This is a genomic window from Mycobacterium sp. GA-2829 (assembly GCF_001499965.1).
Taxonomy (GTDB): Bacteria; Actinomycetota; Actinomycetes; order Mycobacteriales; family Mycobacteriaceae; genus Mycobacterium.
In genome coordinates, this window is the sequence record NZ_LQIT01000007.1 from 1 (window position 1) to 56,086 (window position 56,086).

Genomic DNA, 56,086 nt, shown 5'->3' on the forward strand with positions numbered 1-56,086 from the left:
TTGGCGGCGGTCTTCTCCGGGGACACCCTGTTCTCCGGCGGGCCCGGCGCCACCGGCCGCTCGTTCTCCGACTTCCCGACCATCCTGGAGTCGATCTCCGGACGCCTGGGTGCCCTGCCCGCCGACACCGTCGTCTACACCGGCCACGGCGACACCACCACCATCGGCGACGAGATCGTCCACTACGACGACTGGGTCGCCCGCGGCCACTAGCGGGTGTCGGCCGACGACAGCGACCAACTGATGAGCAGGTTCATCGCCTCGCGAGAGGCGGTGCCTGCCTCGGTGCTGTAGACGTACAGTGTCTGGTCGGGATCGTCGGGCATCAGGAACGTCTCGTAGTCGACGGTGAGGTCGCCGACGACGCGGTGCCGCAACCGTTTCGAGCCGTGGGTGCGCTGGTACACGCGGTGCTCGGACCACCACGTGTCGAATTCGGTGCTGGCGACGGCCAATTCGTCGACCAGCGCACGCGTGGTCGGATCGTCGGGATGGTTGCCGAGCTCCAGACGCAGGCTCTCCACCACAGCGCGGGCCTGTTCGTCCCAGTCGGCGAACAGCTCTCGGGCGTCCGGGGACAGGAACATCCACCGGGCGTAGTTGCGGTCGCGGGGCGGCATCCGGTCGAAGTCGGCGATCAGCACCCCGGCCAGCCGGTTGGCGGCCAGCACGTCGGCGTGCCTGCCCAGGATCATCGCCGGCACACCGTCCAACGCGTCGAGCACCTGGTACAGGCCGGGCCGGACACGCTGCACGGTGGGCCGCGACGTGGTGCGCGGACGCGCGGCGCCGACGAGACGCCCGAGATGTGCGCGGCCGGTCGAATCCAGTTGCAGCGCACGGGCAATCGCGTCGAGCACACCGGCCGACGGGGTGATCCGCCTGCCCTGTTCCAGCCTGGTGTAGTAGTCGGTCGACACGCCGGCCAGCAGCGCCACCTCCTCGCGCCGCAACCCGGGCACCCGGCGCACCCTGCTGTCGGCGGGAAGTCCCGCCCGCGTCGGATCGACCGCGCCGCGCGCATGCCGGAGGAACTCGGCGAGTTCCTGGTTGCGGGCGGCCACGGGTCGATTCTGGCAGAGCCGCCGCCTTCCGCGCCTGGGTCTGTGCGTCCCAGGTTCGGCCGTCCTGGGTACGTCAGGGCAGGTTATGACCGGTTTTCGCGCCCTGCGGCGGGCCAGACTCGGATACGTCGGCTCGTCGGGAGCCGGCCGTGAGAATTCGAGGAGTGAATCATGCCGTATCCCACCGCCACCCCCGCCACCTGGTTCGTGACCGGCGCCTCCCGTGGGCTCGGGTTGGAGCTGGTCCGCCAGTTGCTCGACCGCGGCGACCACGTCGCCGCGACCACGCGGTCCCCCGAGCGACTGCTCGACAGCCTGGCCGGGACGGACACCGAGCACCTGCTGGCGCTGCCGCTGGATCTGGCCGACGCGGCCGCCGTCGACGCGGCGGTCACCCGGACCGTGCAGCACTTCGGGCGGCTCGACGTCGTGGTGAACAACGCCGGCTACGGCCACCTGGCGGCGGTCGAGGAGACCACCACTGACGACATCCGCCGGATGCTCGACGTCCAGGTCCTCGGCGCGTGGAACGTTGTGCGCGCGGCTATTCCGCACATGCGTGCCGCACGCAGCGGGCACGTCGTCAACGTCTCGTCGATTCTCGGGCTGACCACGGTCCCGGGCTGGGGGCTCTACAGCGCGGGCAAGTTCGCGCTCAACGCGATGAGTGAGGCGCTGGCCGGTGAGGTGGCCGGTCACGGTATCGCCGTGACGATCGTCGAGCCGGGGTACTTCCGCACCGACTTCCTCACCACCGACTCGCTGAGCCTGCCTGCCGCCACCACCGACGCCTATCCCGAGATCCGGGAGATGACGCAGAGCCATCTGGATCTGCAGGGCAGCCAGCTCGGCGATCCGGTCAAGGGCGCCGCGGCGATCATCCGGGTCGCGGTCACCGGGGCCGGTCCGCTCAACCAGCTGCTCGGCTCGGACTCGGTGAGCTACGCCGAGGCGCGACTCGCGGCGCTGCGTGCCGACATCGACACCGGACGCGAACTCGCGTTGAGCACCGATCACGCGTAGCGCGTCGAGCGACTACCGTCGAAGATGTCGTCCGTGTCCGAAGGAAGTCCGCTCGTGCCCGAGTCCAGCGTGGTGGTCCGTCCGCAGCCGATCGGCAGCGTCTACTACACCGAGGGGTCGCGGCTGCAGGCGGCCGGTCTGCGCCCGACGATCGCCCTGTTCGAGGCGGCGGCGAAGGTGGTTCCGCTGCCCGCCCGCCCGCAGCCGATCGCGATCGCGGACTACGGGGCGGCCACCGCGCACAACTCACTGCTGCCGATCTGCGCGGCGATCGCCGTCCTGCGCACCAGGACCACCCGCGAACACTCGGTCCTGGTGGCGCACACGGACGTGCCGGAGAACGACTTCACCGCGATGTTCCGCACGCTGACCGAGGACCCGGACTCGTATCTGCGCAAGGATGCCGCGGCGTTCGCCTCCGCGGTCGGGCGCTCGTTCTACAGCCAGATCCTGCCGTCCAACAGCGTGAACCTCGGCTGGAGTTCGTATGCGATCCAGTGGCTGAGCCGGACGCCCGCGCCCGTGCCCGACCACTTCCAGGTCGCCCACACCGCCGACGAGTCGGTGCGGGCGGCCTATGCCCGCCAGGCCGCCCACGACTGGCACGAGTTCATCGCGTTCCGCGGCCGTGAGCTCTGTCCGGGTGGGCGGCTGGTGGTACTGACGATGGGCATCGGGGAGGACGGCGAGTACGGGTACCGGCCGTTGCTCGCGGCGATGACCGATGCGCTGGCGGAACTGGCCGGGTCCGGCCTGATCCGTGAGGACGAGGTGCGCCGGATGACGATCCCGACGGTGAGCCGACGGGCCGCGGACTTCGTGGCGCCGTTCGCCCCCTCGGGTCGCTTCGAACGCCTGGAGATCGAACACCTCGAGATCGTCGACGGTGAGGACCGGTTCTTCCGTCAGTACCGAAAAGACAAGGACGTCAAGGCCTTCGGCGACAACTGGGCGCAGTTCGCGCGGGCGTCGGTACTGCCGACCCTGGTGGGCGGGCTCGACGGGGGCCGCACCGATCCGCGGGCGGGTCAGTTCCTCGACCGGCTGGAGGCGGGGATCGCCGCCCGGCTGGCCGCCGCCCCGGAGGTCTCGCAGATCCCGCTGGCGCAGCTGGTGCTGCACAAGCGGCCGAAGACCCGCTGATCAGCCGGCGAGGCGTTCGCGAAAGGTGTTGCGGTAGTTCAGCGGTGCCACTCCGGTGAGCCTGCGGAACTGTTCGCGGAAGTTCGCCGGCGAGCTGAAGCCGACCTCCCTGCCCACCCGTTCCACACCGTGGTCGGTGGTCTCCAGCAACTGCTGGGCGTGGCGGATCCGCACCCCGGTCACCCACTGCATCGGTGTCTGCCCGGTCTCGGCCTGGAACCTGCGGTTCAGGGTGCGCACGCTCATCGACGCATACCGGGCGATGTCGGCCAGGGTCAGTTCCCGGTGCGCGTTCTCCTCCAGCCAGGCCAGGACGGCGTCGAGTTCGGTGCGTTCGGCGACGGGTCCGGCGGCCGCCCGGTTGCGCAGGATGAACTGCGCCTGGCCCCCGCTGCGGTGCAACGGGGCCACCGCCATGCGGGCGGAGTCCGCGGCGGCGCGGTGGCCGTGGTCGCGCGCGACCATGTGCAGGCACAGGTCCAGCCCGGCCGACGCGCCCGCGGAGGTCAGCACCCGCCCCTCGTCCACGTAGAGGACGTCGGGGTCCAGGTGCACGGCCGGGTACGCCGCCCGGAACGCGTCGGCGGCCGCCCAGTGGGTGGTGGCGCGTCTGCCGTCGAGCAGACCCGCCGCGGCCAAGGTGAAGGCGCCGGTGCAGATCGAGGCGACCGTCGCACCCGCGGCGTACGCCGCGCGCAACGCCTCCTGAACGTCGGCGGGCGCTTCGGTGATGATCTCGTCGCAGCCGGGCACCACGATCGTGTCGGCGCCGGCGAGGGCGTCGATGCCGTGGTCGGTGCCGATCCGCAACGGCCCGGCGTCGACCTGTGGCGCCGTGGCACACACCCGCACGTCGTAACCCGGTGTCCCGTCGGGCATTCGGGTCCGGCCGAACACCTCCACGGCGGTCGCGAGGTCGAAGGCGATGACGTCCGGCATGGCCAGGACCGCGACGGTGCGCATGTCCGCACCCTAACAGCCGTACTGGCAAGATCTCGTCGAAAAGTGGCGATCTGGCCACTGCCGCATCGGTGCGATTTCCCGCACGCTGATCGGCATGGATGCCCAGATCGTGTTGTTCGACGGGTTCGACCCGCTCGACGTCATCGCCCCCTATGAGGTCCTCGTCGCAGGCAGCGGCGCCGTCGGAGGAGACCTGAACGTGCACCTCGTCTCCGCGGAAGGTCCTCGCCCGGTCGTCAGCGGCAGTCGCGGACTGGTCCTGCAGGCGACGGCCGGGTTGGATCCGCACCGGCCGGGTTTCGTGCTCGTGCCGGGTGCGACGGGACCCATCGAGGGCGATCCGGACGATGGGGACGTCACGATCCCGGTGCTGTTGGCGCGATTCTGCGAGACGGTGGCGATACCCCTGCTGCGCGAGGCGTTCGCCGATCCGGACGTCACGGTGGCCACGGTCTGCGGCGGCTCGCTGGCGCTGGCGATGGCCGGTCTGCTCGAAGGGCGGTTCGCCGTCACCCACCATCTCGGCATGGACATGCTCGAGGCGACCGGGGCGCACGCGGTGCCCGCCCGGGTGGTCGACGACGGCGATCTGGTGTCCGGGGCCGGGGTGACCTCCGGGCTGGACCTGGCCCTGCATCTGCTCGACCGCGCCTACGGTCCGCGGATCGCCAACACGGTGGAGTCGCTGTTCGCCTACGAGCGCCGCGGCACCGTGTGGAGCAACCGCGGCCACGTCCCGGTGGCGGTGTGAGCGCCGTCGAGGGAGCGTGGGACGTCAGGATCAAGACACCGATCGGAACACTGTCCACCACATACGAATTCGTCTCCGCCGGCGACCGCCTGCGCGGTAGCGCGACGTCGAAGGACGAGACCGTCGAACTGCGCGACATCGCCGTCGTCGACGAGGGCGACGGGCAGCGGGTGACCTGGCGGCAATCGGTGACCAGGCCGATGCGGTTGCACCTGAGCTTCGACGTCGTCGTCGACGGCGACCGGATGACCGGCCATTCCCGCGCGGGCCGGCTTCCGCGTTCGGCCGTGGCCGGGGTGCGCCGTCGCTGAATCAGCGGATGGTGCCCGCCCCGGGGACGAGCGGCAGATCCAGCGCCGTGACCCAGCCCGGCCGCAGATCGTTGACGGCGGGCACCGCGTTGAGCGCGCGCATCCCGGTGGCCAGACAGCCTGCCGCGGCGGCGTCGCGGCCGGAGCCGTCGGTGAAGCGGAACGCCGTCTCCTGCGTGATGCTCGGGCTGCCGTCGATCTCGACGCGGTAGACGTCGTTCTGCGTCCCGGCGGGCCAGTCGGGTGCGGCGTCGGCGCCGATGCGGTTGACGTGTTCGAGTTGGATGCGGGTCTCGCCCCGGTACACGCCGTTGATGGTGAACCGGACGGCGGCGACGTTCCCCGCCGCGATGACCCCCTTGGCGCTCGGGCGGTCGGTTGGCGTCACCCACTTGTCGTAGGTCGTGGTGATCTCGTCGAGCATGATGCCCGCCGCGTGAGCGATCATGGGAACCGTTGCGCCCCAAGCCATCACGAGGATGTCCGGGGTCTCGAGCAGGGCCCGCTGCCGCGGCGGCCTGCCGATGCCCATCTCGTTCTCGTAGTCGCCGGTGTAGTTGGTGTAGTCGAGCAGTTCGGCGGCGCGCACCCGCTTGACCTCACCGCACACCCCCATCAGCGTCAGCGGGAACAGGTCGTTGGCGAAGCCTGGGTCGATCCCGGTGGTGAAGCACGACGACTCCCCCAGCTCGCACGCCTCGGTCACCGGCGCGATCCAGCCCGGCGGGTTGAGGTGCATGGTCGGCCACAACCACGGCGTCATCGCCGTCGAGCAGACGTCGATCCCGGCGCGCAGGAAACGGGTGATGAGCGCGATGTTCGCGTCGGCGTGTGCGGCGGTCGGGCCGAAGTGCACGAGCGCATCGGGTCGCAGCGCGATGAGCGCGTCGACGTCGTCGGTGGCGGTCACGCCGAGCGTGCGCCCGAGCCCGCAGATCTCCCCCGCGTCACGGCCGACCTTGTCCGGACTGCTCACCCCGACGCCGACGAGCTCGAACAGCGGATGGCGGTCGATCTCGGCGATCACCATCTTGCCGACGAAACCAGTGCCCCACACGACGATGCGTTTGGCCATGGGATCACCCTAAGGTGAGGTCATGACGGCTGGGGTGGAAGGGCGGCTCGCGGGACGACGGGCCTTGGTGACCGGTGGCTCGCGCGGAATCGGCGCGGAGATCGTGCGGCGGTTGGCGTTCGACGGGGCCGCGGTGGCGTTCACCTACGGCAGTTCGGTGGCCGACGCCGACAAGGTCGTGGTCGATGTGTCGCGCGGCGGCGGCCGGGTGCTGCCGATCCGGGCGGACAGTTCGGATGCCGGGCAGATCGCCTCGGCGGTCGACGAGACCGTGACGCGGCTCGGCGGGTTGGACATCCTGGTCAACAACGCGGGCGTGGCGGCAGGCGGACCGGTCGATTCGTTCCCGCTCGACGAGTTCGACCGCCTCGTCGCGGTCAACGTGCGCGGGGTGTTCGTGGCGATCCAGTGCGCGGTCCGGCATCTCGGCGACGGCGGCCGCATCATCAACATCGGCAGCATCAACGCCGACCGGGTGCCCGCGCCGGGGCTGTCGGTGTACTCGATGACCAAGGCGGCCGTGGCGGGGCTGACCCGCGGGCTCGCGCGGGAACTCGGACCGCGCGGCATCACGATCAACAACGTCCAGCCCGGGCCGATAGCGACGGACATGAACCCCGCTGACGGTGAGTTCGCCGACGCCGCAACGCCGTTGATCGCCGTCGGGCACTACGGGCACCCCGCCGACGTGGCGGGCGTGGTGAGTTATCTGGCCGGCCCGGACACCGGCTACATCACCGGCGCGAACTGGAACGTCGACGGCGGGTTCACGGCCTGACCCGCCCGCCGAGCGTGAGCTCGTGCGCGAGTTCCGGACGATTCCTCGAACGCGAGCTCACGTTCGCGGGGTCAGAAGCAGCGCCGCAGCCCGCCCGGTTCGCAGATCAGCGGGTACCGGTCGACGGGATTGTTCAACGGCCCCTTGAAGGCGAGCGTGAACGGCGTCTTGATCATGGTGGCCGGCAATTCGCCGTTGCAACCGGGCGCGTGGGTGTCGGTGCGGGTTCCGGTCATGGTCACGGTGTCGAACTCGATCGTCTGGACGACCTGCAGGGGGCTGCCGTCGGAGCAGATCACGCCGTCGGCGATCGTGGTGTCGTAGGCCCACACCCCGTTGATCAGCACCGCGTCCCCGCTCTTGACCTCGGGGAACGATGTCACGTGCAGCCGGCAGGCGACCGGCAGATACAACGGTTCGCGCAGATCCCCTACGGTCGGCACGCAGGACGGGTGGATATCCCAGTCGCCGGTCAGTCCGTCCTGCTGGGTGTAGGTGAAGACCCCCTCCAGCACCTGCTGGTCGGCCTGCGCCGGACCGGCGGCGCCGAGGGCCGTCCCGAACGCCAGGACCGCCGCGGCCATCACTCGCGAGATCGTGATCATCGCGGTCAGTATGGCAGTCCGCCCACCGGGACGTCACCGGTTCGCCGGCGAGCGTTTGCGATCAGGACCACACGGGGTAAGAAGCGTCAAAGGCCCGATTGATCTTGAGGTGGTCGTGATGCGGCGGAACGCGGTGGTGGCTGCGTGCGTGGCGACCGCCCTCGCCCTGATGGTGGCGCTCACGGGCTGCTCCACCGGTCAACGCGTCGACCTCGGCGACGCCGCCGCCGACAACCTCGTCGCCGCGATCGCCGGTGAACCCGACCAACTCGACCCCCACAAGACCTCCGCGTACTTCTCGTTCGAGGTGCTCGAGAACGTCTTCGACACCCTGGTCGAACCCGACGCCAACCTCGAGATGCGCCCGGCGCTCGCCGAATCGTGGGAGGTCAGCCCCGATCAGCGGGTGTGGACGTTCCATCTGCGCCGCGGGGTCACCTTCCACGACGGCACCCCGTTCACCGCCGACGACGTCGTCTACTCCTACCGTCGCATCATCGACGAGGAGCTCACCAACGTCGACAAGTTCAGCGCCGTCACCGACGTGACCGCCGTCGACCCGGCCACCGTGCGGATCACCGTCGACAAACCCACCCCCAACCTGCTCACCAACCTCGGCGGGTTCAAGGGGATGGCCATCGTGTCGCGGGCCAACGTCGAGAGCGGCCAGATCGCCACGAAACCGATCGGCACCGGGCCGTTCTCCTTCACCGGCGCCACGAGCGGCGACTCGATCACTCTGCGCGCCAACCCGTCCTACTGGGGCGGGCCTCCGCGGATCTCCGGGGTGACGTTCCGGTTCATCTCCGAACCGTCGACGGCGCTGTCGGCGCTGCAGGCCGGCGAGGTCGACTGGACCGATTCGGTCCCCCCGCAACGCGTCTCCCAGCTGCGCGAGGACGACTCGCTGCGGCTGGCGGTCACCCCGAGCAACGACTACTGGTATCTGGCGCTCAACGAGGCGAAATCGCCGTGGAACGACGTGCGGGTGCGCCAGGCGATCGCCTACGCCATCGACCGCGACGCGATCGTCGCCGCGACGAGCTACGGCACCGCGGCGAAGAATCAACTCGCGATCCCCGACGGCAACCCGTGGTACACCCCCTACGACCGCTACTCCTACGACATCGACAAGGCGAAAGACCTTCTCGCCCAGGCGAACGCCCGGCCGGAACGGCTCGACATGCTGGTCACCAGCGAATACCCCGAGACCGTCACCGCCGCGCAGATCATCGCCGACAACCTCGCCCCGCTCGGCATCACCGTCGACATCCGCACCGTGGACTTCGCCACCTGGCTCGACGAACAGAACAACGGCAACTTCGACATGCTGATGATGGGCTGGCTCGGCAACATCGATCCCGACGACTTCTACTACGCCCAGCACCACACCAACGGCACGTCGAACGCGCAGAAGTTCTCCGACCCCGAGGTGGACCGCCTGCTCGACGCCGGGCGCGTCGAGACCGACCGCGACACCCGCCGCGACGACTACGCCAAGGCCGCCACCCGCATCGCCGACGAGGTCAGCTACATCTACCTCTACAACCCGTCGGTGATCCAGGCCTGGACCCCGGAACTGTCCGGGTACGAGGCACGCCGCGACGGGGCGGTGCGGTTCCGCGGCGCCGTCCTCGGTGAGGACGAATCCTCGTGAGCGGCTTCGTCACCCACCCCGTCGTACGCTTCCTCGCCCGGCGTGTCGCCTACTCGCTCGTGGTGCTGTTCGGCGTCCTGATCGTGGTGTTCGCGCTCGTGCAGCTGGTCCCCGGCGACCCGGTGCGGATCGCGCTGGGCACCCGCTACACCCCCGAGGCGTACGAGGCGCTGCGTACCGCCAGCGGCCTGGACCGGCCGTTGATCGTGCAGTTCTTCAGCTATCTGGGTAACGCGCTCACCGGCGACCTCGGGGTGAGCTTCCGCAACGGCGATCCGGTCACCGCCACGCTGCTCGACCGGCTGCCCGCGACGGTGTCGCTCGGGTTGGTCGGCATCGTCTTCGCGATGCTCATCGCCGTGCCGGCCGGCATCTGGGCGGCGCTGCGCGAGGGCCGGGTCAGCGATGCGATCGTGCGAGTGACCAGTCAGTTCGGCGTCTCGGTGCCGGACTTCTGGCTGGGCATCCTGCTGATCGCCCTGTTCTCGTCCACGCTGGGCTGGCTGCCGACGTCGGGCTACCGGCCACTGTTCGACGACCCCGGGGGCTGGCTGCGGCACATCATCCTGCCGGGCCTGACCGTCGGGCTGGTGGCTGCGGCGATCATGACCCGCTACATCCGCTCGGCGGTGCTCGAGGTGGCGTCGATGGGTTACGTCCGCACCGCCCGGTCGAAAGGCCTTGCGCCGCGGGTGGTCACGCTGCGGCACACGGTGCGCAACGCGCTGATCCCGGTACTCACCATCACCGGTATCCAGCTGGCGACGATCCTGGGTGGCGTCATCGTCGTCGAGGTGGTGTTCGCCTGGCCCGGGCTGGGCCGCCTGGTCTACAACGCCGTCGCCGCCCGCGACTACCCCGTCATCCAGGGCGCGGTGCTGTTGATGGCGGCGCTGTTCCTGCTCATCAACCTGATCGTGGACGTGCTGTACGCGGTCGTCGACCCGAGGATCCGGCTGTCATGACCGCCCCGGAGAAGCAGACCCGGATCGCCTCGTGGCGGCTGCTGGCAGGCAACCCCGTCACCGTCGTCAGCGCGGTGATCCTCGCAGTCGTCGTGGTCGTCGCACTGTTCGCGCAGTGGCTGACGCCGTACGGCGTCAACGACATCGACGTGCCGAACGCACTGCAATCCCCCAGCGGCGCGCACTGGTTCGGCACCGACGAACTCGGCCGCGACGTGCTGTCGCGGGTCATGGTCGCCATCCAGGCGTCGATGCGGGTGTCGGTGGTCAGTGTGGCGTTCGCGGTCGTGGTCGGGGTGACCGTCGGGGTGGTGGCCGGATACCGCGGCGGCTGGCTGGACACGGTGCTGATGCGCATCGTCGACGTGATGTTCGCGTTCCCGGTGCTGCTGCTCGCGCTGGCGGTGGTGGCGATCCTCGGGCCGGGGGTGACGACGACGATCCTGGCGATCGGCATCGTGTTCACCCCGATCTTCGCGCGGGTGGCGCGGGCCAGCACGCTGTCGGTACGGGTGGAACCGTATGTGGCGGTGTCACGCACGATGGGCACCGGTCACCTCTACATCCTCGCGCGCCATGTGCTGCCGAACATCTCGGGGCCGTTGATCGTGCAGACGTCGCTGTCGCTGGCGTTCGCGATCCTGTCCGAGGCCGCACTGTCGTTCCTTGGCCTGGGGATCCAGCCCCCGCAGCCGTCGCTGGGCCGGATGATCTTCGACTCACAGGGTTTCGTCACGCTGGCGTGGTGGATGGCGGTGTTTCCGGGTGCGGCGATCTTCGTCATCGTGCTGGCGTTCAACCTGCTCGGCGACGGACTGCGCGATGTGCTGGACCCGAAGCAGCGCACCATGATCGAGGCGCGGAGGAGACGATGACCGGGCCGGTACTCGAAGTCGCCGATCTGGGGGTGCGGATCGGGCGGCGCAACATCGTGCGCGGGGTGTCGTTCACCGTCGAGCGGGAGAAGACGCTGGGCATCGTCGGGGAATCGGGGTCGGGCAAGTCGATGACGGTGCTGGCCGCGACGGGTCTGCTGGACGCCCCGGGCGCGTCGGTCAGCGGGTCCAGTCTGCTCGGCGGTCAGCCGCAGACCCAGCTCGTCGGCGCGCCGGCCCGCACGCTGCGCGGGGTGCACGGCGGCCGCGTCGGCTTCGTGTTCCAGGACCCCGGCACGTCGCTCAATCCCCTTCTCACGCTCGAACGTCAGATCACCGAATCGCTCGAGACGCACCGCAACATGACCCGCAGGCAGGCCCGCGACCGCGCGCTCGAACTGCTCACCGCGGTGGGGCTGCCCGAGGCCGAACGCCGGCTGGACTCCTATCCGCATCAGCTGTCCGGTGGGCAGCGCCAGCGGGTGATGATCGCGATCGCGCTGGCGTGCGATCCGGAACTGCTCATCGCCGACGAGCCGACCACCGCACTCGACGTCACCACGCAGGCCCAGATCATCGAGCTGGTACGGGACCTGCAGCGCGACTTCGGCACCGCGGTCGTGTGGATCAGCCACGACCTCGGCGTGATCGGTCAGGTCGCCGACGACGTCACCGTGCTGCAGCACGGGGTGGCGGTGGAACAGGCCGCGGTGCTCGACGTGTTCGACCGCCCGCAGCACGAGTACACCCGCGAACTGTTGGCGGCACGGCCGCTCGTCGGCGGTGACGGTCCCCCACCCGCCGATCCCGATGCGCCGGTGCTGCTGGAGGTGGCCGGTCTCGACGTGCGGTTCGACGTCTCCGGGCCGACCGGCCGCTCGACAGTGCTTGCCGTGCAGGACCTTTCGTTCCGCATCCGCAGGGGCAGCACGCTGGGTCTCGTCGGTGAGTCCGGGTCGGGGAAGTCGACGGTGGCCGCCGCGCTCACCGGGCTGGTCCCGCCGCACTCCGGGACCGCGACGCTCGACGGGGTCGACGTGTTCGGGGTGCGCGGCGCCGAGGAGAAGGCGTTGCGCCGCCGCATCAGCCTGGTGTTCCAGGATCCGTTCTCCTCGTTGAACTCCCGCATGCGGGTGGGCGCGGCGGTCGCCGAACCGCTGGCGGTGCACAAACTGGTCGACGGGCGGGCCGGTCGCCGGGGGCGGGTCGCCGAACTGCTCGACCTGGTGGGGTTGCCCGCCGACTTCGCGGCGCGCTATCCGCACGAACTGTCCGGGGGGCAGCGCCAACGGGTGAGCATCGCCCGTGCCCTGGCGACCGAACCGGATCTGTTGATCCTCGACGAATCGACGGCCTCCCTGGATGTTTCGGTGCAGTCGAAGGTGCTCGACCTGCTCGCCCGGCTGCAGAGTGAACTCGGGTTGACGTACCTGTTCATCGGCCACGACCTCGCGGTCATCCAGCGGATGAGCCACGACGTGCTGGTGATGCGCGACGGTGTCGCCGTCGAACACCGACCCGCCGCCGAACTGTTCGCCGAACCCGAGGAGCCCTACACCCGGGATCTGCTGGCCGCCGTGCCGCCCGCCCGCCCGCGCGCCTCGGCGTGAGACAGTCCTTGCCATGACACAACTGAGCGGCAAGGTGGCGCTGGTGACCGGCGCCTCGTCGGGACTCGGTGCGGCGACGGCGAAGTTGTTCGCCGAACGCGGCGCCACGGTGTTCGGGATCTCCCGTGACGCCGAGCGGATGGCGGCGGTGTTCGCCGACGTCCCCGGAGGAACGTATGCGTCGGTGGACATCACCTCCCCCGAGGCCTGCCGTGCGGCCGTCGAGGACTGCGTCGAGAAGTTCGGCAGGCTCGACGTGTTGGCGAACATCGCGGGTTACCACCAGATGCGGCACACCCCGACGGTCTCGGACGCGGAGTGGGCCCAGGACCTGGCGGTCAACCTCAACGGCCCGTTCTTCCTGTGCCGTGCGGCGCTACCGCACCTGCTCGCGAGCGGCGGCAACATCGTCAACGTGGCCTCGATCGCGGGCGTCGAGGGTGAGGTCTACTCGGCCGGATACTGCGCGGCCAAACACGGTCTCGTCGGGTTGACCCGCGCACTGGCCATCGAGTTCACCGCCGATCGGGTGCGGATCAACGCCGTCTGCCCCGGCGGCATGGTGACCCCGCAGACCACCGAGTTCGCCGCCCCGGACAAGGCGGACTGGAATCTGATCATGCGTATCGCCGCGCCACGCGGGATGATGGACGTCGCCGACGTCGCCAAGACCATCGCCTACCTCGCCAGCGATGACGCGGCGGCGGTGCACGGCGCGGTGTACGTGGTGGACAACGGGAAGACGGCCGGATGAGACGGATTCGGGATGTGGTCGGCTCGCACGCGACCCGCGGCAGCGCGGCGGTGGCCGGTTCACTGGCCACGGTGACCAGTGCCGCGGTGACCGGTTCGGTGGGGACCGTCAACAGCGCCGGGGTGACCGGTTCGATGGGGACGGTCAACAGCGCCGCGGTGGCCGGAAGCGCGCTTACCGCAATGTCATTCGCGATCAGCGCCTGCCTGGCGTGTGTCGGCTGTTTCGCCTGCTCGCGATGCGTGGCGTGTATCGGATGTGCGAGTTGCTCGAATTGCGTTGGCTGCGTTGGCTGTTACAACTGCTCCGGGTTGCGCAACGCGGTCGGGCTGCGCGACGTCCACGCCTAACCCAGCGTGGTGTGCATGAGCAGCGTGCTGTAGTCCGACCAGCGCGACAGCGTGAAGTAGAGGTCGTCGCCCGACGACCACGGGTGGATGTAGGGGGCGTAGATGCCGCCCGGCACGGCCGTCGACGTCACGATCGTCTTCGCCGAACTCCACGGCCCTTCGGGTTTGTCGGCGGTGCGCATCACCACGTCGCTGACCGTGTTGGTGTAGAGCATGACGAACTTCTTCAGGTGGTCGTTCCAGGCCACCGACATCTCGCTGCCCGGCGCCCACACCACCTGGATTGCCAGGAACGGGAAGCCCTTGAGCCAGCCGAAGGGCGTGTAGTACTCGTAGGCGGATTTGTCGGCGACGGCGTTCTCGGTGACGCGGGACAGGAACGGCATACCGCCGCGGCCGGCGCCGGTGCCGTAGGCGTACACGTACCCGTTGTGCCGCAGGTAGGCGCCCATCTGGAAGTTCTGGTCGCCCCACACGAACGTCACCCCGGGCACGGTGTTGAACCAACTGGGCCGGATGCTGGTGGCAGGCACGGTCCAGGTCTCCCCGTTGTCGTCGGAGACCGCGACGGCCGAGAAGTTCGTCGACCACTGTCCGGGTGCGCCCCACTGGCTCACCGACATGAAGTTGACGTACTGCCGGGTGCCGACCGAGATACCCGCGGTCGGGATGACGGTGACCTCGGTGGCCGCCAGGTTGAGGCTCTGGATCACCTGCCGGGAGAAGTTCGGCCGGTCGGCGCGCACCGGTGAGCCGCCGAACTTGTCGCCCGGCACGGGGTTGGCCACGGACAGCCCGTTCGCCAGGTCACGGCTCGAACTGCGGAACAGGGTGTTCTTCCGCCACTCCTGGTCCTGCAGGCTGCAGTTGCCGAAGGTGTCGCCGAAGGCGATGAGCACCTGCCGCTGGGCGCCCGAGTAGCCGTTGTCCCACATGATGCCGAGGTCGGCCCCGGAGATCCCGAATCGCTTGTAGAAGCTGGGATCCGGGCCGACGACCGTGTCGACGATCGTGGCGCCCGACGCCGGGGGCGCGGCCGCGGCCCTGGCCTCCGTCTCGGGAGCAACGGCGGCATCGGCCTTGGCGGCCTCGGCCGGGGTGGTCTTCGGCGCGGGTTTGCGTCCGATCGGCAGGTGCAGGACCGGGAACTTCGGCAGGGTGAGCGACGGGGCGGCACCGGGGGTCGCGCTACGCGCCGCCGGCGCCGATGCCGCCGTGACCGAGCAGGGGTCGGCCGCGGCGGGTGGGCTTGTCGTGATCGGCAGGGTCAGCGACGCCACGCAGGTCGACGCCGCGGTCAGCGCCGCCAGTCGTCGCAGGGCCGGCATGTCACACCTTTCGCGTGAAGCGAGATACGGGTGTGACAGTAGTGGCCGTTGGGGCAGGTGGACGGGGTCAGCGGGGCAACCGAAACGGCTTCGTGATCGATCCGAGACGATTTGCCCTCGGAGTCCGACCGCATGATCGGACCAGTCAGCGACTGCCTATGCCGCTTTTAGTTGTTTGCGCAAAGATTCAGCTGGCGGCGCGCTCGATGAGCATCTCGGGGGTGCGCTGGGTGCCGTCGAGCTGGTGGGCGAACTGCTCGCGCGCGGCGAGGACGACATCCTGAAGCCGGGTGACGTGGGCGGATTGGCCGCCGACAGCGGCGGCGGCATCGGCCACCTCGTCGATGGCGTGCCAGGTCTGAGCGCTCAACGGCGTCAGGGGCTGCAGATGGGCGTTGCGCACACCGGTACGGATCGCTTCACACAACCAATGTTCAAAGTTGATTCGAAGGGTTTCCTCAGGAAATTCATTGGTATACATGTTAGCTACCCTCCGCACGTCACGCTGTTTAGGCTGTTCACAGCCGCGACGTTGATTTTACCCCCCTTTGCAATCTCCTAACCGCACTGTTCATCGGAGCTCCAGCGACATCGCAAAAGTGGCCCAGACCACATCGAGGTGTCGATCCCCGCGCAACGGGAATGCTGGCTCCGATACCTAGTGAGGGGATTACATGACTGAGCACAACCAGTCCGACCAAGCACGCAAGGGTCTCATCGACTCGGTCAAGGGCAAGGCGAAGGAAGTCGTCGGCGCCGTGACCGGCAACGATTCGTTGACCGCCGAAGGTCAGCTCGAGCAGACCCAGGCCAAGGAACGCAAGGCCGCCAACGCCGCCGAGGCGCTCGCCGACGCCGAGGCCCAAGAGGCCCGGCAGGAAGTCGCCGAGGCACGTCGGGAAGGCGCCCAGGAGCGCGCCGAGGTGAATGCCGAGACCGCGGCCGCCGAGCGGGAGGCCCGCGCCGACGCCGAGGCCCAGAAGCGTCAGGCCGAACAGGCCGCCGCGCAGCGCGCCGCCCGCGACGCGTCGCAGGCCGAGACCGAGGCCCAGCGCCGCGCCGAACAGGCCGATGCCGAGGCTCGTGCGGAGAAGGCCGAAGCCACCGCGGAGGTCGCCGACGCCGCCGCCGAGCGCAACGACGCCATCAAGGTCGCGGCCGATGCGAAGGCCGAGGCCGAGCGGATCCGTCGGGAGGCCGACGGACTGGCCGCCGACGCCGACGTTCCCGAACAGCGATAGATCAGGAGACTCACCGATGAAGATCACCGACCTTCCCTTCGCCGTCCTACGGCTCCAATACCAGTTCGCCCGCTTTCCGCTGCAGGTGATCGAGGACCGGGTCGTGGCCCGCCTCGACTCCGAGGCGCCGGCCCGACTGTTCTACGAACGCTCGCTGGGCATGCTCGACCTCGCCGTCGGCAACGCGCTCAGCGCCCCCGACGTCGAAGAGCGCGGCGCGGCGTTGATCGAGCGCAGCGAGGCACTGCGCCGGGCGGCCCGGCTCGACGAGACGGCCACGCAGGTGCGCGAGCAGGCCGAGACGGACCTCGAGACCACCCGAGAGCAGGCCCAACGCGAGAAGCAGCAGGCCGAACAGGAACGCCAGCAGGAGATCAAGCAGGCGCGGCAGACCGCCGCCGAACGCAAGCAGAACGCGGTGCAGAACGCGCAGAAGAAGGCCGCCGACGCCAAGCAGAGCGCCGATCAGGTGGCCGCACAGCGCATGAAGTCGGCCGAGGCGGCCCGCCGCCAGGAAGAGGCCGTGATCGAGGCGACCGAGAAGACCGTCGAGAACATGGCCAAGGAGAAGCTCGACGACGCCGCCGACAAGGCGGGCACCGCCGCCAAGAAGCGGGCCCAGGCCGACCGCGTCGAGGATCTCGCCGACGCCGAGAAGGAGAAGCGCCAGCAGGAACGCGCCGCCCAGAACGGACGCACTTAGTCGGAGTAGTACTCCAGCACCCGTTCCGAGGTGTCGGCCCGGCCGTTGCTCACGATGGTGAGCCGGTCGGGCCGAACTTCGTAACGGGCCCCGCCGTTCGGATCGGTCACGTCGTAGCCGCCGCCCGCGGGCTCGGCGCCCTCCAACTGGATCGTGGCGCCGTCGCTCAGCCGTTCCCCGCGGTAGTAGTAGTCGTCGTCGCCGCTGCGGCACACGATGGCCAGCGACTGCGCGGTGCGCACCATCGCGGCCGGGGACTCGCCCTCCCCGCAGCGGGGGTAATGCCCGACGAAGCCCTGGGCGTCCGCGCCGGTCATCCCCGCCGGGGCCGATCCGGACGTCGACGAGGACGTTGTACTCGGTGTCGTCGAGGTCGTGGTGCTGGTGGTGGTCTCCGGTGACGTGGTCGTCGTGGTGGTCTCGCTGGTGGTCGGGATGCTCTCGTCGTACGGGGTGGTGGCCGGCGTCAGCGTCGTCCGCGCGGTCGGCGCGGAGTCCCCGCTGAACGCGAGGATCGCGGCCAGCACCGCAGCGACCCCGAACATGACGATGATCGCGGCGATCAGCACGACCTGACCGGTGTTCTTCTTCCCCTTCCCCGCGGGTCCGGGCGCCGGCGTGGGCGGTGGCGTCGGGTACGGGGTGTAGCCGGTGGCCGCGGGATTGGGGTACACCGAGGAGAACTGCCGCGTGCCGCTCAGCGGTGGGGCGGCCGCCGCGGCCGCCGGTGCGGCGGCGGGTTCCATCGCCGCGGCGGTCGCGGCCCTGGCCAGCTCGGCGGCGCTGCCGTACCTGTCCCCCGGCTGTTTGGCCATCCCCCGCGCGATGACGTCGTCGAATGCGCGGCTGATCCCCCTGCGCATGATGCTGGGCCGCGGCGGCGGACCGAACATGTGCGCGGTCATCAGCTGGCGCAGGTCGCCGGTCTCGAACGGCGGTCTGCCGGTGAGACATTCGTAGAGCAGGCAGGTCAGCGAGTAGATGTCGGCGGGTGGGCCGACCAGTCCACCGCTGAACCGCTCCGGCGCCATGTACGCCGACGACCCGACGATCATGCCGGTAGAGGTCACCCCGGGGTCACCGCCGACGTGGGCGATGCCGAAGTCCACCAGGTAGGCGAAGTCGTCGGGGTTGAGCAGGACGTTCTCGGGTTTGATGTCGCGGTGCACCAACCCGTCGGCGTGCGCGGCGCCCAGCGCCGCGCCCACCTGCGTGATGATCGAGGCCGCCCGCTTCGCGTCGAGCGGTCCGTCGGTGTGCAGGACTTCCTTGAGGCTCGCGCCTTCCACCAGGCGCATGTCGATGTAGAGGACACCGCCGATGTCGCCGAAGTCGTGCACCGGGATCACGTGCGGTTCCTGCAGCCGCGCCGCGACGCGGGATTCCCGGCGGAACCGCTCCTGGTAGCTGGGATCGGCGGCCAGCTCTGCGCGCAGCAGTTTCAGCGCCACCGTCCGGCCCTTGACCGTGTCGTATGCGCGGTACACCTCGCCCATCCCGCCGACTCCGATCAGGGACCGGAGTTCGTACGGGCCGAACCGGGTACCGAGTCGCGAGCCGCCGTGCGGGGTGGCCATCAGAAGAGTTCCTTTCAGTCCGTCCCGACCGTACCGGCACGCACCCACGCACCGGATCCGGTGACACCAGTGTTCCCGGTCCACCCCGGACGGATTCGTGGCACATCCCACAGCGAGCCTCGGCGCGTCGAGGGAGACCACTGAAATCGGGCGCGATCTGCTATCACTACTGACGACACCACGTCGCACGGAGGATTCCACCAAGTTGCCCAACTCGCACGTTGAGGCTGGGCGCCGCCTCGGTCCCCCGGCGGAGCCCGTTGCGCGCCGAGGCGCGGCCAAGTGGATCCGGCGGTTCGCGGTCCCGATCATCCTGGGGTGGATCCTGCTGGTCGCCGTCCTGTCGCTGACGGTGCCGCAGCTCGAGGTCGTCAGCCAGATGCGGTCGGTGTCGATGGCGCCAGAAGAGGCGCCGTCGGTGATCGCGATGACCCGCGCCGGTGAGGTCTTCGAGGAGTTCGAATCCGACAGTTCGGTGATGATCGTGCTCGAGGGCGAAGACCGGCTCGGGGACGCCGCGCACCGCTTCTACAACGACATGGTCGACCGGCTCGAGGCCGACACCACCCATGTCGAACACGTGCAGGACTTCTGGGGTGACCCGCTCACCGAGGCTGGGGCGCTGAGCAACGACGGCAAGGCCGCCTACGTCCAGCTGTATCTGGCGGGCAACCAGGGCGAGGCGCTGGCCAACGAGTCGGTCAAGGCGGTGCAGGACGTCGTCGCCGGCCTGACACCGCCGCCCGGTGTCGATGTCTACGTCACCGGCGGTTCGGCGCTGGCCGCCGATCAGCAGATCGCCGGCGACCGCAGCGTGCGCGTCATCGAGATGGTGACGTTCGCGGTGATCATCGTGATGCTGCTGTTCGTGTACCGGTCGATCGCCACGCTGCTGCTGGTGTTGGTCATGGTGCTGCTGGGGTTGAGCGCCGCCCGGGGTGTGGTGGCATTCCTGGGCTATCACGACCTGATCGGCCTCTCGACGTTCGCCACCACGTTGCTGGTCGCGCTCGCCATCGCCGCCGCCACCGACTACGCGATCTTCCTGATCGGCCGATATCAGGAGGCCCGCACCGCGGGTGAGGACCGCGAGTCGGCGTTCTACACGATGTTCGGGGGCACCGCGCACGTGGTGCTGGGCTCCGGGATGACGATCGCGGGCGCCACGTTCTGCCTGAGCTTCACCCGGCTGCCCTACTTCCAATCCCTCGGCGTGCCACTGGCCGTCGGCATGACCGTCGCCGTCGTCGTCGCGTTGACGCTGGGCCCTGCCCTCATCACCGTCGCGACCCGCTTCGGGTTGCTGGAACCCAAACGCGCCATGCGTATCCGCGGCTGGCGTCGCCTGGGCGCCGCGGTGGTCCGCTGGCCCGGACCGATACTGCTGGGCACGGTCGCGCTGTCGCTGATCGGCCTGCTCACCCTGCCGGGCTACAAGACCAACTACAACGACCGCAACTACCTCCCCGACGACCTGCCCGCGATGGAAGGTTTCGCCGCCGCCGAACGGCACTTCTCCGTCGCACGGATGAACCCTGAGCTGTTGCTCATCGAGACCGACCGCGATCTGCGCAACCCCGCCGACTTCCTGGTGATCGACAAGATCGCCAAGGCGGTCTTCCGGGTCGAGGGCATCGGCAGCGTCCAGGCCATCACCCGCCCGCAGGGCAAACCGCTGAACTACGCCACCATCCCGGCCCAGATGAGTATGGGCGGGATCATGCAGACGATGACCCGGCCGTACCTGCAGGAGAACATGGACACCCTGCTGGTCCAGGCCGACGAGATGGCGAGATCCGTCGCCACGATGACCGAGATGATCGGGCTGATGGAGCAGATGAGCGCCACCACCCACGATCTGGTGACCAAGTCCAAAGACCTGTCGGTCGAGATCGCCGAACTACGGGACAGCATCTCGAATTTCGACGATTTTTTCCGTCCGATCCGCAACTATTTCTACTGGGAACCGCACTGTTTCAACATCCCGGTGTGCGCGTCGATGCGGTCGGTGTTCGACGCCCTCGACGGGGTCGACACGATGACCGCCGACTTCCAGGCCATCATCCCCGACATGGAGCGGCTCGACGCGTTGATGCCGCAGCTGCTGGCGATCATGCCGCAGACGATCGAGACCATGGAGACCGCGCGGGAGTCGATGCTGTCGATGCACTCCACGCAGGCCGGACTGCTCGAGCAGCAGGCCGCGATGGACACGGACTCGACCGCGATGGCCGATGCGTTCAACGATGCCATGAACGACGATTCGTTCTACCTGCCCCCGGAGATCTTCGAGAACCCGGACTTCCAGCGCGGGATGGAGAGTTTCATCTCGCCGAACGGGAAAGCGGTGCGGTTCATCATCTCTCACGAGGGTGACCCGTTGACCGTCGAGGGCATCGAGCGCATCGACGCGATCAAGACCGCGGCCAAGGAGGCCATCAAGGGCACCCCGCTGGAGGGGTCGCGGATCTACATCGGCGGCACCGCCGCGGCGTTCAAGGACATGCAGGAAGGCAACAACTGGGATCTGCTGATCGCCGGGATCGCCGCGCTGTCGCTGATCTTCATCATCATGCTGATCCTGACCCGCGCGTTCGTCGCGGCGGCGGTGATCGTCGGCACCGTGGTGCTCTCGCTCGGCGCGTCGTTCGGTTTGTCGGTGCTGGTGTGGCAGCACATCGTCGGCATCGAACTGCACTTCATGGTGATGGCGATGGCCGTCATCATCCTGTTGGCCGTGGGCGCCGACTACAACCTGCTGCTGGTGGCGCGGCTGAAGGAGGAGATCCCGGCCGGGATCAACACCGGGATCATCCGCGCGATGGGCGGCACCGGATCGGTCGTGACGGCGGCGGGGCTGGTGTTCGCGTTCACGATGACGTCGATGGTGGTCAGCGAACTGACCGTGGCCGCGCAGATCGGCACGACGATCGGCCTCGGCCTGATCTTCGACACGCTGGTGATCCGCGCGTTCATGACCCCGTCGATCGCGGCGCTGCTCGGCCGGTGGTTCTGGTGGCCGCAGCGGGTCCGCCAGCGGCCGGCGATGTCGGGGTCGCTGGTCCGCCGACCCCGTTGACTCTGCGTCCAGGGTCAGCGCTTCTCTAACTTCTTCGCCCCACGCGCAGAGTCAACGGGAAATGCCTAGCGGCCGAAGCCGGCGTCGCGCAGCGCCTGGGCCATCGACCCGCTGGGCGCGCGCGTCTCGCGGCGACGGGAGTCGTTGTTGCGCTGGGCGTTCCGGTTCTGCTGCGGGCGTTGCTGCGGGCCGCCCTCGCGGCGCGGTTTGGCCTTGTCGCGCTGCGGCGCGTCGTTGAGGCGCAGGCTCAACCCGATGCGCTGCCGGTCCACGTCGACGTCGACGACCTTGACCCGCACCACCTGCCCCGAGCGCACCACCTCGTGCGGGTCGGACACGAAACGGTCGGCCATCGCCGAGACGTGGACCAGACCGTCCTGGTGCACGCCGACGTCGACGAACGCGCCGAAGGCCGCGACGTTGGTGACCACGCCTTCGAGGACCATGCCCACCTTCAGGTCGGCGACCTTCTCCACGCCGGCGGCGAACGTCGCCGTCGAGAACGCCGGCCGAGGATCGCGCCCCGGCTTCTCGAGTTCGGCGAGGATGTCGCTGACGGTCGGGATGCCGAACCGGTCGTCCGCGAACTCCGCCGGCTTCAGTGACCGCAGCTGCCGCTCGTTGCCGATGATCTCGGCCAGCGTGACCCCCGAGCGGTCCAGGATGCGCCGCACCACCGGATAGGCCTCGGGGTGGACGCCCGACGCGTCGAGCGGATCCTCCCCGCCGGTGATGCGCAGGAAGCCCGCACACTGTTCGAAAGCCTTGGGCCCCAACCGCGGAACCTCGAGCAACGCCTTGCGGTTGCGGAACGGGCCGGTCTTCTCGCGGTGGGCGACGATCGCCTCGGCGAGGGTGTCGGTCACCCCGGACACCCGCGAGAGCAGCGGCACCGACGCGGTGTTCAGGTCGACCCCGACGGCGTTGACGGCGTCCTCGACGACGGCGTCGAGGCTGCGGGCGAGGATCCCCGGTGTGACGTCGTGCTGGTACTGGCCGACGCCGATGGACTTGGGTTCGATCTTGACCAGTTCGGCGAGCGGATCCTGGAGCCGGCGGGCGATCGACACCGCACCGCGCAACGTCACGTCCAGCTGCGGCAGTTCGTGCGCCGCGTACGCCGAGGCGGAGTACACCGACGCGCCGGCCTCGCTGACCATCGCCTTGACCGGCGCCTTGGCGCCCGCGGCGGCGATGTCGGCGATGAGTTCGGCTGCCAGCGCGTCGGTTTCGCGCGAGGCGGTGCCGTTGCCGACGGCGATCAGTTCGACGCCGTGGCGCGCGACGAGCGCGGCCAGCGTGGCCTTGGCCTGATCCCACTGCCGCTGCGGCTGGTGCGGGAAGATCGCGCAGGTGTCGACGACCTTGCCGGTGCCGTCGACGACGGCCACCTTGACGCCAGTGCGGAACCCGGGGTCGAGGCCCAGCGTCGTGCGGGAGCCGGCGGGCGCGGCGAGCAGCAGGTCCTTGAGGTTGCGCGCGAACACCGCGACGGCATCCTCCTCCGCACGCTGACGCAGGCGCACCCGTGCCGCGACGGCCGCCGAGACCATGAGCTTGACCCGCCACGCCAACCGCACCGTGGTGGCCAGCCAGGGCGTGGCCGGGGCGGTCGAGGTCATGTCGACGCCCAGCGTCTGCGCGACCATCGCGAGGTAGGCCGCGTCGTCTCCGCCGTCGAAGTTCAGCGACAGCACCTCTTCCTTCTCCCCGCGCATCACCGCGAGCACGCGGTGCGAGGGCATCTTCTCCAGCGGTTCGGAGAATTCGAAGTAGTCGCGGAACTTCTGGGCGGCCGGGGTCTTGGCGACGTCGTCGGAGCGCGGTGAGGTGCGCAGCGACCCGTCGGCCCAGAACTTCTCGCGGACGGCGCCGACCAGGTCGGCGTCCTCGGAGGCGCGTTCGATGAGGATGTGCCGGGCGCCGTCGAGGGCGGCGGCCGCATCGGCCACCGCTTCGCCGAGGAACTGCGCGGCGACGTCCTCGGGCACCAGCGTCGGATCGGCGAGCAGCCGGTCGGCCAGCGGTTCGAGGCCGGCCTCGCGCGCGATCTGCGCCTTGGTCCGCCGCTTGGGTTTATAGGGCAGATAGATGTCCTCGACCCGCGACTTGGTGTCCGCGGTCAGCAGCGCGGTCTTGAGCTCGTCGGTGAGTTTGCCCTGCTCGGAGATCGAGGCCAGCACCGCGGCGCGGCGCTCGTCGAGTTCCCGCAGGTAGGTCAGGCGTTCTTCGAGCGTGCGGAGTTGCGCGTCGTCGAGGCTGCCCGTGACCTCCTTGCGGTAGCGGGCGATGAAGGGCACGGTGGCGCCCTCGTCGAGCAGCCGGACGGCGGCCGCCACCTGCCCCTCCCCGACGGCGAGTTCCTCAGCGAGACGGGCGTTTACCGATCGGACGGTCAGGCTCGAAGTCACGCCGAGACCCTACCCAAAGTGGCCGACAGGTCGCCGCAGCGGTCAACCGGCGCGGCGCTCCTCGGCGGCGCCGCCGTCGGACTCCCATCGGTGCAGGGCGAAGATCGCCGGGTCGGTGTCGGTGTGGTGCTCCAACATCGCGGTCATGGTGATACTCCTCTCGTCTCAGGTGTGTCGCCGGCTCGTCAAGCGGTCGCGAGGCGGCGGGTGTCCCGGGTCGCGTACGGCACCGCCTCGAGCACGGTCACCGTGACGGTGTCGCCGTCCGGGGTCGCGTACGTCCGCCGCTCGCCCGAGCGGGCCCCGTCGAGCGCCCGGCCCAGCGGTGACTCCGGCGAACACACGTCGATCTCGGGCGCTTCGATACCGCGCACACCGAGCAGCACGGTGTCGACGCGGCCGGTGTCGTCGTGCCGCACCGTCACCGCCATGCCCGGTTCGGCGATCCCGTCGTCCGGCGGGGCCGCACCGACGACCGCTCTGGCGAGCAACTCCTCGATGCGCCGGATGCGGTTGCCGCGTGCGATACCGGGTCGGGCCCGCAGCTGGGCCCGTTCCATCTGCAGCCGGATGTAGGCCTGCCTCGTCATCCAAACATGTTCGGCCATGGTCATATACGGCCTCCTTTCTGGTGTGGTCAGCGTCCCGTGCGGCGCAGCGGGTCGAATTCGCGTAGGGGGTCTGGTTGCTTACCGGTCGTGACGTATTCGGCGAGCAGTCGACCGGTGACCGGTCCGTGGGTCAGACCCCACAGGCCGTGGCCGCCCGCCGCGTAGACGGCTCGAGAGATCTCGCCGATGAGCGGCCGGCCATCGGGGCTCACGGGGCTCGACACAACGCGGATGTCGGTGCGTTCGGCCCAGCGCACCCCGTCCAGCACGGAGTCGACCGCGGCGACGATGGCGCCGACCCGTTCGGTCATCGCCGGCTCGTAGGTGTCGCGGAACTCCACCGAGCCCGAGACATGCAGTCCCCCGGGGCGCGGGGTGCACATGACATGCAGGTCGGGCAGGTACACGGGTTCGGACACGGGGATGTCGGTCGGCACCGTGAACGCGTAACCGCGCGCGGACTGGATCGGGACCCGGATCCGGCCCCGGGTGAGGCGGGGCAACCACGCACCGGTGGCGATGACGGCGGCGTCGGCGGTCAGCGGCTCCCCCGCACCGGCGTAGACGGTGACGCCGTTGCCCGAGCTGAACACGGCGCGGGCATCGACCGTGCGCAGCGTCGCGCCGCGCTCGAGGACCGAGCGCTCGAGCGCCCGCACGAATGCGCCGGGCTCGACGAGGCGTTGTCCGCCGATCGCCAGCGCGGCGGTGCTCGCCGATGACGCCGCAGGCACCCGCTCCCGCACCGCCCCGCCGGAGAGTGTGTCCACCTGACCGGCGTCGGCGAGCTCGCGGAGCATGCGGCGCGCGCCCCGTGGCGTGCGGAACAGCGCGGTGATCGTCGTCTCGCGTACGTCGGCGTCGACGCCGTTGGCGGTGAGCACGTCGAAGGCTTCGATCGCATCCTCGTTGAAGGCAGCGGCCGCCAGGGTCGCCCGCTCACGGGAGCTGCGCCGACAGTGGGCCGCGAACTGCACCGCGAACGCGGCGAGCCCCGAGTTGGCGGTCATCGGGAGGTGCACCGGTGCGCCGTCCGACAGGGACCGCCACCCCGCCCGGATCAGCGCCGGGGAGTTCAGTGGCAGCGCCAGCGCGGGCGAGACCCATCCGGCGTTGCCGTGCGATTCGCTCGCCGCGGTCCCACCGCGTTCGACGAGCGTGACGTCGACCCCGCGTTCCTGCAGGAACCACGCGGTCGACAAACCCACGATGCCCGCACCGACGACGATGACCGTTCTCGGTCCGCCGTCAATACGCCCGACAACCACCACCCACCTCCACGGCCGACCTGCGACGACACCTCCATGGTCTGGCCGAAGCGCGCCGTCGGCTTGCCCGCACAGGGCAATGGGCAGCGACGGTGTTGTCGGCTTCCGACAAGACGCCGTCAGGGGTGGCTGGTGGTGTGGCCGCCGCCGTCGACCAGGGTGTCGAGGTCGTGTTGCCAGGCGGCGGACCGGATGCGGTCGCACACCAGCTGAACCGTCACGGTGAAGATCGCCAGACCGGCAGCCACGCCGAGCCACAGCCCGGCAGCTGCGGTCGCGCCCTCGATCCCGGCGCGCGACGTCGGGGTGGGCGGGGTCACCTGTTTGCCCTCGGCGTCGATCCACAGCTCGACGGAGTCGCCGGTCACGGCGGTCGGTTGGGTCTGCACGGTTCCGGTGTGGCGGGTGTTGCCGTCCCACCACTCCACCGGGACGGCGATCACGCCGGTGCGGGTGAAGGACGCGTTTTCCGGAGCATCGGAGACCATGGCCGTGACACTGCGCCGGGTCTCGTTCTGCTCGGCGTAGAGGGTGCTGCGTGAATCGTGTACGGCCGTACCGATCGCGGCCGCGACGGGCAGCGCGAACACGGCCACCAGGACGGCCACGGCGACGACGACCGCCTCGACGCGGTCGGTGGTGCGTACGAGAGGGTCGCGACCGAACAGCCGCACCAGCAGCGGCCAGCGAGGCATCCTGAGCTCGAAGCGTTCCATCGCGGCGGCGGAGCGGTCACCGGGGTCGGACGCGGCAACCACAGCGCACCTCCTCGACTCGATCGACCGTTGACTCCATGATGGCGAGGATGTCCGCCCCACGGTTAGCCGAAACTCGACAACGTCGTGGCGATGAATTGTCCGGTTCTCACAGCGCGTCGAGCCATTCGCCGGATCGGCGAATTAGGCGTTCGCCGTGATGGTCAGTGCCGGACGGGTTCGCGTTGTTCGACGGTCTGAGCGGGCACCACGGCGGGGGTGGCCGGGCGGCGGCGCAGGCGGGCGTCGGCGGCGTTGAACCGGCGGCCGAGAATGCGGTAGTCGCGCTTGCTGAGGGTGCGGCTGCTCGCGGCCAGGTGATCCAATTGGGCCCAACTCAGACCATCGAGATCCCCGTCGGCGTCGTGGGTCGCCACGACTACGCCGCCGCGCAGCAGCGGGACGTTCTTGGCGGTGAAGCCGGTCGTGGCCAGCAGCAGTTCGGTCGCGCTGCGGTTGACACGGCGCTGGCAACCGCGCGGTGCGGGAGTGAACCAGAAGACGAATTGCCGATCGCCGCTGGAAAGGCTTTCCAATCCGCGATCGCTCACCAGATCGGCGATATCCGCTTTGCTGAAGGCGTGGGTTTCGTAAACCACGCCCTTGGCATTCATATAGAGGACGGTGTTCATGAGAGTGATCCTTTTCAGCTGGTGCATTTGATGAGAGCTGCTCTCGATAAGAGATTTGCCGTGATACTCCTGTGATAAACGTGAAATTTGTGACGGATGTGACTGGGGCGTAATTGGCCGGCGTCGGCACACCGGATCTGGCGACTACGCCGGTATCGTCGCCGTCGACCCGGGAGGTGAGAGTCGATGGCCACCGTCGCACGCCCGAAACACGTCGTGGGGGCAACGGATCTGTCCGAACCGGCCGCGGTGGCACTCGCCCGCGCCGGACGGCTCGCCACCGAACACCGCGCCACTCTGACCGCGCTGCACGTGATGGAGAGGGGGGCCACCGCCGACCTGACCGATGCGGCACGTGCGGCGCTGAGCGTGCACGTCAACGCCCTGGCCGAATGCACGCCGACGACCGTCTCGGTCCGTCGCGGCAGGGCCGCCGTCGAGATCACCGCCGAGGTGGCCCAGAACGCGGCCGACGTGGTGGTCGTCGGGGATCGCGGTCAACGCGGACTGGCCGAGGCGTTTCTCGGCACCACCGCCGAGAACGTGGTGCACATGAGCCCGGTTCCGGTGCTGGTCGCGAAAAGGCCTGCCACACAACGGTATGAACGGGTGGTCCTGGCGGTCGACACGACGGCGGAGTCGGCCGAGGCGGCGCGCTTCGGGTGTGCGCTCACCCCCGCCGCCCAGCACATCGTGGTCCATGCGTGCACCGTCGTCGGCGAGAACCTGCTGCGGATGTACGGGGTCGACGATGCCGAAGTCGACCGGCTGCGCGAGGTCGCGACCGAGGACGCCCGCCGGTACGTCGCACAATTGAGCGAGACGTTGACGCCCCGACCACACGAGGTCATGGTGACGACGGGTCACCCGCCGACCCGCCTGGCAGAACTGAGCCGATCCCGGTCGACGGACCTGATCGTGGTCGGCACCGGGGCCCGGTCACCGGTGTCCTACGCCTTCTTGGGCAGCGTCGCACAGCACGTGCTGCGCGAGGCGCGCTGCGATGTGCTCGTCGTGCCGTCGCCAGGTGCGGCGTCCGAAGTGGGAAGTGAGTGAGTGAAGCAACACCGCAATCGCCGAATCCGGCGGGTCGCGCCGGCGCTGGCCTGCGTCGCCGCGCTGGCCGTCGGCTGTGCCGGCTCGACGCAGCCGTCGCCCCCGAAAGTCGCCTCGCCGGCAGAGGCGCCGGCGCCCGCCTCGCCGGCCCCGGTGACTCCGCCGCGGCTGCGGCTGGCCGCCGACCCGGCCCGGATCGCCGACGATCTGATCGCCGACGAGCGGGCGCTGCGCGATCCCGCGTCGTCGGAGGAGGTGCTGCGCGCGGCGGCGCGCCGCCAACAGCTGGCCTACCGGGCGCTCGGCCGCCACCCCGAGTGGGACCCGGTGGTGCGGCCACGCATCCCGGCGGCACTGCTGCCGGTCTACGACCTCAACGTCAGCGCCCGACGACAGCTCAGCGAGTTGAGCCGAGGAGATGCGAAACCCACCCTTCCGGCGTGGCGGATCGTCACCCCGCCGCCCGCCGAGGAGCTGAAGGGCCTCTACCGCAAGGCCGAGCAGGCCTCGGGTGTCGGCTGGAACTACCTGGCCGCGATCAACTTCGTCGAGACCGCGTTCGGACGCATCGCCGGGGTCAGCACCGCGGGGGCACAGGGGCCGATGCAGTTCATGCCCGCGACGTTCGCGGCGTACGGCGGGGGCGGCGACATCCGCTCACCGCACGACAGCATCATGGCCGCGGGCCGCTATCTCGCCGCGAACGGCTTCGCGCGTAACCCCGGCGGCGCGCTGTGGCGGTACAACAACTCGAACGAGTACGTGCGCGCGGTCAGCGACTACGCCGGGGTGCTCGCCCGGGATCCCGCAGCGTTCGAGGGCTACTACCGGTGGGACGTGTACTACAACTCGACCGCGGGCGACGTCGTGCTGCCCGTCGGGTTCGCCGCGCACGCACCGCTGCCGGTCGTCGACTACCTGGCCGCCCATCCGCTCGAGCCACCGGTCGTCCGCGTCCACGGCCGCAGCGAACAGCGCGTCGCCGACCTGCTCCGCACCCGCAATGACGCTGCACGACAACAGGTTCCGTCGCTTACCGATGCGGTGTCCCGCCGGTTCCTCGGGGTACCGTACCGCGCCGACACCCTCGTCGGCTCTGCGGCGCAGCCCGAGGAGCTCGTCGTCAACCTCGAGGCGGTGGACTGCTTCACCTTCGCCGACTACGTCGAGGCCCTCAAACGCGCCGACGACCGTGAGGAGTTCATCGACCGCCTCATCGACGTCCGGTACAAGGACGGCGCGGTCGGGTTCCGCACCCGCAGGCACTTCTTCACCGACTGGGCGGCCGCGGCGCCGACGGTGGCGAAAGACGTGACCGCCGAGCTCGGCGCGACGCCGGTCCGGGTCGCCAAGCGTCTCAACCGGAGAGACGACGGCGGGGTGTATCTGCCCGGGTTGCCCGAGGTGCCGCGGGAAGTGGCCTACCTTCCCAGCGCGGCGGTCGACGACACCGTGGTGGAGAGCCTGCGCACCGGCGACTACATCGGCGCCTATGCCGAGGACGGCGGCCTCGACGTCACCCACGTCGGCATCGTCGTCGACACCCCGGCCGGACCGGTCGTCCGCAACGCGTCATCACGACGGGGTGACGACAAGGTGGTCGACAGCCCCCTGATCGACTACGTGCGAACCGTTCCCGGGATCGTGGTGCTGCGCCCGCCACAGTGACGCGACGCCGCACTTGCCACCGTGCGGCGGGAATCTGTGAAAAAGTAAGCATCGCGTCGGCCCGACCGTGCGGGTCGAGAGATGGGGTGCTTGTCGATGAACGGTTCGCTTCGGGCGGTGTTGGCCGCCGGTGTCGTCGCGGTGACCTGTGGTGCGCTGGCGGCGTGTCCGCCCGCGTCCGCGGCCAAGGCCGAGGCGGTGGCAGTGGCGCGGCCGGTGATCACCACCGCCTCTGCGGCGCCGCTCTTACGGCCAGTCGAACCGCCCCCGCCGCAGGACTTCACATCTGCACTCGCGCTGGTCGGTCAACTGGCCGATCCGGTGGTGTCCAACGCCGCGTCCAACGTCATCGACGACGTCTACTCGGTGGCACGGTACTGGGCGAACTACATCGCACTCGACCTCGGGCCCTGGTTGCTCGGCTGGGTTCCATTGGGCTACCTGATCGCCGACCAGATCGACATCTGGTATCCGGACCTCGTCCTGCCCACCGCCGACAGCTTCGTGTACGACTTCCTGGATCCGGTCGTCAACGACTTGTTCAATCCGGCCGTGTGGGCCGACGGCATCAACGCCGTCGTGCGCACGGCCGCGGCCGGCTTCGCCAACGGGGTCGCCGATGAGATCGACTACATCCTGAGCCTCGGCTGGTTCCCGATCCCGTTGCCGCCGTTGCCCACTCCCCCGCTGCCCCGCGTCGCGTCGGTGGCCGGCCCCGTACTGACGCTGGCCACGGAAGACGCCGACGAGGTCGCCGAGGAACCGCTCGTCGACGAAGCGCAGCGGGTGAGCGTCGAACCGGACAGCGAGCCCGTCGACGACACGGTCACCGAGACCGAGACCGCAGTGGAGCCCCCGGAGGAGCCGGAGCCCGCGGTCGAGGACGTACCGGACGAGCTCCCCGTCGGGTCCGACGACGAGGAACCGCAGGCGGACGTCGAGGATGACCTCGAGTCCACCGAGTCCACTGAGGACGACGTCGATGCGCCCGAAACCGAAGGCGCCGAGACTGATTCGGCGGACGATGGAGATGACACGGGCGACACCGACGACGACCAGGGCGACACCGACACCGGTTCGGAGGACTGAGCTAGCCGACCGCCAGGTCCAACCGTTCGAGTCGGCGCACGAGCAGACTCGGCAGCCAACGACCGACATCGGCCGCGTCAAACCGGGAGGTCCGGTCGAGGAGTTGGCGGATCACGACTCCGGCTTCCAGCCGGGCCAGTGCGGCTCCCACACAGAAGTGTGCGCCGCGCCCGAACGCGATGTGGCCCCTGCCGGATGGACGGTCGAGCCGGAACTGGGCCGGTTCGGCGAAGTGCGACGGGTCGCGGTTGGCCGCACCCCACAGCAGCAGTAGCCGCGACCCGGCCGGGAGCTCGACGCCACACAAGTCGGTGTCGTGGACGACGTGGCGGTAGTGGCCGCGAAACGGCGGTTCGTATCGCAGCACCTCCTCGAGGAAGGCGTCGAGGAGTTCCGGCCGCTCGCGGACCTGCTGTTGGACGTCCTGGCGTGTCGCGAGAACCCATGCGGCAGAACCGATCAGCGACGCCGTCGATTCGCCGCCCGCACTGAACAACGTGATCATCATGGCCAGGGCGGCCATGTCGTCCAGCGCGCCGTCCGCGGTGGCGACCGCGAGGTCGCCGAGCAGATCGTCGTGCGGATCGGTGAGGGCACGCTGGAACTGCTCGGTGATGTATCCGCTCAGCTCGAGCACCGCGACCCCCGCCTCCTCGAGCTGCTCCGGGGTGACGAGGCCCTCGACGACCTGGGTGGCCGAGTACCCCCACCGGATGAGCTTGTCGACGTCGGCATCGGGAACACCGATGATCCGCCCGACGATCATCATCGGCAGGCGGTTGGCCAGGGCGTCCATCCATTCGATGCGCCCACCGATGAGGTGGTCATCCCAGAGTTCGGTTGCAGTGTCGGCGATGAACGGTTCGAAGGCTCGGATGCGTTTGGCCGCCAGTTGCGGGAGCAGCGCCTTGCGGTGGACGGAGTGGGTCGGTTCGTCCGCGGTCGCGAGTGCCTGTGTCGGGCCGCCGAGTTCGCCGACGTGGAATTCGGCGACCGCGCCGCCGGGTTGGTACATCATCGTGGCGGTCAGGTTGGACGAGAAGTCGTCGCTGCGCGCGATCGCCTCGGTGACGGCGTCCCACCCGCTGACGGCGTAGAAGCCGGAATCACCGATGCGGTGCAGGGGGCCGGTCTCGTGCATCCGGGCGTAGAGCGGGCCCGGATCCTGGATGTAGCGGTCGTCGAAGAGCGCCAGACCGAGGGCACCGTCGGGTGAGGTCATGGTGTCACGCTGCGCGGCGGGTGACGCCGCGTCAACGGGCGCCGAAGAAGTCGAGATCACCGACCGCCGTCGAGGCGCCGGTCTGTCTCAGCGCACGCATCCTGCCTGCGAATTTTCCGGGTCATGGCGCCATCTGTGTCTCAATGCTGAGATACTTCGTGACGTCATGAGCAACGACTGGGTGGTCGGAGGCGACCGCCGCCGAGCGGCGGCCGAGCGCATCTACGCGGCCGCCGTCGACCTCGTCATCGCCGAGGGCCTGGACGCCTTCGACATCGACGCCCTCGCGAAGCGCCTGCACTGTTCGCGGGCGACCGTGTACCGCTACGCGGGAGGGAAGGCTCAGATCCGTGATGTGGTGTTGATGCACCTCGCGGCAGGCGTGATCGACACGGTCCGGGCCGCGGTCGTCGGCCGCCAGGGTGCGGACCGGGTCGTCACCGCGATCATGGTGGCGCTCGAGCAGATTCGGTCCGATCCGATTCGCAAACTGTTGATGAGCGCGGTGAACGCGCCCGGACTCGGTGAACTGCACACGTCGCCGCTGCTGAGTCGGCTCGCCGCGGATCTCACCGGAATCACCGAGGACGACCCGCTGGCAGCTCAGTGGATCGTGCGGGTGGTGATGTCTTTGGCGTACTGGCCGAACCCGGACCCACGCGAGGAGTCGGAGTTGTTGCGCCGCTTCGTGGCCCCGGCGTTCAGCGAGACGTCACCTGTGAGCGGCCGGGTGTGACGGCGAACCGTGTCCGGAACTCCTTGATGACGTGCCAGACACTGGCGTATCCGACCGCACGGGACACCCGCGCGACGCTCAGCTCGCCCGCATCGAGCAGGTCAGCGGCTGCGACGTGCTTTCATCGCCCACCCAGTTACGCAGGAGCATAGTGTGGACCAGCCGGGAGCGGGCGGTATCGCCGGTGGCGCAACCGCCGGTGGCTATTGTCCATTTCACGGGTGAGGGGTTTCGTTGAACGCCAGCAATGACGCCACGTTCGTTGGCGTACATCACGTTTCACTGACAGTGACCAACCTCGAGACGAGCATCGCGTGGTATCAGCGGGTGTTCCGGACCGAGCGCCTGGACCTCACGATCCCGCACTACGGACGGGAGGAGACCGGTTACAGCGTGCTCCTGCCCGAGCCGCGGTCGGGTGTGATCTTCGGGTTGCACACCAACACCGGCAACCGCGGGGAGCCGTTCGACGAGGCGCGCACGGGGCTCGACCATGTGTCGTTCGGTGTGGCCGGACGCGACGCACTGGTTGCGTGGACCGCCTGGCTCGACGAGATCGGGGTCCCGCACACCGGCATCGTCGACGAGACCGAACCGATCACGTATTCGACGGTGGTGTTCCGCGATCCGGACAACATCCAGCTCGAACTCATTGCGATGTAACGGAGTCGCACGCAGAACCGGGTGTCGCCGGGCTGGGACTGCACCGACAGATGCCCACCGTCGCGGTCCACGATCCGCCACGCCAGATCCAACCCGAGCCCGCTGCCCTCCCCCACCGGCTTTTGCGGTGAAGAAGGCGGTGAAGACATGGCCGATGATGTCGGCAGCTTGACGACCATGATGGCCAGTTTTCGGAGGCAGACGTGGTCAAGACTGACCCGGTTTGGCGGACCACTACGGGGGTACAGGCACCGGCTGACGAGGAGCTGCAGATGCCGAGGTCACCATACGTCCGTCGGAACGCGACAGCATGACTGCCGGGTCGCCGAGCGCTCCCACAGCCGACCAGTTGGCCGCGCTCTCCACGGTCACTTTCGAGTGGCTGGACGCTATGGCAATTCTCAGCGAAGTCGCTGCGGCGGTGCCCCGAATCGGGCCTTGTCATACCGAAGCCACGTATCGCCTCACCGGCGGTGCGTGGGCACGATCCCCGTCGACGCAGCAAGAGTGCCACAGCCTCGACCGGATGGTCGCCGACTCAGGTGGAAACGGAGCCGTGACGGTACCCGGGCGGGCGTGGAGTTGGGCGTTTCCCCTCAAACACCAAAGTACGGTCGAGGGCGCACTCGTCGTCAGCGCTGCCCACCTGCCCTCGAACGGCCACCTTCGGTTGTTGATGGTGCTGGCAAATCAGGCGGGCACAGCGTTGGCATGTGCTGCCATCTACCGGCGCGACGAGCGGTGCACCGAGCAACTCGCTAAAGCGACGACCGACCTCGCCGGCGCGCGGCAGCAGCTGCGAAGCCAGGCGCGGGTTCACGACACTATCGAGGCGGCCCTCGAAGGTGGAGGGGACGAGCAGGCAATCACCGACGCGCTGCATGCGTTGACACGGCTGCCCGTAGCTCTTGAGGATCGGTTCGGCAATCTCCGCTGCTGGGCCGGCCCCGGGCGGCCGGTGCCTTACGCCAAACCGGACCCGCATCGGCGGGAGCACCAACTTGCCGTCCTGGCTGCTCGTCACGGTCCCATGCAAATGACGGATCGCGTTGCAGTCCTCGTCTCGCCCCGTGGCGAACAACTCGGCGTGCTGGCGATCATGGTCCGCGCAACCGCATCACCGACGACGACATCGCCGCGTTGCACTTCGCGAGCAGGCTGTTGGGCTACGAGTTGCTCCATCAGCACAGGCTCGTGGAGGCGGAGTCCTCCGTGCGCCGCGAACTCGTCGATGACCTCATCGCCGGTATGGACGACGGCAGTGCCCTTGCCAGGGCGCAGGCGTTAGGCCATGACCTTGACCGTAGGCATTACGTGGTCGTCGTGCACAGTTCGGGCGGGTTCGATTCGATGGTCACCGCTGCCGGCCGTGCTGCCGCAGAACTGCACCTGAACAGGCTCCAGGGACGTCGCGGCCGGTTGCTGGTGCTCGCGACCGAAGGCCGCCCTGATCCGCGAGAACTTCACCGCACGCTGAGCCAGTCCATAACCCCAGCCACATGCGCCATCGGCATCGGTTCGTGCTGTGACACCCCATCGGACTTCCCGAAATCTTTCGCCGATGCTCAGCGGGCGCTCAATGTGCGGTTGAATTCCGCGGTTCCCTCCGGTGCATCGGCCTACGACGAACTCGGCTTCTACCGTCTCGTCGATGCAGCCCACGCGGAGGGCGCCGTCGAGGATTTCATCCAGGAATGGCTCGGCGCGCTGCTCCACTACGACGCCATCAAGAAGTCAGAGCTCGTTCACACGCTGAGCCAATACCTCGAAAACGGCGGCAACTACGAAGAAACGGCCAAAGCGTTGTACATCCACCGCAGCACGCTGCGTTATCGGCTTGCACGCATCGGTCAGGTCTCCGGCTATGACCTGCGCAATGTCGATACACGTTTCAACCTCCACGCGGCGACGCGGTCGTGGCGTTTTCTCTGTGCCGCGAGCGCGGATTCCCTCGAACCGAACTAGCGCGGCCGACGTCCCTGCACTCGGGTCGACACCCGGTCGCACCTATTGCGCCAGCACCGAGTGCTATCCGTCGGCGGGCCGCTTGAAGCGATCGAACCGTTCATGCTGGCGCGCGCCATACGCCGCCTGCTTCACCGCCTCGTCATCCTCGAGACCCGATCCCAGCGCGCCTCCCAACGTCGCGATCGCGGCCGACAGCCACGCCAACCTCAACAGATCACTCGCGCCCACCGGATGGCCGAGATTCTGTTCCAGCAGCGACGGAGGCAAGGTCCACCACGCCGTCAGCAAGAGCAACACGAAGCACGCCGCATGCAGAACGACGACACCGATGGTGAGCGTGGCGACAGTCGATGCGTTGTACATGACCGCCAGTTCACGCTCGATCGGCGAACTCGGCCGTTCCCACAGCCTGTGGTTGACGATCAGCCACCCCACCATTGCCGCGGTGGCCAGGACCGTCGTCACCCCGAGTCGCCACGGACCCATCGTCGACGAAAGCTGCCAGATCGTCGGATAAGCCAAGCTGACCGTCCCAGTGGCGAAAGTCGCCATCAAGACCCGCGACAAACCCGCAGCCAACTTCCATGGGCGGTTCGCGTAGATCATGCCCATGAACATGCGGAACCGTGCGAACCGCGGCGACGCGGCGTAGCGCACCGCCCCCTGGTCTTCTGTCCTGGTCAGATTCCCAAAGGTCGCAACGTGGCCATCGCGGTTCTCCGCTACCTCGATGACGACTGACTCGACCATCGTCCGCACGCGCCGGCTGATGAACAGCCCCCCAACGCTGGGCACGGAGATCACGCCGAAGCGGTCCGGGATGCTGATGTCTGCGACCACTGGCTGGGTGCCGTCACGGCGAGGCAGATCGGTGACGTACACAACGACGTCTTGTTGTCGGCTCGGTGGATCGACCGACTCGAGAACTTCGCTCAACGAGGACTGCTCGGTGAGACGGTACGAGGCCGTCTGCACTGAAACGGTCCACTCCAACGGCGGGTGGTGCGGCAACCGCTCCGGCAACTCCGTCGAGAGGTCCGCTGCCAGGGCCGCCGGAGCGCCCGGATCCGCGAGCAGGAGCACCGAGGCAGACACTAATTCGACTTTCCCATTGACATTCGGCTGCGCAGAGGCGTCGCCAGGGCGGCAGCGGCCACACTGGTCAGGGCTGCCGCAGAGGGCTTCGGCGACCAGCGCAATGCAGCCACCGCCCAACCGACCGGGTTGTCGAGCGCCGGGTCGGAGCCGGCATGGTTCTCGACCGTCCGCAGCTGGTTGGCCGGCTCGGCGAAGACGTCGAGCATGGCAGGTACGAAGGCTCGCAGGTCTTGAGGCCCCCGGCTCGTGACGAGGTTGCGATCCCGCACAACTTCGCGGTCAAGCCACGTGGCGCCGGCATTGACCAAGTCGTCGCGGATGCCAGGCCACGAGGTCAGGGTCCGCCCGGGGAGCAAACCCGCCGATGCCAGCACCCATGGACCGTGGCACAACGTGACGATCGGCTTTCCGCTGTGGTCGAAGGCGCGGACGAAATCCCGCGCGGCTGCCGACTGCCGCAGGAGATCGGGGTTGATGAAGCCCCCGGGAAGCAGTAAGCCGTCGTAGGCGTCGGGGTCGGTATCGGTGACCACCCTGTCGACGCCCACCCGAGTGGCGGGCATGTGCAGGTTCACCCCCCGAATCCGGCCTTTGCGCAGTGACACGATGTCGACTGTCGCGCCGGACATTTGGAGCGCGCGTAGCGGAATCACCAGTTCCACCTTCTCGAAGCCGTCGGCAGCCAGCACCGCGATGTTCCGCCCTGAAAGGCGTCGTGCGTGTGACATCATTCTCCTGTCAGTGTCGTGACACACGAAGCGCCACTCGGACTTTCGGTTGTCAGCCGGATATCCGCTGGGCGACAGATCATGCAGCACGAGCTGAGTGACCTGTGACATCGCGACGGACCCGGTCGAACCTGACGTGTGGGTGCTACCTCCGGCGCTTGAATAGTTTCCTCAGGAAACAGGCGGACAAGATCCACGGGCCGGCGACGATGATCGGATCAATCCACATGTGCTTCACGTCAACCCGGCTGCGGCGGTACCGGGACTTGACGCCGTTATGGGTGAATTCCGCTTTGAAACCCGATTCGGTGATCGGATTGTCGGGCCGCAAGGTGAGAAGTGAGCGTAGGTGGTGCTCGGCGGCGTCGACCCGATCGGCGTACAGCAGGATCAGCCAGTGCGCGGCGCGGCCCTCGCTGAACTTCCCGTACGCGAGCTTTCGGAGTACCCCGGCCAGGCCACTGGGCGGCTGCGCCGTACCGAACACCGGGGTCAGGAAGCGATGTTCGACCGACCGTTCACGCGGCCACTTCTCAGGCTGGCGCTCCGGGAAGTCCCAATGCGCCCCGGTGTCGAGGAACTTCAGTTTGGGCACCGAGGGACGATCCTCTTTGTTGAGATCTGCGCCCCACCCGGGGATGCGGGCCCGAAGGGCGTCGCTGTCCGGTATCGGCGGATGGTCGGCGGTGTAGGCGGGCACGCGCGACGATGTCTGAGTCATAATAGCTTCCCTATGGGTCGATCAGTTCTGGTTGACCAGGACGACGGGCTTGATGACGTCGTCCAACTTGGACGAGAACATGTGTTACCCCTCGGCAATGTGATCGAGCGGAATACGATGCGTCACAATGTCATTCGGCTTGATATAGCCGTTCTCGATATGGGACCACAGCCGGGGCCACTGCCGCTTCACCGGGCACTGGTTGGTGTGGATGGTCAGCCCCTTGTTCATCGCGTCCCCGAATTTCACCGCGCTGAACATCGGCCCGTAGGCACCGACCACCGAGATCGTCCCACCCTTGCGTACGGAGTCGATGGCCCAGTTGAGGGCGATCGGAGAACCGCCCTGCAGCTTGAACTTCGCTGTGGTGACGTGCTGCATGAGGTTGCCGTCCGCTTCGGCGCCGACGGCGTCGAGATCGACGTCGGCCCCGAGGAAATCGGTGGCCTTCTTCATTTCCAGCACGATGTCGCCGTACTCGCCGAAGTTGTAGGTCTCGGCATGGGCGAACGTGCGGGCCTTCTCCAACCGGTGCTCGAGGTGGTCGATGACGATGACGCGCCCGGCGCCCATCAACCACGAACTCTTCGCCGCGTACAGACCGACCGGTCCCGCACCGAACACGATGACGGTGTCTCCTTCCACGATGGATCCGAGCTGCGCCCCGAAATACCCCGTCGACAGTGCGTCGGTGCAGAGCAACGCGTCCTCGGACTCCATCCAGTCCGGGATCACCGACGGACCGACGTCAGCGAACGGCACCCGCACGAATTCGGCCTGGCCTCCGTCGTATCCCCCGCAGGTGTGCGAGTAGCCGTAGATGCCGCCCACCGCGGTGGCGTTCGGGTTCACGTTGTGGCAGTTCGAATAGAGACCCCTGGCGCAGAAGTAGCACGACCCGCAGTAGACGTTGAACGGCACCATCACCCGGTCGCCCGGCTTGATGTTCTCCACGGACGAACCGACCTTCTCCACGACTCCGATGAACTCGTGTCCGAAGGTGTGGCCGATCCGCGTGTCCGGCATCAGACCGTGGTACAGATGCAGGTCAGATCCGCAGATCGCGGCCAGCTGCACCCGCACGATCGCATCGTTCGGGTGCTCGATGGACGGGATGTCTTTCTCTTCAACGCGGACTTTGTAGGGACCGCGGTATGTCATTGCCTTCATTAGCGCCTCCTGCCGGACTGGTGATCGGCGCCGCATACCCGTCACCCATGGGCCAAAACTGACCTGCCATGACCAAAAACCGCACGGATATTCGGTCTTCCGGCACGATGGGCGCTGTCGGTTGCACCGCCGACAGCCTCGACGATTTCGGTGGTTCCTGCTTCGACACGGCGCTGTCGTCGAGCCCGGCGGCACTACCCACCCTGCCTTCGCGAAGCCGGGTCACGCGGTCTTCGGTGGACTGGCCGTTCGCGCCGCTGCCCACGTCGAGGCTCTTCGCCGACCGGTTGAAGAACTACCCGCTCGACAGCTCGGTACGAGCCGCGATCGACCGTGAGTACGCGCTCAGGTCGTTTCCGCGATTGGCACAGCATCGGCACCCCCTCGCCGAGACTGCTGCCAGATCGCGAAAACCGCGCCGAACGCGATCTGTGCGCAGTCTCGGCGCAAGAACGCTCGGTGGCCGACGATTATTGCAGCGCAACCTATTTCAGCGCCCTACGAATACGTACGAGCGCCACCCGATCCGATCGATTCCGCCTCATTCCGGGTGAATAAGCGGCAACTGGGACGGGCTTAGCGCCGTTGACATGAAGTTATGGTGCGTGCACGGTGCGTGATACGTAACGTGAGGTCTGCGGCCGGTGCAGATCTGGGTGGCGCCAAGGTCTACGGCAGTGTCAACTTGCGCGTCGTCGGTACGTCGGCCAGCCTGGTCGCCGCGCAATACCGATGTCCTGTCACGTTGAGAACACCGGTGACGGAGCAATCTCGTTCGGATTGAGATGCGATGTCAGACCGCTGCCGCTCGAAGGATTACTGCGATCATCGGCAGATGGCACCCCGGACAGAGTCGAAGACGGACAGCAGGCTGGCGGCCCGTCTCGCCGCGCTGGCCTCGCTCGGCGCCTCTGTCATCCACTTCGCCGTCGTAGCGAACCACTGGCAGGAGTGGATGCCGGCGGGCGTATTCTTCGCGTCCCTCGCAACCTTTCAATTACTATGGGCCCGTCTGGTTCTCGCCCGAACCACGACTTCGGTGCTCGGCCTCGGCATCATGGTCAACATCGGCGCAATCGTCTTGTGGGCGGTGTCCAGGACCGCTGGTGCGCCATTCGGCCCACACGCCGGTGAAGCCGAACTGGTACAGGCCGCGGACTTGTGCGCCCTGCTTCTGCAGATCTATGTCGTGATGGGAGCCGCCTGGGTCTGGCACCGTGGCCTGTATGGGGAGCATGTACCGGCATTCGTCAGCGCGGTCGTGCTTTTCGGCGCAGTCGGCGTCGTTTCGCTCGCGTCCACAGTCGGTGTCGCGTCGGGACTGCGCCACGGCCATCATGCGCCCTCAGGTGCAGAAGCAGAGGCTGGTCATCACGGCACGAGCGCAGGGCACGCAGGCGCCCATCACGGTCATGAGCCGACCGCTCCGCCACCGGCCCTCGAACCCGCGCGCACGCCGGCGACACCGGCCCAGCCGCCAGTACCGGCACAGGTGCTGGCACCGGCCTCAGCCCCACCGCCGGCGGAGCCGTTGCATGACCACGGTGATCACGACCACGGCCACTAGAACCACGGCTCTGACGATGGACACGTAACCCAGGATGTCGGTTCGCTTGTGCGCTGAGCGTGCCCAAAAAAGTTGAGAGCGAAATGATCTCGTGAGCTTACGATTGCCAATACGATCCCTAACGGCTGAGCACCACACGGGTGCTGGCCTCGGGTCGTAGGTCGAGGCGGCGCAACAGTTGCGCGTTGAGGGCCACGACGATCGTCGATAAGGACATCAGGATGGCGCCGATCGACATTGGCAAGACGATTCCGACGGGTGCGAGGATGCCGGCCGCCAACGGCACCGCAACGAGGTTGTAGCCTGCCCCCCACCACAGATTCTGCTTCATCTTGCGGTAGCCGGCGCGGGAGAGCTCGATGACCGACAGGACCGAGCGCGGGTCCGAGCTGGCCAGGATGACGCCGGCTGAGGCGATCGCGACGTCGGTGCCGGCGCCGATGGCGATGCCTACGTCGGCCTGCGCTAAGGCGGGAGCATCGTTGACGCCATCGCCGACCATCGACACCTTTTTGCCTTCTTGTTGCAAGGAGGCGACTTTTGATGCTTTGTCCTCGGGGCGCACGCCGGCGAACACCCGGTCAATGCCGAGTTCATGGCCGACCGCTTGCGCGACCGCTTCGGCGTCACCGGTGATCATGACGACCTCCACGCCCAGCTTGTGCAATGCATCGACGGCTTCGCGGGATTCGGGTCGGATCTCGTCGGCCAGGCGAAGCCCGCCGAGCACAGCACCGTCGCGGACGACATGGAGGATGATCGCGCCTTCCTCGCGCCAGGCTGTGGCGGCGCCGACTTCCTGTGCGCCGATCTCGTCGAGCAGGTGAGGACCGCCGACCCGGATCTCGTGGCCATCGACCGTCGCGGTCACGCCGACCGCCGGTGCGGATGTGAAGCCACTGGCCCGGGGCACGCTGAGTCCGCGCTCGGTCGCGGCGCGGACGATCGCCCGCGCCAGCGGGTGCTCGCTGTCGGTTTCGGCGGCGGCGGCCAGCGCGAGGACGGTGTCGTCGTCGAGGTCACCACTGGGCGCGACCCCGGTCACCGTGGGTTCACCCTTGGTCAGCGTGCCGGTCTTGTCGAAGAGCACCGCGTCGATGGTGCGCATACCTTCCAACGCCAGGCGGTCCTTGATCAACACCCCGCCCCGCGCGGCGCGTTCGGTGGCGATGGACACCACCAGCGGGATCGCCAAGCCCAACGCGTGGGGGCAGGCGATGACCAGCACGGTGATCGCCCGCACGACAGCAGCGTCGGGATGCCCCAGGGTCGACCACGCCACCGCGGTGACGGCGGCAGTGATCAGGGCGAACCAGAACAACCACCCGGCGGCCCGGTCAGCGAGGCGCTGAGCCCGCGAGGACGAGTTCTGGGCCTCGGTGACCAGCCGCTGAATGCCGGCGAGGGCGGTGTCCTCACCGGTGGCGGTGATCTCGACTCGCAGCCCGGAATCGGTGGCCACGGTGCCGGCCGTCACCGCATCGCCGACCCCACGGGCAACCGGGCGCGATTCACCGGTCACCATCGACTCGTCCATATCCGCACGCCCGTCGACGATCTTCCCGTCGGCGGGCACGCTACCCCCGGGTCTGACGACAACCACGTCCCCGACCTGCAGGTCGGCGGGCGACACGGTGATGGTGTGGTCGCCATCGACTTTTTCGGCCTCGTCGGGCAGCAGGGCCGCCAGTGAGTCCAGTGCCGAAGTGGTCTGAGCCAGGGACCGCATCTCAACCCAGTGCCCGAGCAACATGATGACGATCAGCAGCGCCAGTTCCCACCAGAACTCCAGTTCGTGGTGGAGCAGTCCCACGCTCGCTCCCCAAGAGGCGAAGAACGCCACGGTGATGGCCAGTCCGATCAGCAGCATCATTCCCGGTTTGCGGGAACGGATTTCGCTGACGGCGCCGGTGAGGAAGGGACGCCCGCCGACGATGTACATGACCGTGCCCAGTAGCGGCGCGATCCACCGCGCGCCGGGAAAGTCGGGAACCTCGTAGCCGAGCAGCATCGCGAACATGGTCGAGAAAGCGACGACCGGGACGGCGATGATCAGGTTGATCCAGAAGAGCTTTCGGAATTGAGCGACGTGATCGCCACCGTGGCCGGCGTGTCCGCCCGGCCCCCCGTGGCTGCCGTGTCCGTTGTGGTCAGTCTCGAGCCGATCCGAGCTGTGCTCACCGTGGTGCCCCAGACTGGCGTGCTCCGCGATTTCCGGTGTTGCAATCGCATTGTCATCATGGTTGGTCATGTCGACTCCCTCCTTCGAGGAGCTCAGGTGTTGGGTCAGCGGCGGGGATCCAGGGCCGCGCAGAGCGGGCCCAATCGCGCCGCAGAGTTCACGCGACCCGCGCTGCCGAATAACCCGCCTCGTCGACAGCGCGCAGGATCTCCGCATCGTCGACGGGCCCGCTCGACGTCACCACCAGCGTTCCGGTAGCGGTGCTCACTTCGACGTCATGAACCCCGGCAACCGCGCCAACCTCCTCGCGTACCGACCTCTCACAATGCCCGCAGGTCATGCCTGTCACGGCGTAGGTGGTTGTGCTCACCACTGACTCCCTTCATGTCGTGGATACCCGACGGATTATCGTGTTCTGAATATACCCCCCGGGGGTATCAGAACAAGGGGTTGTTCTCAGGGGGGATGGCTACCGACCGGTCGGCAGGCGCACCTCGCCGATGGCCTGACGCGGTCGCCGTACCACGTCGAGGGCGCTCATGCCGATCCCGTAGGTGAACACCGTGCGCTGCGGCCTGATCGCGATGAAGCACATCTCTGCCTGCTCGGCGACAAGGAGCCGTTCGGCGTTCAGAATCCGGCGGTGAAACCACGACCGCTGGAAGGCCCTCACAGCCGACGGATGCTCAGCCTCGAGAATGTCTGCGAATCCGCGGAACTGAACCACCGCAGGCGGTACGACGGCGAGGAACCGGTGCGGCACGGGAATCACGAAGGCCACCTGTGGAGCCGCCCGAATGTTGCACACCTTCGCGGTCGACGTTCTCGTGGTCACGTAGAGGATCGCCGGCTCATCCGGTGGAGAGACCGCATAGACCACCCCGGTCGCCTGAGGCCCGCCACTGGGACCGACCGTGGATAGCGTTGCGAACCGCTGCCGTCGCATCGCCGATTCCACCGCGGCCCAGTCGGCGCTGCCTCGGTTCTGCGACCCCCTCACCCGTCGGCCGATCGCGTCCGCAGGGCGGCCAGGCGCTCGCGGTACTCAGCCTCAGTCAATTCACCGCGGACGGTTCCCGTGGCGAGGATCTGCTCAGGCGTCGCCGGTACCTGCGGCAGCTTTCCGGCGCCCAGGAAAGATTGAACGGCCAGCACGATCCCACCCACCAGGAGCGCCCAGAACAATGCCAAACCGATCGCCATCGCGACATACCCCCACCAGTGCATATCGCCGCCATACCAAACCGTCATGACGACTCTCCTTCTCACCATCGACTACCCACGGTGGCGGCTACCGCGTCGTGATGGTCGCCCAGATCGGCGCGCTGAGGCCCCCACCGCCGTCTACGTTGCCGGGTGCGCATATCGCTTCTTTAATTGCTCGACGAAGATTCGATGAAGCCGCGATTACCCAGTCTCCGAATGCCTTCGATGCCGTCCCAGCAGGCACCATAGAAGGCATGGAATACCACCCGGGTACAGCTCCTGAACAGGTGAAGGGGTACCGCGCGTTGGTCGTCGACGACGAACTTCCTCTGGCCGAAGTCGTGGCCAGTTATCTCGAACGCGAGCAGTTCGAAGCCGTCGTGGCCGGCAACGGCGTCGAGGCGATCGCCGTCGCGCGCGACCTCGATCCCGATGTGGTCATCCTCGACCTCGGCCTGCCCGGCATCGATGGACTCGAAGTCTGCCGGCAGCTACGCACCTTCTCCGACGCCTACGTCGTCATGCTCACAGCTCGCGACACCGAACTCGACACCGTGCTCGGCCTCACCGTCGGCGCCGACGACTACATCACAAAGCCCTTCAGCCCACGCGAGCTGGTCGCCCGCATCCGGGCCATGCTGCGCCGACCCCGCGTCCGGCAATCAAGCGCCACAACCGCCGAGCAATCGGAGGCACCGCCTCGTCGCTTCGGCGCACTGAGCGTCAACGTCGCCGCGCGCGAAGTGCACATCGGCGACGAACAGATCCTGTTGACGCGCACGGAATTCGACATCCTCGAAACACTGTCAGGCCGGCCAAGGGTCGTGCTCAGCCGACGCCAACTGCTCGAGATCGTCCGCGAAGGACCGTGGGTCGGCAACGAACACCTCGTCGACGTGCACATCGGCCACCTGCGCCGCAAACTCGGCGACGATGCGGCAAACCCCCGCTACATCACCACGGTCAGAGGCGTCGGGTACCGGATGGGGACCGGACAGTGACTCACCCGCCGGCGCCAACAGCCCCCCAACGTCGATGGCGCCGCCCTGGCATCGGTCTGCGCCTGCTGGGCGCCCAAGCCATTGTGCTGGCAGCCGGCGCCGCAACCACCGCCGTCGTGGCCGCCATCGTCGGCCCTCCCCTCTTCCGCGAACATCTCCACCGCGCCGGAGTCCCGATGGACTCCCTGGAAGAGGTCCATGCCGAAGAGGCCTACGGCTACGCGACGGTGATCTCCATCGGTGGCGCCCTCGCTGTGTCCGCAGTGGCCGCACTGGCCGTCAGCTTCTACCTCAGTCGCCGACTGCAACGCTCCATCACCGAAGTCGCCTCCGCCGCCACCGATGTCGCCGAGGGCAATTACGACATCCGCGTCTCACCGCCACGCCTCGGTGACGACTTCGATGCACTAGCGACCGCCTTCAACCAGATGGCCTCCCGGCTCGAAGCCGTCGATTCGACCAGACAACGGCTTTTCGGAGATCTAGCCCACGAGATCCGCACACCCGTAGCGGTGCTAGAGGCCTACATCGAGGCACTCGAAGACGGTGTGCGGACTCTGACGCCGCAGACAGCGGCGATGCTGCGCGACCAAACACGTCGGCTCGTACGGTTTTCCGATGACGTGGCCGCTCTGGCCAAGGCCGAAGAGAGTTCCGTTTCGATGTCACATGCCCACGTTGACGTCGAGCGCCTGACGCGACAATGCGCCGCCGCCGTAGAGGAACGCTACGACAACAAGGGAGTCGCACTCCACATTCGCGTCCAGGGAGACTTACCTCAGCTGTGGGCCGACGAACAGCGACTGTCCCAAGTGCTGGGCAATCTCCTCGGAAATGCATTGCGCCACACGCCGTCCGGCGGCTCGGTAGAACTGAGTTGCGTGCGCCAGGGCGACCGCCTGAAGATCGCCGTCGCCGACACCGGCGACGGAATCGCCGCGGAACATCTCAGCCGAGTATTCGAACGGTTCTACCGCTCAGATGTCGCGCGCGATCGCAAGCACGGCGGCGCCGGGTTGGGCCTCGCGATCGCGAAGGCTCTGGTCGAGGCCCACGGCGGCTCGATCACCGTAGCGAGCCCCGGACCCAACTCCGGCGCGACCTTCACCGTGCACCTGCCGATCACACCACCGAGAAGCCAGGACTCCCCGGCATCGCAGCACAGGAACGCACCCATTCAGGCGAAACGGTGAGTGGCTACTTTTGCAGCATCGCCTGCATCTTGCCGATTTCAGCCTGCTGAGAGGACACGATGTTACGCGCCATCTCGACCGCCGCCGGGAACTGGCCGTTGTCAATCTCGTGCTGGGCCATCATGATCGCGCCCTTGTGGTGCTCAATCATCTGCGTCAGGAATAGTCGGCTGGCCTCGGTACCCTCCGCGTTCTGAAGCGCCGCCATATCGGCTTCCGACATCATGCCGTGGCCGCCCCCGCCCATACCGGGCATATCGCCCATGTCGCCACCGCCGGGCATCTGATGACCGGGCATATTGCCCATGTCGCCACCGCCGGGCATCTGGTGGCCCGGCATGCCGGTGTTGCTGGGCGCGGGTGTATCCGACACTCCCCACTGCTCAAGCCATCTCTGCATCTGGTCGATCTCGGGACCCTGAGCATTCTTGATCTCCTTGGCAAGCGATGCGACCTCGGGGTCGATGCCTTGCTTGCCAAGCAGCATGTCGCTCATCTCGATCGCCTGCTGGTGATGCGGAACCATGCCCTGGGCGAACATCGCATCGGCGTCGTTGTGGGTGGCGTCGCTGTCGGCAGGGCCAGGCGACGCGGACGTTGCCGCCGCTGTGGAGCCGGCGGAGGGCTCCGGTTCGGTTCCGCCGTTCGAACAGGCCCCGACCAGCAGGGTCGACGCCGCCAATACCGCGACGCCAACTCCATATCGCTTGTGCTGCATGGCACGTCCTTCCTCGCAACTTCGGACCACGCTTCCCCACGGCAAGCGTCTTGCCGCCTCAATCCAGCCTCGAGAACACTCATATGGATCCGTCCGGTTTTCGATGAAGTTTCGATGAAGACGACGCCGGGTCGCGTCGGCCACACCCACGTCCCCATGCCCCAGGACCGGTACATGACGCGCGCTGCATCCACGCCGAAGTCGCCGGTCTGCTCGTCCGGACGGTCGCTATGAGCGGTGACTCAGCGGTCCTGACCCTGACAAACAGCCTCTGAAGTGGGGCGGGCGGGGCTGGACCCCGCGACCAATGGATTTGAGACCGGCCCATCGTGATGCCGCCGTTCTGTACCCGAAAGCTCCTGCAGCGGGATATCTTTCAGCGTTCGCCGGGTACGGAAGAGCGGCGCTCGATCCGGTCGATTCCGGCTCATTCTGGGCGAATGCACGGCAACTGGGACGGGCTGAACACCGTGGACACGAAGGTATGGTGTGCGCACCGGGGCGTGGTAGGTAACGTGGGGGCGTGGCTCACGCCCGTAATCGCCTACGCCGACGGCGCGAGTCGCTGCGCCGACAAGGCCTGCGGCCAGTTCAGATCGTGGTTCCCGACGTCGATGCACTTGAATTTGGCCGGGAGGCGCATCGACAGTCGGCGTTGGTCGCCGCCGGCGAGCACGAGGCCGACGACCAAGCCTTCGTCGACGCGGTGTCCGTCTGCCCGCGGAGTCCATACCGGCAAGCCCCGTCCAGTCCTCGTCATCCAGGATGACCGATTCGACGCGACCGCCTCGGTTACAGTCGTCCCGTTCACGACCAGCGAGGTCGACGCACCTCTCCTGAGAATCCCGATCGAGCCCACGTCGTCGACTGCCCTGACGAGTGCCAGCTCGCTGATGATTGGCAAGGTGACGACCGTTCCGTGGCGATCGGGGCCACCCCACCCTCTTCGACCCGATCCGTAGACCCCAGCGGCCACGTCGTCAGCCTCCGAGGTCGGACGGCCTCGGCAGGTTGGTAGTCCAGCGCGAAGCCAGGGCGTCGATGATGGCTCGCTGCTGGGCTTCGTCGTGGTCGTGCATGAGAAGTCCTTCCACCGTGAAGACGCCGATCATGACTTCGGCGTCGGGCGCGGGGACTCCGGCGGCCTGAAGTTCGAACTGAAGCAGGCTGCCGGTGATCGTATGGAAGTTCTGATGCCATTCTGCGATCGCTGCGGAGTGCTCGACGCGGGCATGCACGGTTGTCACGAGGCGGCTCATCTCAGTGAGTTTGCCGACGACCCATTGCAACCTTTCTGCAATCGGTTGGCTTGCAATCTCTTCATACTGCGGCCACACGTCGGCCATGACAGCCTCGAGCACCGCGATCAACACTTCGTCTTTGTCTGGGAAGTACCAGTAGATCGTGTTCGGTGCCACTCCGGCTTCTTTGGCCAGGCGACTCATCGGGGTGGCGTCATAGCCCGCGTCGACGAACAGTCGCCGGGCCACCGCAACGATCTCCGCGCGCTTTTCGGCGGCGGCCTGCGGGCGCTTTGGCGCCATCACGTCCTCCTCGATGCCGTCCACGTCACACCATGTTGAATAGCGTTCAATACGCTGTTACGTTTTGTTGAACAGCATTCAAGATACCTCCTGGAGGCCGCGACCATGGTTCAGCCGCTCGGCTACGCCCGACACGACGTCACCTTCATGTCCGAGGGCACACTTTGCGCGGCGTGGCTCTATCGGCCCGACGGCGTCGACAACCCGCCGATCGTGATACTTGCCCACGGGTTCGCCGCCTTCCGCGAACTGCGCCTGGACGCCTACGCCGCACGATTCGCCCAGGCCGGCTACGCCGCCCTGGTGTTCGACTACCGGCACTGGGGTGCGAGCGACGGACAACCCCGCCGCATCCTTGACATCGCCAAACAGCAGGCAGACTGGCGGGCCGCCGTCGCCTACGCCCGTAGCCTGGACAACGTCGACACCAGCCGGCTGGTGGGATGGGGTTCCTCCTTCGGCGGTGGCCACGTTCTCACATTGGCCGCGCGCGACCACCAATTCGCCGCCGCCATCGTCCAGGTCCCTCACGTCAGCGGACCCGCCTCAGCCTTCTCTCAATCCCCCAAACTGGTGGCACGCCTCATCGTCGCAGGAGTGCGCGATCAGGTCGGCGCATGGCTCGGGCGGGCGCCGCACCGAGTGACATCCATCGGCAGGCCCGGTGACTTCGCCATGATGACCTCACCCGGCGCGTACGAGCTCGTCGAGGAAATGGCCGGGGGCGAAGCGGCCGAACACATGCGCGAGCAACTCGAGGCCGAGAACGACGTCGCCGCCCGCATCGCCCTGCGCGTCCCGCTGTATTCACCGGGACGGCACGCCGCCAAGATCACCACACCGACGTTGGTGCAACTCGCGACGAAAGACGACGTCACGCCCTATGCGAAGGCCCGGAAGATCGTGGCCCGCATCCCGAACGGAGAGGTGCGGTCCTACGACATCACCCACTTCGAGCCGTACCTGGACCCACACTTCGAGCAAATCGTGACCGATCAGATCGACTTCCTGAACCGTCACGTCGGCGCTGGCACCCGATGAGCGCACCGTCGTCAACGACTCCAACTCTGCCGGCGTCGGTGCACACGCTGGTCGTGGGTGCGGGGTTCGCCGGGCTGGCCGCCGCCGCAGCGGTGCTGCGCGACGACCCCCGAGCCGACCTCCTCATCATCGAGCGGGCAGCCGAGGTCGGCGGAACCTGGCGCGACAACACCTATCCCGGTTGCGCGTGTGACGTCCCGACCTCGCTGTATTCGTTCTCCTTCGCCCCCAGCGCGAAGTGGAGTCACACCTTCGCACGCCAGCCCGAGATCTACCGCTACCTGACCTCGGTTGCCGACCGGACGGGGCTGCGCCGCCACCTGGTCACCGGATGCGAGCTGCTCGGCGCGGCGTGGGACGGGGACGAGCAGCGTTGGCGGGTTCAAACCTCACTCGGCATGGTGACCGCCACGGTCCTCGTCGCCGCGACCGGGGCGCTCTCCACACCGAAGCTGCCCGACGTGCCGGGACTCGACCGCTTCGGCGGCACGGTGTTTCACTCCGCCACCTGGAATCACGACCACGACCTGAGCGGCGAGCGGGTCGCCGTCATCGGCACCGGGGCCTCGGCGGTGCAGTTCGTGCCCGAGATCGCTGACCGCACCGCTCACCTGACGGTGTTTCAACGGACCCCGGCGTGGGTGCTGCCCCGGCTCGACCGCACCCTCGGCCGCCTCGAGAAGGCGCTGTACCACCGGATTCCGCTGTTGCAGAAGCTGGTCCGCGGGATGGTCTACATCTACCGGGAGGGCTACCTCGCGGTGCTCGCGCACCTGACCTGGCTTCTACCGCTGCTCGAAATCATCGCCAAGACACATCTGCGCCGCCAAGTGCCCGACCCTGCCCTGCGCAGGGCGTTGACGCCCGACTTTCGCATCGGATGCAAACGAATCCTGCTGACCAACGACTGGTTGCCCACCCTGGCCCGCGAGGATGTCGAAGTCGTGACCACCGCCTTGACCGAGGTCACGGAGACCGGCGTCCGCGACGGCACAGGCAGGCTGCACGACGTCGACTCGATCATCTTCGCCACCGGCTTCACCCCCACCGAGCCGCCGGTTGCTCACCAGCTGACCGGCGTCACAGGCACCACGCTGGCCGCGCACTGGGCGGGGAGCCCGAGTGCGCACCTGGGCATCACGGTGCCGAGTTTTCCCAACCTGTTCTTGATGTACGGGCCGAACACCAACCTCGGGCACAGCTCCATCGTGTACATGCTCGAATCCCAGGCCGCCTACCTCGCCGCGGCCCTGCGCCTCATGCGCGCCGAAGGCTTCGGCTCCGTCGATGTTCGCCCGGACGCCGAGCGGACGTACAACGAATGGATCAACGACGCGCTGACCAAAACCGTCTGGAACTCCGGTGGATGCTCCAGCTGGTATTTGGACGCCCGGGGCCGCAACTCGGTCATGTGGCCGACGTTCACCTTCCGGTTCCGCGCCCGCACGAAGAGCTTCGACGTAATCAACTACGACACCTTCAGAACGCGGCAGACCACAACCTAACGACGGACGCCCATCGCACTTCTCGCGAACGCCGCAGCTCTAACACCGCAGCCTCGACCTCGGCGGGCATCTGATGGGGACACCACTGGCGGCCCGAAGACGACATGTCAGCCATCAGCCGACCTGATACAAGAAATGAGTGGGGCGGGCGGGGCTCGAACCCGCGACCAATGGATTATGAGTCCACGGCTCTAACCGACTGAGCTACCGCCCCCGGCGCGACGAACGCGGCCCTATCGTCGCATGCGCACCCACGGCAGCGTCATCAGCACCCACGCGATCACGATCAGCGCCGTCGCCGAGAAGATGTACACCGGCCACGGGCCCAGCACGTCGAGCAGGCTCGCGGTCACCGGTTTGCCGTTGAGGAACCCGTAGTTGGTGTCCGCGATCCGGTTGAACACGAACGTGACCGCCGCCCACACCGCTGTCACCGCCACCACGAGCCGCAGGCTGCGCCACCCCGGCCGCATGCCCCGTCCCCACGTCAGATAGATCGCCGCCCACACCACCAGCAGGTGGATCGCCCAGAAGGCCAGAAACGAGTAGTGCGGGAAGTCGGGGCCGACCAGCACCGGCGAGATCAACGCCTGCGCGCTGAGCACCAGACCCCAGTAATAGGTCAGCGCGTACGCCCAGTGCCGCTGCGACCACAGCGCGCACGCCGCGGCCACCGTCGCGAGGTCGGTCAACCGCAGCGGCACCGACCGCTCCACCGTCGGCGGCACCAGCGTGTAGATCAGCACCGCGAGATAAATCAACCCCGTCGCGGCGCCGACCACCCGCCCGAACCGTCGTGCCTGCGCGTCAGTCTGCCTGCGCCCCAACCACACTGCCCCGACCGCACCCACCACGAACAGCGCAATGGCAGCCCAGTACGACGAACCGTAGGGCTCGAACTGCCGTTGCGCGAGGCCGGTCACGCCATCTCGGCGAACACCGTCCGCCCGTCGTCGTCGACCGTGTACCGCTCGGTGCCCGACGCCACCCGCGGGGCGTCGGCGCCGAGCGCGACGGCGATCTTGTTGGTGGCGTTGCGCATGACGTCCAGGGTCAGTTCGACGGCCTCCTCCTCGGAGAACGTCTTGCGCACCGCACGGGCCACCTCCGGTGGGATCGCCGCGGGCGTCCACACCAACGCGTCGACGTACCGCAGCGCGGCCTTGTGTTCATCGCTCAACTGCTCGGAGTGCTCGAAGTCCTCGATCTCGGCGTAGAGCGCCTCGGACCCGCCGGCCCCCAGCGCGTGCTCCTCGCGCAGCGATTTGCACAGCCGGCAGTTGTGCGCGATCGCCCCCCGCAACCGCACCACCTCGGTGGTCAGCGGATCGAGCGCATGCAACCGCGCGACGGCGGGCACGAACTCACCGAGCAGCGCCTGTGACGGGTCGGTGTCGTGGTCCCACTCGGTCACGGCACTCGCGGGATGCCCGAGGTCGAGCGCCTCGAACCCGGCCCGCACCCGCGGCACGAAATCCGCAATGAACACCGCCGAGGTGACCCGGAAGGCCCTGTCGCCCAATGCGTTCAGGAACCGCTGGCGCTGGTTCTCGCCCACCGCGGTCACGTCAGTGGCGAACTGCTCGGCGAACGCCGCCACCACCGGCTCTTCCTCGGGGTACTCGTCGAAGAGGTCGGCCTCGATGGGCAACGGCGGCAACCGCAGCGCCCGCCCGCACGTCAACCGGATGACCTCGTCGAGGCGTTGGTCCCCCGACGACATCGCCACCAGCGCGGACAGCTGACCCAGCACCGACGTCACGGTCACCTGTCGATTATTGCGCCTGACTGACCGAAGACATGTGGAAGTCGGGAATCCGCAACGTCGGCATCGACGCCCGCGTCGCCCAGTCGCCCCACTCCCGCGGCAGCGTCACCTCGCTCACGCCGGCCTCTGTGGCGCGGCGCAGCAGATCCAGCGGGCTCTCGTTGAACCGGAAGTTGTTGACCGCCGCAGTCACCTCACCGTCCTCGATGAGGTACACGCCGTCGCGGGTCAGCCCTGTCAGCAGCAGCACCGTGGGGTCCACCTCGCGGATGTACCAGAGCGTGGTCAGCAGCAGTCCGCGTTCGGTGTTGGCGATCATGTCCGCCGTATCGGCCGTCCCGCCGGTCATCAGCAGGTTGTCGGCGGGCACCGCGACCGGTTGGTCGAACTCGGCCGCAGCGGCCCGCGGATACGCCAGCGCGTTGACTGCCCCGTCGCGCAGCCAGTCGACCCGCCCGATGTCCATCCCGTTGTCGAACACCGACACCCGCTCCGAGGAGGTCGCGGCCACCACGAACGGTGTGCAGGCGAGCCCCGGCGCCGCCGGATCGGAATAGAGGGTGAGCGGCAGGTCGGTCAGCTTCTCCCCCACCCGGGTCCCACCGGGCGCCGACAGCGCGGTGCGACCCTCCTGGGCGCCGCGGCCGTCCATCGTCCAGTTGAGGTAGATCATCATGTCGGCCACCGTCGACGGCGGCATGAGCGTCTCGTAGCGTCCGGCCGGCAGTTCGACGGTGCGCTGCGCCCAGCCCAGCCGCATCGCCAGGTCGTCGAGCATCGAATCCGTTGGCACGTTGACGAAGTCGGGAGTGCTGACGCCCGCCCATGCGCTCGCACCGCCGCGTTTGGCGTTGATCTCGACCGACCCGGTGGGTTGCGTGTAGCGTCTGCGCAGCCCGCTCGACGTGGCGACGAACGTCGTCTCCAGCACGTGCCGCGCGAACCCGTAGAGCGGGTCTTGCCCGCGGAACCCGCGCGCGAGACTGCCTGCGACCGAGGCGAACACGTCCGCACCGGTGGTCGGCACGGGCAGGTCCCAGTCCCCCGGGACGTCCGTCGGTGGCAGCGGCGGCGCGGTGTCACGGGCCTCGGGAGCGGCGACGGCGGCGTCCTGCGACGCGGCCACCAGCGCGGCGATCGCGGCCGGTTCCACCTCGCTCGAGCGCACCGACCCGACGCGCGCGTCATTCCCTTGGCGCACAATCGAAATCACCGTGGTGCTGCGGCTCACCGACTCACCGTTGGTGGTCATCGAGTTGCCCGCCCAGCGCAGCGACGCGTCGGCGCGGTCGGTCACCAACACGATCGTCTCGTCGGCCCGGCCCAGGCGCGCGGCTTCGGCGAGTACGGCGTCGACGACCTGCTGCGGCCCGATCATCGGGTGGCCTCCTCACGGGTGTTGAGCACGTTGATGCCCCGGAACAACGCCGACGGGCAGCCGTGGCTCACCGCCGCGACCTGCCCGGGTTGGGCCTTCCCGCAGTTGAACGCCCCGCCGAGCCGCCACGTCGACGGTCCGCCGACCGCCTCCAGCGCCCCCCAGAACTCCGTCGTCGTCGCCTGGTACGCCACGTCGCGCACCTGTCCGTCGAGGCGGCCGTCGCGGATCCGGTAGAACCGCTGCCCGGTGAACTGAAAGTTGTAGCGCTGCATGTCGATCGACCAACTCTTGTCGCCGACGATGTAGATGCCGTCCTCGACGCGGGCGATCAGATCCTCGGTGCTGACGTCCTCGGCGGCCGGCTGCAGCGACACGTTGGCCATTCGCTGGATGGGCACGTGGTGCGGCGAATCGGCGTAGGAGCAGCCGTTGGACCGGGCCACCCCGAGCCGCGCGGCGAAGACCCGGTCGAGTTGGTAGCCGACGAAGATCCCGTCACGCACGAGGCCCCAGCTCTGCGCCCGCACCCCTTCGTCGTCGAAACCGATGGAGGCCAGGCCGTGTTCGACGGTGCGGTCGGCGGTCACGTTCATCACCGGTGAGCCGTAGCGCATGGTGCCGAGCTTGTCGGGGGTGGCGAACGACGTGCCCGCGTAGGCGGCCTCGTAGCCGATGGCCCGGTCGTATTCGGTGGCGTGGCCGATGGATTCGTGGATGGTCAGCCACAGGTTGGTCGGGTCGATCACCAGGTCGGTCGGTCCGGCGACCACGCTGGGCGCCTTGACCTTCTCGGCGAGCAGGGACGGCAACTCCGCCAGCTCTGCGGTCCAGTCCCACACCTCGTCGTCGGCGACGACCTCCCACCCCCGCCCGGTCGGCGGGGCCAGCGTGCGCATCGTCTCGAAGGTGCCCGCGGTGCTGTCGACGGCAACGGCCTCTAGTGTGGGCAGCACGCGCACCCGCTGCTGGGTGATCGACGAGCCGAAGGTGTCGGCGTAGAAGGTCTGCTCCTTGGCGGTGTGCAGCCCCGCCGACACGTGGTCCACGCCATCTGCGGCGAGCAGCCGTCCGGAGTACTCGCCGAGCACCGCGATCTTCTGCGCCGCGGGCACCGTGAACGGGTCGACGCGGTAGTCCGACACCCAGGTCACGTCGCGGTACACCGGTTCCGGTGCCAGTTCGATGCGTTCGGCGTTGAGCGGCGCCAGCGTCGTCGCGACGGCCACCGCGCGGCGCGCCGTCTCGGCGGCCACCGCCGGATCGAGTTCGGCGTGCGAGGCGAACCCCCATGTGCCGTCGACGATCACCCGCACCGCCAGACCGATCTCCCGG

Annotated in this window: 55 protein-coding genes, 1 tRNA gene and 3 pseudogenes (1 of these 59 cut by a window edge); 29 read left to right on the forward strand and 30 right to left on the reverse strand. The window is 68.1% G+C overall.

All coding sequences use genetic code 11. The features are described 5' to 3' along the window. The coding region (locus AU194_RS05585) for an MBL fold metallo-hydrolase (RefSeq protein WP_197417524.1) at nucleotides 1-213 on the forward strand (213 nt) is incomplete at its 5' end. Here AU194_RS05585 and AU194_RS05590 read toward each other — a convergent pair. Next, on the reverse strand, nucleotides 210-1,064 hold the full coding sequence (locus AU194_RS05590; protein WP_059088253.1) for a helix-turn-helix domain-containing protein: 855 nt from the start codon (nucleotides 1,062-1,064) through the stop codon (nucleotides 210-212). The two genes, AU194_RS05585 and AU194_RS05590, sit on opposite strands and share 4 nt — an antisense overlap. Before the next feature lie 171 nt (nucleotides 1,065-1,235). On the opposite strand from AU194_RS05590, the gene AU194_RS05595 reads away from it, so the two are divergent. Continuing rightward, nucleotides 1,236-2,087, forward strand: coding sequence for an SDR family NAD(P)-dependent oxidoreductase (locus AU194_RS05595; protein WP_059088254.1), 852 nt, complete (start codon nucleotides 1,236-1,238; stop codon nucleotides 2,085-2,087). A gap of 54 nt (nucleotides 2,088-2,141) precedes the next feature. After that, nucleotides 2,142-3,230, forward strand: a complete 1,089-nt coding sequence (locus AU194_RS05600; protein WP_059088343.1) for an SAM-dependent methyltransferase — start codon at nucleotides 2,142-2,144, stop codon at nucleotides 3,228-3,230. Here AU194_RS05600 and AU194_RS05605 read toward each other — a convergent pair whose 3' ends face one another. After that, nucleotides 3,231-4,193, reverse strand: a complete 963-nt coding sequence (locus tag AU194_RS05605; RefSeq protein ID WP_059088255.1) for a GlxA family transcriptional regulator — start codon at nucleotides 4,191-4,193, stop codon at nucleotides 3,231-3,233. 94 nt (nucleotides 4,194-4,287) lie between these two features. Between AU194_RS05605 and AU194_RS05610 the strand changes: the two genes are divergently transcribed. After that, nucleotides 4,288-4,944: a DJ-1/PfpI family protein gene (locus tag AU194_RS05610; RefSeq protein ID WP_059088256.1), complete on the forward strand. Its 657-nt coding sequence runs from the start codon at nucleotides 4,288-4,290 to the stop codon at nucleotides 4,942-4,944. After that, nucleotides 4,941-5,255: a hypothetical protein gene (locus AU194_RS05615; RefSeq protein ID WP_059088257.1), complete on the forward strand. Its 315-nt coding sequence runs from the start codon at nucleotides 4,941-4,943 to the stop codon at nucleotides 5,253-5,255. Before AU194_RS05610 ends, AU194_RS05615 begins: the two co-directional genes overlap by 4 nt. Nucleotide 5,256: 1 nt before the next feature. Here AU194_RS05615 and AU194_RS05620 read toward each other — a convergent pair whose 3' ends face one another. Beyond that, on the reverse strand, nucleotides 5,257-6,330 hold the full coding sequence (locus AU194_RS05620; protein ID WP_059088258.1) for a dihydrodipicolinate reductase: 1,074 nt from the start codon (nucleotides 6,328-6,330) through the stop codon (nucleotides 5,257-5,259). Between the two features lie 22 nt (nucleotides 6,331-6,352). Here AU194_RS05620 and AU194_RS05625 point away from each other — a divergent pair, with 22 nt between their 5' ends. Then, nucleotides 6,353-7,108, forward strand: a complete 756-nt coding sequence (locus AU194_RS05625) for a 3-oxoacyl-ACP reductase family protein (protein ID WP_059088259.1) — start codon at nucleotides 6,353-6,355, stop codon at nucleotides 7,106-7,108. A gap of 71 nt (nucleotides 7,109-7,179) precedes the next feature. On the opposite strand, the gene AU194_RS05630 is transcribed toward AU194_RS05625, so the two are convergent. Then, complete coding sequence (locus tag AU194_RS05630; protein ID WP_059088260.1) at nucleotides 7,180-7,713, reverse strand: hypothetical protein; 534 nt, start codon at nucleotides 7,711-7,713, stop codon at nucleotides 7,180-7,182. 118 nt (nucleotides 7,714-7,831) lie between these two features. Between AU194_RS05630 and AU194_RS05635 the strand changes: the two genes are divergently transcribed. Genes AU194_RS05635 through AU194_RS05660 form a run of 6 tightly spaced genes read left to right on the forward strand, consistent with a single transcriptional unit; the run spans nucleotide 7,832 to nucleotide 13,924 of the window. Continuing rightward, nucleotides 7,832-9,370, forward strand: a complete 1,539-nt coding sequence (locus tag AU194_RS05635; protein ID WP_059088344.1) for an ABC transporter substrate-binding protein — start codon at nucleotides 7,832-7,834, stop codon at nucleotides 9,368-9,370. Further along, nucleotides 9,367-10,335: an ABC transporter permease gene (locus AU194_RS05640; RefSeq protein WP_059088261.1), complete on the forward strand. Its 969-nt coding sequence runs from the start codon at nucleotides 9,367-9,369 to the stop codon at nucleotides 10,333-10,335. Before AU194_RS05635 ends, AU194_RS05640 begins: the two co-directional genes overlap by 4 nt. Further along, nucleotides 10,332-11,210: an ABC transporter permease gene (locus tag AU194_RS05645; protein ID WP_059088262.1), complete on the forward strand. Its 879-nt coding sequence runs from the start codon at nucleotides 10,332-10,334 to the stop codon at nucleotides 11,208-11,210. The genes AU194_RS05640 and AU194_RS05645 overlap by 4 nt, the downstream gene beginning before the upstream one ends. Further along, nucleotides 11,207-12,820 (forward strand): ABC transporter ATP-binding protein, encoded by a 1,614-nt coding sequence (locus AU194_RS05650; RefSeq protein ID WP_059088263.1) that lies wholly within the window; start codon nucleotides 11,207-11,209, stop codon nucleotides 12,818-12,820. Before AU194_RS05645 ends, AU194_RS05650 begins: the two co-directional genes overlap by 4 nt. 13 nt (nucleotides 12,821-12,833) lie before the next feature. Beyond that, a complete protein-coding gene (locus AU194_RS05655) occupies nucleotides 12,834-13,574 on the forward strand; it encodes an SDR family NAD(P)-dependent oxidoreductase (RefSeq protein WP_059088264.1) in 741 nt (246 codons plus the stop codon). After that, nucleotides 13,571-13,924, forward strand: a complete 354-nt coding sequence (locus AU194_RS05660; protein ID WP_059088265.1) for a hypothetical protein — start codon at nucleotides 13,571-13,573, stop codon at nucleotides 13,922-13,924. Before AU194_RS05655 ends, AU194_RS05660 begins: the two co-directional genes overlap by 4 nt. On the opposite strand, the gene AU194_RS05665 is transcribed toward AU194_RS05660, so the two are convergent. Then, nucleotides 13,921-15,252 (reverse strand): DUF4185 domain-containing protein, encoded by a 1,332-nt coding sequence (locus AU194_RS05665; protein ID WP_059088266.1) that lies wholly within the window; start codon nucleotides 15,250-15,252, stop codon nucleotides 13,921-13,923. The two genes, AU194_RS05660 and AU194_RS05665, sit on opposite strands and share 4 nt — an antisense overlap. Nucleotides 15,253-15,439: 187 nt before the next feature. After that, the gene (locus AU194_RS05670; protein WP_059088345.1) at nucleotides 15,440-15,733 is read right to left on the reverse strand and encodes a hypothetical protein; all 294 of its coding nucleotides are present in this window, start codon (nucleotides 15,731-15,733) and stop codon (nucleotides 15,440-15,442) included. A 193-nt stretch (nucleotides 15,734-15,926) separates the two neighbouring features. Here AU194_RS05670 and AU194_RS05675 point away from each other — a divergent pair, with 193 nt between their 5' ends. Beyond that, nucleotides 15,927-16,493, forward strand: a complete 567-nt coding sequence (locus AU194_RS05675; protein WP_059088267.1) for a CsbD family protein — start codon at nucleotides 15,927-15,929, stop codon at nucleotides 16,491-16,493. Nucleotides 16,494-16,509: 16 nt separating this feature from the next. Further along, entirely contained in the window at nucleotides 16,510-17,196 is a 687-nt protein-coding gene (locus AU194_RS05680; protein WP_059088268.1) for a hypothetical protein, read from the forward strand. On the opposite strand, the gene AU194_RS05685 is transcribed toward AU194_RS05680, so the two are convergent. Then, complete coding sequence (locus AU194_RS05685; protein WP_059088269.1) at nucleotides 17,193-18,773, reverse strand: serine/threonine-protein kinase; 1,581 nt, start codon at nucleotides 18,771-18,773, stop codon at nucleotides 17,193-17,195. The two genes, AU194_RS05680 and AU194_RS05685, sit on opposite strands and share 4 nt — an antisense overlap. A gap of 205 nt (nucleotides 18,774-18,978) precedes the next feature. Between AU194_RS05685 and AU194_RS05690 the strand changes: the two genes are divergently transcribed. Beyond that, nucleotides 18,979-21,852: an RND family transporter gene (locus tag AU194_RS05690; protein WP_059088270.1), complete on the forward strand. Its 2,874-nt coding sequence runs from the start codon at nucleotides 18,979-18,981 to the stop codon at nucleotides 21,850-21,852. Nucleotides 21,853-21,917: 65 nt separating this feature from the next. On the opposite strand, the gene AU194_RS05695 is transcribed toward AU194_RS05690, so the two are convergent. From AU194_RS05695 to AU194_RS05715, 5 genes are all read right to left on the reverse strand, one after another. Next, nucleotides 21,918-24,263 carry a Tex family protein gene (locus AU194_RS05695; protein ID WP_059088271.1) on the reverse strand — a complete coding sequence of 782 codons (2,346 nt, stop codon included), beginning with the start codon at nucleotides 24,261-24,263 and terminating at the stop codon, nucleotides 21,918-21,920. A gap of 185 nt (nucleotides 24,264-24,448) precedes the next feature. Further along, a complete protein-coding gene (locus AU194_RS05700) occupies nucleotides 24,449-24,877 on the reverse strand; it encodes a GreA/GreB family elongation factor (RefSeq protein ID WP_059088272.1) in 429 nt (142 codons plus the stop codon). A 23-nt stretch (nucleotides 24,878-24,900) separates the two neighbouring features. Next, nucleotides 24,901-26,145, reverse strand: a complete 1,245-nt coding sequence (locus tag AU194_RS05705) for an FAD-binding oxidoreductase (protein ID WP_059088273.1) — start codon at nucleotides 26,143-26,145, stop codon at nucleotides 24,901-24,903. A gap of 116 nt (nucleotides 26,146-26,261) precedes the next feature. After that, nucleotides 26,262-26,900 carry a hypothetical protein gene (locus AU194_RS05710; protein WP_231743176.1) on the reverse strand — a complete coding sequence of 213 codons (639 nt, stop codon included), beginning with the start codon at nucleotides 26,898-26,900 and terminating at the stop codon, nucleotides 26,262-26,264. Nucleotides 26,901-27,061: 161 nt separating this feature from the next. Beyond that, nucleotides 27,062-27,529: a hypothetical protein gene (locus AU194_RS05715; RefSeq protein WP_059088347.1), complete on the reverse strand. Its 468-nt coding sequence runs from the start codon at nucleotides 27,527-27,529 to the stop codon at nucleotides 27,062-27,064. Between the two features lie 186 nt (nucleotides 27,530-27,715). Here AU194_RS05715 and AU194_RS05720 point away from each other — a divergent pair, with 186 nt between their 5' ends. From AU194_RS05720 to AU194_RS05730, 3 genes are all read left to right on the forward strand, one after another. Further along, entirely contained in the window at nucleotides 27,716-28,585 is an 870-nt protein-coding gene (locus AU194_RS05720) for a universal stress protein (protein ID WP_059088274.1), read from the forward strand. Continuing rightward, the gene (locus AU194_RS32955) at nucleotides 28,586-30,253 is read left to right on the forward strand and encodes an N-acetylmuramoyl-L-alanine amidase-like domain-containing protein (RefSeq protein ID WP_059088275.1); all 1,668 of its coding nucleotides are present in this window, start codon (nucleotides 28,586-28,588) and stop codon (nucleotides 30,251-30,253) included. A gap of 96 nt (nucleotides 30,254-30,349) precedes the next feature. Beyond that, entirely contained in the window at nucleotides 30,350-31,342 is a 993-nt protein-coding gene (locus AU194_RS05730; protein WP_059088276.1) for a hypothetical protein, read from the forward strand. Between the two features lies 1 nt (nucleotide 31,343). Here AU194_RS05730 and AU194_RS05735 read toward each other — a convergent pair whose 3' ends face one another. Beyond that, nucleotides 31,344-32,564, reverse strand: a complete 1,221-nt coding sequence (locus AU194_RS05735; protein WP_059088277.1) for a cytochrome P450 — start codon at nucleotides 32,562-32,564, stop codon at nucleotides 31,344-31,346. Between the two features lie 166 nt (nucleotides 32,565-32,730). On the opposite strand from AU194_RS05735, the gene AU194_RS05740 reads away from it, so the two are divergent. Then, nucleotides 32,731-33,300: a TetR/AcrR family transcriptional regulator gene (locus AU194_RS05740; RefSeq protein ID WP_059088278.1), complete on the forward strand. Its 570-nt coding sequence runs from the start codon at nucleotides 32,731-32,733 to the stop codon at nucleotides 33,298-33,300. Nucleotides 33,301-33,534: 234 nt separating this feature from the next. Further along, nucleotides 33,535-33,963 carry a VOC family protein gene (locus AU194_RS05745; RefSeq protein WP_082698495.1) on the forward strand — a complete coding sequence of 143 codons (429 nt, stop codon included), beginning with the start codon at nucleotides 33,535-33,537 and terminating at the stop codon, nucleotides 33,961-33,963. 2 nt (nucleotides 33,964-33,965) lie between these two features. Here the strand turns inward: AU194_RS05745 and AU194_RS32495 are convergent. Then, nucleotides 33,966-34,125 (reverse strand): annotated as a pseudogene (locus tag AU194_RS32495) (ATP-binding protein); the annotation flags it as partial. A gap of 376 nt (nucleotides 34,126-34,501) precedes the next feature. Then, nucleotides 34,502-34,987, reverse strand: a complete 486-nt coding sequence (locus tag AU194_RS31655; protein ID WP_157575911.1) for a hypothetical protein — start codon at nucleotides 34,985-34,987, stop codon at nucleotides 34,502-34,504. Between the two features lie 188 nt (nucleotides 34,988-35,175). Here AU194_RS31655 and AU194_RS05750 point away from each other — a divergent pair, with 188 nt between their 5' ends. Beyond that, entirely contained in the window at nucleotides 35,176-35,928 is a 753-nt protein-coding gene (locus AU194_RS05750) for a CdaR family transcriptional regulator (protein ID WP_157575912.1), read from the forward strand. A 63-nt stretch (nucleotides 35,929-35,991) separates the two neighbouring features. On the opposite strand, the gene AU194_RS05755 is transcribed toward AU194_RS05750, so the two are convergent. From AU194_RS05755 to AU194_RS05770, 4 genes and pseudogenes are all read right to left on the reverse strand, one after another. Beyond that, on the reverse strand, nucleotides 35,992-37,014 hold the full coding sequence (locus AU194_RS05755) for a hypothetical protein (protein ID WP_231743178.1): 1,023 nt from the start codon (nucleotides 37,012-37,014) through the stop codon (nucleotides 35,992-35,994). Between the two features lie 203 nt (nucleotides 37,015-37,217). Continuing rightward, a pseudogene (locus tag AU194_RS05760) lies at nucleotides 37,218-37,757 on the reverse strand (type 1 glutamine amidotransferase domain-containing protein); the annotation flags it as partial. 145 nt (nucleotides 37,758-37,902) lie between these two features. After that, nucleotides 37,903-38,478: a hypothetical protein gene (locus AU194_RS05765; RefSeq protein ID WP_059088281.1), complete on the reverse strand. Its 576-nt coding sequence runs from the start codon at nucleotides 38,476-38,478 to the stop codon at nucleotides 37,903-37,905. An 84-nt stretch (nucleotides 38,479-38,562) separates the two neighbouring features. After that, nucleotides 38,563-39,648: a zinc-dependent alcohol dehydrogenase gene (locus tag AU194_RS05770; protein WP_082698496.1), complete on the reverse strand. Its 1,086-nt coding sequence runs from the start codon at nucleotides 39,646-39,648 to the stop codon at nucleotides 38,563-38,565. A 68-nt stretch (nucleotides 39,649-39,716) separates the two neighbouring features. Between AU194_RS05770 and AU194_RS31660 the strand changes: the two genes are divergently transcribed. Next, nucleotides 39,717-40,202 carry a hypothetical protein gene (locus tag AU194_RS31660; protein WP_157575913.1) on the forward strand — a complete coding sequence of 162 codons (486 nt, stop codon included), beginning with the start codon at nucleotides 39,717-39,719 and terminating at the stop codon, nucleotides 40,200-40,202. Between the two features lie 281 nt (nucleotides 40,203-40,483). Continuing rightward, a complete protein-coding gene (locus AU194_RS30945) occupies nucleotides 40,484-41,215 on the forward strand; it encodes a hypothetical protein (protein ID WP_197417525.1) in 732 nt (243 codons plus the stop codon). 118 nt (nucleotides 41,216-41,333) lie between these two features. Here AU194_RS30945 and AU194_RS05775 read toward each other — a convergent pair whose 3' ends face one another. From AU194_RS05775 to AU194_RS05790, 4 genes are all read right to left on the reverse strand, one after another. Next, nucleotides 41,334-43,466, reverse strand: coding sequence for a heavy metal translocating P-type ATPase (locus AU194_RS05775; protein WP_082698498.1), 2,133 nt, complete (start codon nucleotides 43,464-43,466; stop codon nucleotides 41,334-41,336). Nucleotides 43,467-43,554: 88 nt separating this feature from the next. Continuing rightward, nucleotides 43,555-43,767 (reverse strand): heavy-metal-associated domain-containing protein, encoded by a 213-nt coding sequence (locus AU194_RS05780; protein ID WP_059088351.1) that lies wholly within the window; start codon nucleotides 43,765-43,767, stop codon nucleotides 43,555-43,557. A 99-nt stretch (nucleotides 43,768-43,866) separates the two neighbouring features. Next, nucleotides 43,867-44,355 (reverse strand): pyridoxamine 5'-phosphate oxidase family protein, encoded by a 489-nt coding sequence (locus AU194_RS05785; RefSeq protein WP_231743180.1) that lies wholly within the window; start codon nucleotides 44,353-44,355, stop codon nucleotides 43,867-43,869. Nucleotides 44,356-44,393: 38 nt separating this feature from the next. Then, nucleotides 44,394-44,648 carry a hypothetical protein gene (locus AU194_RS05790; RefSeq protein ID WP_059088282.1) on the reverse strand — a complete coding sequence of 85 codons (255 nt, stop codon included), beginning with the start codon at nucleotides 44,646-44,648 and terminating at the stop codon, nucleotides 44,394-44,396. A gap of 209 nt (nucleotides 44,649-44,857) precedes the next feature. Here AU194_RS05790 and AU194_RS05795 point away from each other — a divergent pair, with 209 nt between their 5' ends. After that, complete coding sequence (locus tag AU194_RS05795; RefSeq protein WP_059088283.1) at nucleotides 44,858-45,604, forward strand: response regulator transcription factor; 747 nt, start codon at nucleotides 44,858-44,860, stop codon at nucleotides 45,602-45,604. Further along, nucleotides 45,601-46,797: a cell wall metabolism sensor histidine kinase WalK gene (locus tag AU194_RS05800; protein ID WP_059088284.1), complete on the forward strand. Its 1,197-nt coding sequence runs from the start codon at nucleotides 45,601-45,603 to the stop codon at nucleotides 46,795-46,797. The genes AU194_RS05795 and AU194_RS05800 overlap by 4 nt, the downstream gene beginning before the upstream one ends. A gap of 4 nt (nucleotides 46,798-46,801) precedes the next feature. On the opposite strand, the gene AU194_RS05805 is transcribed toward AU194_RS05800, so the two are convergent. Beyond that, entirely contained in the window at nucleotides 46,802-47,515 is a 714-nt protein-coding gene (locus AU194_RS05805; protein ID WP_059088285.1) for a DUF305 domain-containing protein, read from the reverse strand. A 523-nt stretch (nucleotides 47,516-48,038) separates the two neighbouring features. Here AU194_RS05805 and AU194_RS32500 point away from each other — a divergent pair. Together AU194_RS32500 and AU194_RS32505 are read left to right on the forward strand one after the other, a co-directional pair. Next, nucleotides 48,039-48,284, forward strand: a complete 246-nt coding sequence (locus tag AU194_RS32500; protein ID WP_082698499.1) for an antitoxin MazE family protein — start codon at nucleotides 48,039-48,041, stop codon at nucleotides 48,282-48,284. Beyond that, nucleotides 48,229-48,456 (forward strand): annotated as a pseudogene (locus AU194_RS32505) (type II toxin-antitoxin system PemK/MazF family toxin); the annotation flags it as partial. The gene AU194_RS32500 and the pseudogene AU194_RS32505, both read left to right, overlap by 56 nt. A 39-nt stretch (nucleotides 48,457-48,495) precedes the next feature. On the opposite strand, the gene AU194_RS05810 reads toward AU194_RS32505, so the two are convergent. Then, entirely contained in the window at nucleotides 48,496-49,059 is a 564-nt protein-coding gene (locus tag AU194_RS05810) for a TetR/AcrR family transcriptional regulator (RefSeq protein WP_059088353.1), read from the reverse strand. A 105-nt stretch (nucleotides 49,060-49,164) separates the two neighbouring features. On the opposite strand from AU194_RS05810, the gene AU194_RS05815 reads away from it, so the two are divergent. Beyond that, nucleotides 49,165-50,100, forward strand: a complete 936-nt coding sequence (locus tag AU194_RS05815; RefSeq protein WP_059088286.1) for an alpha/beta hydrolase — start codon at nucleotides 49,165-49,167, stop codon at nucleotides 50,098-50,100. Next, nucleotides 50,097-51,605, forward strand: coding sequence for an NAD(P)/FAD-dependent oxidoreductase (locus AU194_RS05820; protein WP_059088287.1), 1,509 nt, complete (start codon nucleotides 50,097-50,099; stop codon nucleotides 51,603-51,605). Before AU194_RS05815 ends, AU194_RS05820 begins: the two co-directional genes overlap by 4 nt. Nucleotides 51,606-51,745: 140 nt before the next feature. Here the strand turns inward: AU194_RS05820 and AU194_RS05825 are convergent. The 5 genes from AU194_RS05825 to AU194_RS05845 all read right to left on the reverse strand — a co-directional run. Then, nucleotides 51,746-51,819 (reverse strand) — tRNA-Ile (locus AU194_RS05825). A gap of 19 nt (nucleotides 51,820-51,838) precedes the next feature. Beyond that, entirely contained in the window at nucleotides 51,839-52,528 is a 690-nt protein-coding gene (locus AU194_RS05830) for a TIGR02206 family membrane protein (RefSeq protein ID WP_059088288.1), read from the reverse strand. Further along, nucleotides 52,525-53,328, reverse strand: a complete 804-nt coding sequence (locus AU194_RS05835) for a carboxymuconolactone decarboxylase family protein (protein ID WP_059088354.1) — start codon at nucleotides 53,326-53,328, stop codon at nucleotides 52,525-52,527. Before AU194_RS05835 ends, AU194_RS05830 begins: the two co-directional genes overlap by 4 nt. Before the next feature lie 52 nt (nucleotides 53,329-53,380). After that, a complete protein-coding gene (locus tag AU194_RS05840) occupies nucleotides 53,381-54,751 on the reverse strand; it encodes a metallopeptidase TldD-related protein (protein WP_059088289.1) in 1,371 nt (456 codons plus the stop codon). Further along, on the reverse strand, nucleotides 54,748-56,086 hold the 3' portion of the coding sequence (locus tag AU194_RS05845; RefSeq protein ID WP_059088355.1) for a TldD/PmbA family protein. The gene runs 179 nt beyond the window's last position; the window shows 1,339 of its 1,518 coding nt (coding positions 180-1,518); its start codon lies off the right edge, out of view — the gene reads right to left on this strand; its stop codon occupies nucleotides 54,748-54,750. The genes AU194_RS05840 and AU194_RS05845 overlap by 4 nt, the downstream gene beginning before the upstream one ends.

What these genes read in the sequence shown, in the direction of transcription:
- AU194_RS05715 (WP_059088347.1), bottom strand. Translation starts at nt 27,529, where the DNA reads ATGAACACCGTCCTCTATATGAATGCCAAGGGCGTGGTTTACGAAACC.
- AU194_RS05675 (WP_059088267.1), top strand. Translation starts at nt 15,927, where the DNA reads ATGACTGAGCACAACCAGTCCGACCAAGCACGCAAGGGTCTCATCGAC.
- AU194_RS05660 (WP_059088265.1), top strand. Translation starts at nt 13,571, where the DNA reads ATGAGACGGATTCGGGATGTGGTCGGCTCGCACGCGACCCGCGGCAGC.
- AU194_RS05625 (WP_059088259.1), top strand. Translation starts at nt 6,353, where the DNA reads ATGACGGCTGGGGTGGAAGGGCGGCTCGCGGGACGACGGGCCTTGGTG.
- AU194_RS05610 (WP_059088256.1), top strand. Translation starts at nt 4,288, where the DNA reads ATGGATGCCCAGATCGTGTTGTTCGACGGGTTCGACCCGCTCGACGTC.
- AU194_RS05765 (WP_059088281.1), bottom strand. Translation starts at nt 38,478, where the DNA reads ATGACTCAGACATCGTCGCGCGTGCCCGCCTACACCGCCGACCATCCG.
- AU194_RS05770 (WP_082698496.1), bottom strand. Translation starts at nt 39,648, where the DNA reads ATGAAGGCAATGACATACCGCGGTCCCTACAAAGTCCGCGTTGAAGAG.
- AU194_RS05730 (WP_059088276.1), top strand. Translation starts at nt 30,350, where the DNA reads ATGAACGGTTCGCTTCGGGCGGTGTTGGCCGCCGGTGTCGTCGCGGTG.
- AU194_RS05775 (WP_082698498.1), bottom strand. Translation starts at nt 43,466, where the DNA reads ATGACCAACCATGATGACAATGCGATTGCAACACCGGAAATCGCGGAG.
- AU194_RS05630 (WP_059088260.1), bottom strand. Translation starts at nt 7,713, where the DNA reads ATGATCACGATCTCGCGAGTGATGGCCGCGGCGGTCCTGGCGTTCGGG.
- AU194_RS05835 (WP_059088354.1), bottom strand. Translation starts at nt 53,328, where the DNA reads ATGTCGTCGGGGGACCAACGCCTCGACGAGGTCATCCGGTTGACGTGC.
- AU194_RS05595 (WP_059088254.1), top strand. Translation starts at nt 1,236, where the DNA reads ATGCCGTATCCCACCGCCACCCCCGCCACCTGGTTCGTGACCGGCGCC.
- AU194_RS05740 (WP_059088278.1), top strand. Translation starts at nt 32,731, where the DNA reads ATGAGCAACGACTGGGTGGTCGGAGGCGACCGCCGCCGAGCGGCGGCC.
- AU194_RS05685 (WP_059088269.1), bottom strand. Translation starts at nt 18,773, where the DNA reads ATGGCCACCCCGCACGGCGGCTCGCGACTCGGTACCCGGTTCGGCCCG.
- AU194_RS05795 (WP_059088283.1), top strand. Translation starts at nt 44,858, where the DNA reads ATGGAATACCACCCGGGTACAGCTCCTGAACAGGTGAAGGGGTACCGC.
- AU194_RS05650 (WP_059088263.1), top strand. Translation starts at nt 11,207, where the DNA reads ATGACCGGGCCGGTACTCGAAGTCGCCGATCTGGGGGTGCGGATCGGG.
- AU194_RS05720 (WP_059088274.1), top strand. Translation starts at nt 27,716, where the DNA reads ATGGCCACCGTCGCACGCCCGAAACACGTCGTGGGGGCAACGGATCTG.
- AU194_RS05700 (WP_059088272.1), bottom strand. Translation starts at nt 24,877, where the DNA reads ATGACCATGGCCGAACATGTTTGGATGACGAGGCAGGCCTACATCCGG.
- AU194_RS05815 (WP_059088286.1), top strand. Translation starts at nt 49,165, where the DNA reads ATGGTTCAGCCGCTCGGCTACGCCCGACACGACGTCACCTTCATGTCC.
- AU194_RS30945 (WP_197417525.1), top strand. Translation starts at nt 40,484, where the DNA reads ATGGCACCCCGGACAGAGTCGAAGACGGACAGCAGGCTGGCGGCCCGT.
- AU194_RS05620 (WP_059088258.1), bottom strand. Translation starts at nt 6,330, where the DNA reads ATGGCCAAACGCATCGTCGTGTGGGGCACTGGTTTCGTCGGCAAGATG.
- AU194_RS05670 (WP_059088345.1), bottom strand. Translation starts at nt 15,733, where the DNA reads ATGTATACCAATGAATTTCCTGAGGAAACCCTTCGAATCAACTTTGAA.
- AU194_RS05735 (WP_059088277.1), bottom strand. Translation starts at nt 32,564, where the DNA reads ATGACCTCACCCGACGGTGCCCTCGGTCTGGCGCTCTTCGACGACCGC.
- AU194_RS05790 (WP_059088282.1), bottom strand. Translation starts at nt 44,648, where the DNA reads ATGACGGTTTGGTATGGCGGCGATATGCACTGGTGGGGGTATGTCGCG.
- AU194_RS05820 (WP_059088287.1), top strand. Translation starts at nt 50,097, where the DNA reads ATGAGCGCACCGTCGTCAACGACTCCAACTCTGCCGGCGTCGGTGCAC.
- AU194_RS05840 (WP_059088289.1), bottom strand. Translation starts at nt 54,751, where the DNA reads ATGATCGGGCCGCAGCAGGTCGTCGACGCCGTACTCGCCGAAGCCGCG.
- AU194_RS05665 (WP_059088266.1), bottom strand. Translation starts at nt 15,252, where the DNA reads ATGCCGGCCCTGCGACGACTGGCGGCGCTGACCGCGGCGTCGACCTGC.
- AU194_RS31660 (WP_157575913.1), top strand. Translation starts at nt 39,717, where the DNA reads ATGACCAAAAACCGCACGGATATTCGGTCTTCCGGCACGATGGGCGCT.
- AU194_RS05645 (WP_059088262.1), top strand. Translation starts at nt 10,332, where the DNA reads ATGACCGCCCCGGAGAAGCAGACCCGGATCGCCTCGTGGCGGCTGCTG.
- AU194_RS05810 (WP_059088353.1), bottom strand. Translation starts at nt 49,059, where the DNA reads ATGGCGCCAAAGCGCCCGCAGGCCGCCGCCGAAAAGCGCGCGGAGATC.
- AU194_RS05655 (WP_059088264.1), top strand. Translation starts at nt 12,834, where the DNA reads ATGACACAACTGAGCGGCAAGGTGGCGCTGGTGACCGGCGCCTCGTCG.
- AU194_RS05805 (WP_059088285.1), bottom strand. Translation starts at nt 47,515, where the DNA reads ATGCAGCACAAGCGATATGGAGTTGGCGTCGCGGTATTGGCGGCGTCG.
- AU194_RS05635 (WP_059088344.1), top strand. Translation starts at nt 7,832, where the DNA reads ATGCGGCGGAACGCGGTGGTGGCTGCGTGCGTGGCGACCGCCCTCGCC.
- AU194_RS05680 (WP_059088268.1), top strand. Translation starts at nt 16,510, where the DNA reads ATGAAGATCACCGACCTTCCCTTCGCCGTCCTACGGCTCCAATACCAG.
- AU194_RS05605 (WP_059088255.1), bottom strand. Translation starts at nt 4,193, where the DNA reads ATGCGCACCGTCGCGGTCCTGGCCATGCCGGACGTCATCGCCTTCGAC.